Annotated in this window: 52 protein-coding genes (2 of these 52 running past the window's edge); 20 read left to right on the forward strand and 32 right to left on the reverse strand. The window is 65.6% G+C overall.

The window, feature by feature from the left end; genetic code table 11:
• Positions 1–2,178 carry the 5' portion of an ATP-binding protein gene (locus tag ABR323_RS09390; RefSeq protein ID WP_439449088.1) on the reverse strand. Its footprint begins 231 nt before the window's first position, so only the first 2,178 of its 2,409 coding nucleotides appear in the window; it begins with the start codon at positions 2,176–2,178; the stop codon falls past the left edge of the window.
• A gap of 167 nt (positions 2,179–2,345) precedes the next feature.
• Between ABR323_RS09390 and ABR323_RS09395 the strand changes: the two genes are divergently transcribed.
• Positions 2,346–3,212, forward strand: coding sequence for a methylglyoxal synthase (locus ABR323_RS09395; RefSeq protein WP_439449089.1), 867 nt, complete (start codon positions 2,346–2,348; stop codon positions 3,210–3,212).
• 362 nt (positions 3,213–3,574) lie between these two features.
• On the opposite strand, the gene ABR323_RS09400 is transcribed toward ABR323_RS09395, so the two are convergent.
• The 3 genes from ABR323_RS09400 to ttcA are packed head-to-tail and all read right to left on the reverse strand — an operon-like array spanning position 3,575 to position 6,252.
• Positions 3,575–4,354 carry a M48 family metallopeptidase gene (locus ABR323_RS09400; protein ID WP_439449090.1) on the reverse strand — a complete coding sequence of 260 codons (780 nt, stop codon included), beginning with the start codon at positions 4,352–4,354 and terminating at the stop codon, positions 3,575–3,577.
• A 59-nt stretch (positions 4,355–4,413) separates the two neighbouring features.
• Positions 4,414–5,319: a recombination-associated protein RdgC gene (locus ABR323_RS09405; RefSeq protein ID WP_135271834.1), complete on the reverse strand. Its 906-nt coding sequence runs from the start codon at positions 5,317–5,319 to the stop codon at positions 4,414–4,416.
• A gap of 36 nt (positions 5,320–5,355) precedes the next feature.
• Positions 5,356–6,252, reverse strand: a complete 897-nt coding sequence (gene ttcA / locus ABR323_RS09410) for a tRNA 2-thiocytidine(32) synthetase TtcA (RefSeq protein WP_439449091.1) — start codon at positions 6,250–6,252, stop codon at positions 5,356–5,358.
• Positions 6,253–6,342: 90 nt separating this feature from the next.
• On the opposite strand from ttcA, the gene ABR323_RS09415 reads away from it, so the two are divergent.
• The gene (locus ABR323_RS09415) at positions 6,343–6,546 is read left to right on the forward strand and encodes a YdcH family protein (protein ID WP_135271832.1); all 204 of its coding nucleotides are present in this window, start codon (positions 6,343–6,345) and stop codon (positions 6,544–6,546) included.
• Positions 6,547–7,018: 472 nt separating this feature from the next.
• On the opposite strand, the gene ABR323_RS09420 is transcribed toward ABR323_RS09415, so the two are convergent.
• From ABR323_RS09420 to ABR323_RS09440, 5 genes are all read right to left on the reverse strand, one after another.
• Entirely contained in the window at positions 7,019–7,375 is a 357-nt protein-coding gene (locus tag ABR323_RS09420; protein ID WP_439449092.1) for a hypothetical protein, read from the reverse strand.
• Positions 7,372–10,008: a glycerol-3-phosphate 1-O-acyltransferase PlsB gene (gene plsB, locus ABR323_RS09425; RefSeq protein ID WP_439449093.1), complete on the reverse strand. Its 2,637-nt coding sequence runs from the start codon at positions 10,006–10,008 to the stop codon at positions 7,372–7,374. The genes ABR323_RS09420 and plsB overlap by 4 nt, the downstream gene beginning before the upstream one ends.
• Complete coding sequence (locus tag ABR323_RS09430) at positions 10,008–10,961, reverse strand: hypothetical protein (protein ID WP_439449094.1); 954 nt, start codon at positions 10,959–10,961, stop codon at positions 10,008–10,010. The genes plsB and ABR323_RS09430 overlap by 1 nt, the downstream gene beginning before the upstream one ends.
• A gap of 447 nt (positions 10,962–11,408) precedes the next feature.
• The gene (pyrF, locus tag ABR323_RS09435) at positions 11,409–12,134 is read right to left on the reverse strand and encodes an orotidine-5'-phosphate decarboxylase (protein WP_439449095.1); all 726 of its coding nucleotides are present in this window, start codon (positions 12,132–12,134) and stop codon (positions 11,409–11,411) included.
• The gene (locus ABR323_RS09440) at positions 12,131–13,054 is read right to left on the reverse strand and encodes a 5'-nucleotidase, lipoprotein e(P4) family (RefSeq protein WP_439449096.1); all 924 of its coding nucleotides are present in this window, start codon (positions 13,052–13,054) and stop codon (positions 12,131–12,133) included. The genes pyrF and ABR323_RS09440 overlap by 4 nt, the downstream gene beginning before the upstream one ends.
• A 101-nt stretch (positions 13,055–13,155) precedes the next feature.
• Here ABR323_RS09440 and ABR323_RS09445 point away from each other — a divergent pair, with 101 nt between their 5' ends.
• Entirely contained in the window at positions 13,156–13,806 is a 651-nt protein-coding gene (locus ABR323_RS09445) for a YceH family protein (protein ID WP_439449097.1), read from the forward strand.
• A gap of 38 nt (positions 13,807–13,844) precedes the next feature.
• On the opposite strand, the gene ABR323_RS09450 is transcribed toward ABR323_RS09445, so the two are convergent.
• Both ABR323_RS09450 and ABR323_RS09455 read right to left on the reverse strand, forming a co-directional pair.
• On the reverse strand, positions 13,845–14,369 hold the full coding sequence (locus ABR323_RS09450) for a GNAT family N-acetyltransferase (protein WP_439449098.1): 525 nt from the start codon (positions 14,367–14,369) through the stop codon (positions 13,845–13,847).
• Positions 14,370–14,454: 85 nt separating this feature from the next.
• Positions 14,455–16,431, reverse strand: a complete 1,977-nt coding sequence (locus ABR323_RS09455) for a UvrD-helicase domain-containing protein (RefSeq protein ID WP_135271824.1) — start codon at positions 16,429–16,431, stop codon at positions 14,455–14,457.
• 99 nt (positions 16,432–16,530) lie between these two features.
• Between ABR323_RS09455 and ABR323_RS09460 the strand changes: the two genes are divergently transcribed.
• Genes ABR323_RS09460 through ABR323_RS09470 form a run of 3 tightly spaced genes read left to right on the forward strand, consistent with a single transcriptional unit; the run spans position 16,531 to position 18,560 of the window.
• On the forward strand, positions 16,531–17,202 hold the full coding sequence (locus tag ABR323_RS09460; protein ID WP_135271823.1) for an SEL1-like repeat protein: 672 nt from the start codon (positions 16,531–16,533) through the stop codon (positions 17,200–17,202).
• A complete protein-coding gene (locus ABR323_RS09465) occupies positions 17,199–17,930 on the forward strand; it encodes a sel1 repeat family protein (RefSeq protein ID WP_135271822.1) in 732 nt (243 codons plus the stop codon). The genes ABR323_RS09460 and ABR323_RS09465 overlap by 4 nt, the downstream gene beginning before the upstream one ends.
• Positions 17,931–17,939: 9 nt before the next feature.
• Positions 17,940–18,560, forward strand: coding sequence for a thymidine kinase (locus tag ABR323_RS09470; protein ID WP_024958734.1), 621 nt, complete (start codon positions 17,940–17,942; stop codon positions 18,558–18,560).
• 434 nt (positions 18,561–18,994) lie between these two features.
• Here the strand turns inward: ABR323_RS09470 and ABR323_RS09475 are convergent, their stop codons facing one another.
• The 4 genes from ABR323_RS09475 to ABR323_RS09490 all read right to left on the reverse strand — a co-directional run bounded on the left by ABR323_RS09475 (position 18,995) and on the right by ABR323_RS09490 (position 23,161).
• Entirely contained in the window at positions 18,995–20,599 is a 1,605-nt protein-coding gene (locus ABR323_RS09475) for a glucan biosynthesis protein (RefSeq protein WP_439449099.1), read from the reverse strand.
• A 105-nt stretch (positions 20,600–20,704) separates the two neighbouring features.
• Positions 20,705–21,517 carry a bifunctional DNA-formamidopyrimidine glycosylase/DNA-(apurinic or apyrimidinic site) lyase gene (mutM, locus tag ABR323_RS09480; protein ID WP_135271819.1) on the reverse strand — a complete coding sequence of 271 codons (813 nt, stop codon included), beginning with the start codon at positions 21,515–21,517 and terminating at the stop codon, positions 20,705–20,707.
• Positions 21,518–21,629: 112 nt separating this feature from the next.
• Positions 21,630–21,962, reverse strand: coding sequence for an EF-hand domain-containing protein (locus tag ABR323_RS09485; protein WP_439449100.1), 333 nt, complete (start codon positions 21,960–21,962; stop codon positions 21,630–21,632).
• Entirely contained in the window at positions 21,959–23,161 is a 1,203-nt protein-coding gene (locus tag ABR323_RS09490) for a DesA family fatty acid desaturase (protein WP_439449101.1), read from the reverse strand. Before ABR323_RS09490 ends, ABR323_RS09485 begins: the two co-directional genes overlap by 4 nt.
• Positions 23,162–23,312: 151 nt before the next feature.
• Between ABR323_RS09490 and ABR323_RS09495 the strand changes: the two genes are divergently transcribed.
• Complete coding sequence (locus tag ABR323_RS09495; protein ID WP_439449102.1) at positions 23,313–24,134, forward strand: ABC transporter ATP-binding protein; 822 nt, start codon at positions 23,313–23,315, stop codon at positions 24,132–24,134.
• 141 nt (positions 24,135–24,275) lie between these two features.
• Here the strand turns inward: ABR323_RS09495 and ABR323_RS09500 are convergent, their stop codons facing one another.
• Entirely contained in the window at positions 24,276–25,478 is a 1,203-nt protein-coding gene (locus tag ABR323_RS09500) for a DUF4785 domain-containing protein (RefSeq protein ID WP_439449103.1), read from the reverse strand.
• Between the two features lie 11 nt (positions 25,479–25,489).
• Positions 25,490–26,368, reverse strand: a complete 879-nt coding sequence (locus ABR323_RS09505) for a hypothetical protein (RefSeq protein WP_439449104.1) — start codon at positions 26,366–26,368, stop codon at positions 25,490–25,492.
• A 263-nt stretch (positions 26,369–26,631) separates the two neighbouring features.
• On the opposite strand from ABR323_RS09505, the gene ABR323_RS09510 reads away from it, so the two are divergent.
• Positions 26,632–27,471 carry an acid phosphatase gene (locus ABR323_RS09510; protein ID WP_439449105.1) on the forward strand — a complete coding sequence of 280 codons (840 nt, stop codon included), beginning with the start codon at positions 26,632–26,634 and terminating at the stop codon, positions 27,469–27,471.
• Between the two features lie 102 nt (positions 27,472–27,573).
• Here ABR323_RS09510 and ABR323_RS09515 read toward each other — a convergent pair whose 3' ends face one another.
• Positions 27,574–29,844 carry a TonB-dependent receptor gene (locus ABR323_RS09515; RefSeq protein WP_439449106.1) on the reverse strand — a complete coding sequence of 757 codons (2,271 nt, stop codon included), beginning with the start codon at positions 29,842–29,844 and terminating at the stop codon, positions 27,574–27,576.
• 159 nt (positions 29,845–30,003) lie between these two features.
• Between ABR323_RS09515 and ABR323_RS09520 the strand changes: the two genes are divergently transcribed.
• Complete coding sequence (locus ABR323_RS09520; protein ID WP_439449107.1) at positions 30,004–31,020, forward strand: TIGR00266 family protein; 1,017 nt, start codon at positions 30,004–30,006, stop codon at positions 31,018–31,020.
• Positions 31,021–31,192: 172 nt separating this feature from the next.
• Entirely contained in the window at positions 31,193–32,185 is a 993-nt protein-coding gene (locus ABR323_RS09525) for a patatin-like phospholipase family protein (protein ID WP_135271812.1), read from the forward strand.
• Positions 32,186–32,220: 35 nt separating this feature from the next.
• On the opposite strand, the gene ABR323_RS09530 is transcribed toward ABR323_RS09525, so the two are convergent.
• Complete coding sequence (locus tag ABR323_RS09530; RefSeq protein WP_439449108.1) at positions 32,221–34,227, reverse strand: hypothetical protein; 2,007 nt, start codon at positions 34,225–34,227, stop codon at positions 32,221–32,223.
• Positions 34,228–34,314: 87 nt separating this feature from the next.
• Entirely contained in the window at positions 34,315–34,797 is a 483-nt protein-coding gene (locus ABR323_RS09535; protein WP_135271807.1) for an Lrp/AsnC family transcriptional regulator, read from the reverse strand.
• Between the two features lie 125 nt (positions 34,798–34,922).
• Between ABR323_RS09535 and phhA the strand changes: the two genes are divergently transcribed.
• A complete protein-coding gene (gene phhA, locus ABR323_RS09540) occupies positions 34,923–35,816 on the forward strand; it encodes a phenylalanine 4-monooxygenase (RefSeq protein WP_439449109.1) in 894 nt (297 codons plus the stop codon).
• 115 nt (positions 35,817–35,931) lie between these two features.
• On the opposite strand, the gene ABR323_RS09545 is transcribed toward phhA, so the two are convergent.
• Positions 35,932–36,987 (reverse strand): LacI family DNA-binding transcriptional regulator, encoded by a 1,056-nt coding sequence (locus ABR323_RS09545; RefSeq protein ID WP_439449110.1) that lies wholly within the window; start codon positions 36,985–36,987, stop codon positions 35,932–35,934.
• Between the two features lie 239 nt (positions 36,988–37,226).
• On the opposite strand from ABR323_RS09545, the gene ABR323_RS09550 reads away from it, so the two are divergent.
• The 4 genes from ABR323_RS09550 (at position 37,227) to ABR323_RS09565 (ending at position 40,226) form a co-directional block, all read left to right on the forward strand.
• Positions 37,227–37,817, forward strand: a complete 591-nt coding sequence (locus tag ABR323_RS09550; protein WP_135271804.1) for a cysteine dioxygenase family protein — start codon at positions 37,227–37,229, stop codon at positions 37,815–37,817.
• A gap of 126 nt (positions 37,818–37,943) precedes the next feature.
• Complete coding sequence (gene eda / locus ABR323_RS09555; RefSeq protein ID WP_135271803.1) at positions 37,944–38,582, forward strand: bifunctional 4-hydroxy-2-oxoglutarate aldolase/2-dehydro-3-deoxy-phosphogluconate aldolase; 639 nt, start codon at positions 37,944–37,946, stop codon at positions 38,580–38,582.
• Positions 38,583–38,677: 95 nt separating this feature from the next.
• On the forward strand, positions 38,678–39,706 hold the full coding sequence (gene adhP, locus ABR323_RS09560; protein ID WP_439449111.1) for an alcohol dehydrogenase AdhP: 1,029 nt from the start codon (positions 38,678–38,680) through the stop codon (positions 39,704–39,706).
• Positions 39,707–39,833: 127 nt separating this feature from the next.
• Positions 39,834–40,226: a hypothetical protein gene (locus ABR323_RS09565; RefSeq protein ID WP_439449112.1), complete on the forward strand. Its 393-nt coding sequence runs from the start codon at positions 39,834–39,836 to the stop codon at positions 40,224–40,226.
• Positions 40,227–40,297: 71 nt separating this feature from the next.
• Here ABR323_RS09565 and ABR323_RS09570 read toward each other — a convergent pair whose 3' ends face one another.
• On the reverse strand, positions 40,298–40,696 hold the full coding sequence (locus ABR323_RS09570) for a hypothetical protein (RefSeq protein WP_439449113.1): 399 nt from the start codon (positions 40,694–40,696) through the stop codon (positions 40,298–40,300).
• Between the two features lie 147 nt (positions 40,697–40,843).
• Between ABR323_RS09570 and ABR323_RS09575 the strand changes: the two genes are divergently transcribed.
• Positions 40,844–41,188, forward strand: a complete 345-nt coding sequence (locus ABR323_RS09575) for a hypothetical protein (protein WP_439449114.1) — start codon at positions 40,844–40,846, stop codon at positions 41,186–41,188.
• Positions 41,189–41,267: 79 nt separating this feature from the next.
• Here the strand turns inward: ABR323_RS09575 and ABR323_RS09580 are convergent, their stop codons facing one another.
• The gene (locus ABR323_RS09580; RefSeq protein WP_439449115.1) at positions 41,268–43,358 is read right to left on the reverse strand and encodes a TonB-dependent receptor family protein; all 2,091 of its coding nucleotides are present in this window, start codon (positions 43,356–43,358) and stop codon (positions 41,268–41,270) included.
• Positions 43,359–43,529: 171 nt separating this feature from the next.
• On the opposite strand from ABR323_RS09580, the gene ABR323_RS09585 reads away from it, so the two are divergent.
• The 3 genes from ABR323_RS09585 to ABR323_RS09595 all read left to right on the forward strand — a co-directional run bounded on the left by ABR323_RS09585 (position 43,530) and on the right by ABR323_RS09595 (position 46,767).
• A complete protein-coding gene (locus ABR323_RS09585; protein ID WP_439449116.1) occupies positions 43,530–44,732 on the forward strand; it encodes an aromatic amino acid transaminase in 1,203 nt (400 codons plus the stop codon).
• Between the two features lie 200 nt (positions 44,733–44,932).
• Positions 44,933–45,949, forward strand: a complete 1,017-nt coding sequence (locus tag ABR323_RS09590; protein ID WP_014035428.1) for a class 1 fructose-bisphosphatase — start codon at positions 44,933–44,935, stop codon at positions 45,947–45,949.
• 107 nt (positions 45,950–46,056) lie between these two features.
• A complete protein-coding gene (locus ABR323_RS09595; RefSeq protein ID WP_032129276.1) occupies positions 46,057–46,767 on the forward strand; it encodes a 2OG-Fe(II) oxygenase in 711 nt (236 codons plus the stop codon).
• Positions 46,768–46,863: 96 nt separating this feature from the next.
• On the opposite strand, the gene ABR323_RS09600 is transcribed toward ABR323_RS09595, so the two are convergent.
• The 4 genes from ABR323_RS09600 to ABR323_RS09615 all read right to left on the reverse strand — a co-directional run bounded on the left by ABR323_RS09600 (position 46,864) and on the right by ABR323_RS09615 (position 49,279).
• Positions 46,864–47,526 carry a hypothetical protein gene (locus tag ABR323_RS09600; RefSeq protein WP_439449117.1) on the reverse strand — a complete coding sequence of 221 codons (663 nt, stop codon included), beginning with the start codon at positions 47,524–47,526 and terminating at the stop codon, positions 46,864–46,866.
• Positions 47,527–47,850: 324 nt separating this feature from the next.
• A complete protein-coding gene (locus ABR323_RS09605; RefSeq protein ID WP_439449118.1) occupies positions 47,851–48,276 on the reverse strand; it encodes a hypothetical protein in 426 nt (141 codons plus the stop codon).
• A 64-nt stretch (positions 48,277–48,340) separates the two neighbouring features.
• Positions 48,341–48,523: a hypothetical protein gene (locus ABR323_RS09610; protein ID WP_439449119.1), complete on the reverse strand. Its 183-nt coding sequence runs from the start codon at positions 48,521–48,523 to the stop codon at positions 48,341–48,343.
• A 159-nt stretch (positions 48,524–48,682) separates the two neighbouring features.
• On the reverse strand, positions 48,683–49,279 hold the full coding sequence (locus ABR323_RS09615) for a hypothetical protein (RefSeq protein WP_439449120.1): 597 nt from the start codon (positions 49,277–49,279) through the stop codon (positions 48,683–48,685).
• Positions 49,280–49,594: 315 nt separating this feature from the next.
• On the opposite strand from ABR323_RS09615, the gene ABR323_RS09620 reads away from it, so the two are divergent.
• Complete coding sequence (locus tag ABR323_RS09620; RefSeq protein WP_439449121.1) at positions 49,595–49,900, forward strand: hypothetical protein; 306 nt, start codon at positions 49,595–49,597, stop codon at positions 49,898–49,900.
• Positions 49,901–50,001: 101 nt separating this feature from the next.
• Here ABR323_RS09620 and ABR323_RS09625 read toward each other — a convergent pair whose 3' ends face one another.
• The 5 genes from ABR323_RS09625 to ABR323_RS09645 all read right to left on the reverse strand — a co-directional run.
• On the reverse strand, positions 50,002–50,202 hold the full coding sequence (locus ABR323_RS09625) for a hypothetical protein (protein WP_439449122.1): 201 nt from the start codon (positions 50,200–50,202) through the stop codon (positions 50,002–50,004).
• Positions 50,203–50,289: 87 nt separating this feature from the next.
• Positions 50,290–50,655: a lipoprotein gene (locus ABR323_RS09630; protein ID WP_439449123.1), complete on the reverse strand. Its 366-nt coding sequence runs from the start codon at positions 50,653–50,655 to the stop codon at positions 50,290–50,292.
• Positions 50,656–50,946: 291 nt separating this feature from the next.
• A complete protein-coding gene (locus ABR323_RS09635; protein WP_439449124.1) occupies positions 50,947–51,225 on the reverse strand; it encodes a hypothetical protein in 279 nt (92 codons plus the stop codon).
• 1,031 nt (positions 51,226–52,256) lie between these two features.
• Positions 52,257–54,491 (reverse strand): RHS repeat-associated core domain-containing protein, encoded by a 2,235-nt coding sequence (locus ABR323_RS09640; protein WP_439449125.1) that lies wholly within the window; start codon positions 54,489–54,491, stop codon positions 52,257–52,259.
• 15 nt (positions 54,492–54,506) lie between these two features.
• Positions 54,507–56,269 carry the 3' portion of a DUF6531 domain-containing protein gene (locus ABR323_RS09645; RefSeq protein ID WP_439449126.1) on the reverse strand. Its footprint extends 1,492 nt past the window's final position, so only the last 1,763 of its 3,255 coding nucleotides appear in the window; its start codon lies off the right edge, out of view; its stop codon occupies positions 54,507–54,509.

Below are 56,269 nucleotides of genomic sequence, written 5' to 3' on the forward strand. Positions count from 1 at the left end.
GTCGGTGATGACCAGTTCGAACGGCTGCGACTGCCAGGCCTCAAGGGCTTGAGCGCCATCGGCGCAGGCATGCACCTGCAGCCCCAGGTCGTGCAGGCGCTGCTCCAGCAGATACAGGTTGGTGGGATGGTCTTCAGCCACCAGCACCCGTGCCGGCGGCAGCGGTGGTTCCTCGTCGATTGCAGGTGATGCTGCGCCCGCAGGCAGCTCGCAGGTGCCCAGGTCCAGCTCCAACCACACCGTGGTGCCCTCGCCGGCCGTGCTGCGCAGCTGCAGCGCTCCGCCCATCGACGCTGCCAGCTCACGGCAGATCGCCAGGCCCAGTCCACTGCCACCGAAGCGGCGTGTGGTCGAGGTCTCGGCCTGGGTGTAGGCCGCGAACACCGCCTGCTGCCGTTCCTCACTGATGCCCACGCCGCTGTCGCTCACCTGCAGGCGTAGCCGCTGCCCCTGTGCGTGCTGCTGCAGCACCTGCACCTGTAGTTCCACCCCGCCATGCAGGGTGAACTTGAGCGCATTGCCGACCAGGTTGAACAGGATCTGGCGCAGGCGCAGGCCGTCGGCCAGCGATCCGGCCTGCAGTGCCGGGTCGAGATGGATCTGCAGGTACAGCCCACGGCTGGCGGCAACCGGCAGCAGCAGCTGCTGCACCGACCGCAGCAGCGCCGCCAGGTCAGTGGGCCGCAGTTGCAGTGGCACCGGCTGCAGGCGCTGGCTGTGCAGCACATCGTCGAGGATCTGCCGCAACATCCGCGCCGCATCACCAACGGTCGCCAGCACCTGCTGCTGGCGACGGTCCAGATCGCTGCCGGCCAATCGTTCGAGCATGCCCAGCAGCGTGCTCATCGGCGTGCGGATCTCGTGGCTCATGGTTGCCAGGAAGTGGGTCTTGGCCACTGCCGCCTGCTCGGCCTCACGCCGTGCGTCTGCAAGCGCCTGGGTACGTGAGTGCACTTCGGTGACATCCATCCAGTAGCCGCTCCACTCGACGTTGCTGTCGTCGCACGCCAGTGTTCGGCCTTGCGAATGCACCCAGCGCCAGCCCTGCGGCGAGCGCGTACGGAAGGTGACGTCGATCGGTGCACGGGCCAATGCGGCCGCTTCGATACAGTCCATCACCCGATTGCGGTCATCGGGATGCACCGCCGCCAGCAGCCGCGGGTGATCGACCCGCGCGGTTTCCACGCTCATCCCGAACAGCGACTGCACATCGCCGGCGATCTGCGGAAAACTGTACTGGCCGGTGGCGGTGCGACGTGCCTGGTAGACCACCGCCGGCAGGTTGGCGGTGACTTCCTGCAGGCGCTGCGCGACTACGCGACGCCTTGCACTTTCGCGGTGCACCCGCCAGTAGCCGAAGGCATAGACCAGTGTGAGCCCCATCAGGATCAGCGAAGCGGGTACCAGCCAACGCAGGGGGGATGATGACGGCGGGTTGCGTGGCTGATACGGCAACCATAACGTGCGGATGGCGCTGCGTTGCGTGTCTGTCAGCTGTGACAGGGCGCGCTCGAAGCCAGGGATGACGCCGGCACAGGCGGGTGTGGTGGCGAGCACCAGTGCATCGTCGAATCCGGCGGGCGCGGCAATCACCAGCAGATCCCCCTGGTAGCGGCGCAGCGCGGCCTCGACCTCACCGAGGTTGGCGATCACCGCATCGACCAGACCGGTGCCCAGCAGCGAAAGCGCGTCATCCAGCGATGCCGGCGGCAGCAGCTGTGCGCCCGGTGCCTGCTCGGCCAGCAACACCGTCAACGGCAACCGGTCGGGACTGGCCACCGCGCGGTCGCGCAGGCCGTCCAGCCCCAACAGCGGCGGCGCGTCAGCGCGGCGCACGATCACCTGCGGCAACTGCAGGTACGGTGCGCTGGCCACCCAGCCGGCAGGCAGCTGCGAGCGCGGCCAGCCCAGCAGCGCCTGGGTGGCGGGCGGCAACACGCCTTCGGCGACCGCCGTGGCGGGCAGCGGCTGCGCCTGCAGCGGCAGTTGTTCACCCAGCAGGTTCAGGTATGTCGCGCTGAGCCCATCCGGCTGCCCCTCGACGGCAGACGACAACGGCGCCCGATCAGCGGGCCAGGCAATGCGCAGCGGAGTCTCACAGCCACCGGCAGATGCGGCTGCGGGCAACATCAGGCAGGCCATGACAGCAACAGCTGCAGGGAGGCCAGCGGCGTTCACGATGGGCGTCCTCATCTCGCAGGCGGAAGAAACGGCCGCGCAGCGGTACCGCTGCCTGACACGCTATCGACGTGCGGACGGGCGGCAATGAAGAAAGTTGCAAAAGCCTCCAGAAAAGCAAATAGCGACATACACTGCCGCCTTCACCCGTACCTGCGGAGCTCTCGATGCGTATCGGCTTGGCTGCCAACCGTCTTCACCACCACGACGTGCGCGCCGCCCTGTTCCGTTGGCTGCGTGCCAGTGAGCCCGGTCTGCGCGAACTCGGTGTATCGCTGCACGCGGTCGGGCGCACCCATGATGCGATCGAACGGCATGGCTTCCTGGCCGGATACGACGGCCTGCACCGTTATCCCTATGGCCGCGAAGGTGGGTTGATGAAACTGGTTGCCGAGGTGGTCGGCATGGGCCCGGAGCGGACCCTGGATGGCGCGATCTATCTGATCGATCCGGTCGATCCCTCCTCGGTGTTCCCGGAAGCGACCGCGCTGAAGCGACAGTGCGTGATCCACGGCAAGCCGTTCATTTCGACCGTGGCGACGGCGCGCGACTGGGTCGAGGTCGAACGTATTCACGCCGGCCTGGCCGCCGACGGCGGCGCCGACGACCTGCATGCGTTCGAGCAGCAGACGCTGGCACTGATCGCGCACGATGCGATGAAGCCGGCGATGCTGGCCTTCGCCGATGAGCACTTCGATGTGCTGGCCCGGTTCGGTGAGCGCGTAGCGACCGGTACCACCGGCCAGCGCTTGAATGAGCTGGCCTGGAGCCGCGGTTGGCCCAGCGACACACCGTGGGTGACGCGCTACCAGAGCGGCCCGATGGGTGGCGACGCGCAGATTGCCGACCGGGTGCTGGAGGGGCGCTGCCAGCGCGCGATCTTCTTCGAGGATCCGCATGTGGCGCGCCAGCACGAGGCGGACATCCAGCTGCTGGAACGCGCGGTGACGACGGTGACCGATCAGGCGGTGTGTATTACGGCGCCACGGGTGGCGGCGCGGTGGGCGACGGCGGCGGCGTTGCGGGCGAGGTGAGGGTTTCGGCCAACGGCTGAGCCCCTCGTGGTGGGTCGTTCAAATCAGAAGCCGTGCTTGGCCGGGCGGGGTGGATTACGCAGGGGTCGCTGCAAGTACGTCCTTGTAAGCTCGGTCGCCGCATCCATGCGGCTCACGCCCCTGCGCAACCCACCCCGCCCGGCCACGGACAGTTTCCGTGCTCACCACGGAAGAGAGAAAGAAGAGCAGGAGCGGGTCGCGCGCTGCGCGCGCTCTTCTGTAGAGCCGAGCCATGCTCGGCTGCGCCGCCGCCTCTCTGGAGTGAAGCCCCTTCTGTTGAAGGGGCGCGCCGAAGGCGGGGGTAGAGGAAGAATGCGTGGGCAACTGCTGTAGCGCTGGCGCTACAGCAGTTGCCGCAGCATGGCCTTCAGTCGCCGGCCTTCCAGCTGGAAGTAATCGCGCTGTTCGCGCCATGCGGGGAAGCGTTGTTCCACTTCCTGCCAGAACGCGGGCGAGTGGTTGGCCTGGATCAGGTGGCAGAGCTCGTGCACCAGCACGTACTCGAACGCTTCCGAACGACCGAGCACCAGGGCCAGGTCCAATGCCATGCTGCCATCGGGGGCCAGTGAGCCCCATTGCGAGGACATCACCTTCAGGCGCAGGCGGCTGGGTGCGCGTGGGAGGGAAGGCAGGTACTTCGGCAGCCAGCGGCCGACATCGGCGCGGGTCTGTGCTTCGTAGAACTCGCGCAGCAGGCGCCGCAGGGTCGCATCGCCGCCACGGCTCGGCCATTGCACGCAGGCGCCGTGGTCGTCGATCTCCAGCCGTGCGTAGCGACCTTCCTGCCAACGCAGCGGCAACAGTTCGCCGCGCAGTGGCAGCACGCCGGCTTCGCCCGGCTGCAGGGGTGCCGGCAGTCCCTGGCCCTGGTACTGGCGCAGCTGCAGCGCCAGCCAGTCGCGGTGCTGTTCCAGGAAGCGCTCGCCCATCACCAGGCTTGCGCGCGGCGGCAGGGTCAACCGTGCGCCGCGCTCGTCCACGCTCAGCTTGATCCGGCGCGCACGCGGATCGCGCACGCGCAGGACCTCGATCTCGGCATCCTCCAGGCGCAGGCGAACGGTGTCGCGCTGTACGGTGGCGGGCGGGGTCGGGCTGATCAGGCGGCGCAGCAGACGGCTCATGCGACCAGCATAGCGCTGCTTCGGGCCGCCGGATGACCGGCGGCCGTCGGGCTGCCTGTTCAGTCAGCCTTGCTGAGCTTGAAGGCTTCTTCCAGCAACAGGAACAGGCGGCGGATCTCGGCGCTCTGCAGGGCGAAGCGGGCATCGAACTCGGCACGGCGACCGTCTTCGTCAGCATGCTCCAGCTGGTCCAGGGCGCCGTCGAGGAACTTCAGCTTGCGCACGATCAGGTCGTCGCCGATGACGAAGGACAGGTTGTCCTCGAAGATCAGCGCCAGCTTGGTCACCTGCTTGCCGGCGTCCAGGTGCTTGTCGATCTCGTCGCAGCGCAGTTCCTGGTGCTGGCACTTGACCACCGCGCCACCCTCGACCGGGTCCTTCATCTCGCACTCTTCGCCCAGAATCAGCCCGGTCGGCAGCGGCTCGCCAGCGATCCAGCCGGTCAGGATCGAACGCGGCGCGACTTCGGCGTTCAGCGGCATCGCCGGGAAGCTGCCGAGCAGGCCGCGGATGTCGGACATGAAGTACTCGCCCGTCTTGCGGCTGGAGGTATCGACCGCGACGTAGCCGTGCTGCATGTCGATGAAGGCGTCGTTGCGCGAGGACTTCACGAAGGCGCGCGGCAGCAGTTCATGCAGCAGGTCGTCCTTCATGCGCTTGCGCTCGCGGCCACCCGGACGGCGGCCTTCCTTCTCTTCGATCTCCTCCAGCTTGCGCTCGAGCAGGTCGTTGACCACCGCTGCCGGCAGGATCTTGTCCTCGCCGCCCACGGTCAGCCACAGGTGCTCGGCAATGCGGTGGGAGAGCAGTTCCTTCTCCTCGCGGCCGAACGGCGAAATGAAACCGCGCGAATTCATTTCCAGTGCGCCGACCGGCTTCAGCAGGGCGTGCGGCAGCAGGGTGTCGACTTCGGAAAAATCAGTGGTGGTCGGGAAACGGAAGAACGTCAGGTTGCGAAAGAACATGGAATTCCGGTGTCTGAAGTAGAAGGGCGCCCGACCTTAAACGGCAGGCGTCTCGGGGACTGCGTCGGCCAGCCAGGCATCGGCATGCGCCGCGTGCCCGCTACGGCCCAGGGCCTTGAAATCGAACAGCGTGGCATCGGCCAGTTGCACTGGCCGCACATCAGCCATGGCGCGTGCGATCTGTTCGATACGGCCCGGATGGTCCTGGTCCCACTGCTTGAGCATCAGGCCGACCTGCCGACGCTGCAGGTTCTCCTGGCTGCCACACAGGGTGCAGGGAATGATCGGAAAACGGCGGGCCTGCGCATACTCGGCGATATCGTGCTCGCGCACGTAGGCCAGCGGGCGGATCACCACGTGCTGGCCATCGTCGCTGAGCAGCTTCGGTGGCATGGCAGCCAGTTTGGCATGGTGGAACAGGTTCATGAACAACGTAGCCACCCTGTCGTCGCAATGATGGCCCAGCGCGATCCGGGTGAAGCCATGCGCCTTGGCGTGGTTGTACAGCGCGCCCCGGCGCAGGCGCGAGCACAGTGAACACATCGTGCGGCCTTCCGGGATGACCCGGCTGACCACCGAGTAGGTGTCCTGCTCGATGATCTGATACGGCACACCCAGCGCGGCCAGGTACTCCGGCAGGACATGTTCGGGGAAACCGGGCTGCTTCTGGTCCAGGTTCACCGCAACCAGTTCGAACGGCACCGGCGCCTTTTTCTGCAGCTGCAGCAGCAGGTCCAGCAGGGTGTAGCTGTCCTTGCCGCCGGACAGGCAGACCATGACCTTGTCGCCCGCTTCGATCATGCCGAAGTCGGCGATGGCCTGGCCGACCTGGCGGCGCAGGCGCTTGCCCAGCCTGTCCAGCCCCGGCCCGGCCACGCGTGGATCACGCGAAGCGCGCTGCGAAGGATCGGGCAGGGAAATCACGGCGGTCATCGGTCCATTCTAACGGCTTGCGGCAGCCCGGGCCCCGTGTCGGGATTTCCCTCTCCCGGCAGTCATCATCGCTGTGTATGCTCGGAGGCTGTGGACACCTACAGCCCCGCCGAGATCGTCGAACACCTCGCCGCCCTGCGCGCCGAGCACCGCCTGTTGGATGAACAGATCACCCGCATGGCCGCCAACGGTGAGGACGAGCTGGAGTCCAAGCGGCTGAAGCGGCGCAAGCTGCAGCTGAAGGACTGCATCACCAAGCTGGAAAGCCTGCAGATTCCAGACGAACCGGCGTAACCGGTGGCCCATCCACGCATGGCGTGGATCTACTGCCGGCGCGCCCCTTCCCGGTAGACCCACGCCACGCGTGGATGCCCCGTAAATCCACACCCCACGTGATGCCCGGTAGATCCACGCCATGCGTGGATGCCCCGTAAACCCACACCCGACGTGATGCCCGGTAGATCCACGCCATGCGTGGATGCCCCGTAAATCCACACCCCACGTGATGCCCAGTAGATCCACGCCATGCGTGGATGCCCCGTAAATCCACACCCCACGTGATGCCCGGTAGATCCACGCCACGCGTGGATGCCCCGTAAATCCACACCCGACGTGATGCCCGGTAGATCCACGCCATGCGTGGATGCCCCGTAAATCCACACCCCACGTGATGCCCAGTAGATCCACGCCATGCGTGGATGCCCCGTAAATCCACACCCACGTGATGCCCAGTAGATCCACGCCATGCGTGGATGACCGCCAAGGGTCAGCCCGGCAGCGGCAGATCCGCACGCCAGGCAGCGTCACCGTCCACGCGCAACGCGCAGCGGTGCAACGCCCCGTCACGCGTACAGCGCAGCAGCAGCGGATGGCCGTACCAGTCACCGGCAAGACCCTGGCGGGCAGCCGGTTCCTCACCGCTGACGCGCACTTCACCGGCCAGCCACAGGGTGTACTGCGCCGGCTGTCCGTCTGTCACCTCGACACAGAGGCGTACCGGCGCATCGGCCAGCCGCCCGGGCAGGTTGTCATCCACGCACGCCTCGGCGGCCTGCACCGTACCGATCGCCAGCGCCGCAATGGCGATCAGCACCCGCCAGGCAGGGGCCGTGCGCAGGATCAATCCTGCGGCGCCGGCTCGTCCGGGCGTGCCGCTTCCGGGCTGACCCGTTCGATGGTGTGGCGCAGTTCGCGGCCGAGGATGAACTTGGCATCCTTGGCCCAGGCATCCAGGCGTTCGTCGAACAGCAGCTTGCTGTTCTCGTCCGGCCAGACCAGGCGCAGCTCACGCAGCTTCTGGATGAAGCCACGGAACAGCGACTTGTCGAAGAACTCCGGCGCGGCAGGTGCGTAGAGCAGGCTGAGCCGCTGCGCGGCCTGCTGGCACAGGCTTTCCAGTTCGGCGGCGCCCAGCACGCCCGGGCCGTTCTTCACCAGCACCGAGATGGCGATGTAATAGCGCTCGAAGGCCTGCTGCAGCGAGTGGCCGATCGCACGCAGGCGGAACACCTCGTCGGTCTGCCCGGTGTTGCGGGCGAGGATGCCGCCGTCGTCTTCGTTGACGTTCTGCAGCAGCCCTTCGCGGACGAACACGTCGATGGTCTGGTCGATGCGCTGCGCGAACTCGTCCTCGGTCCAGGGCAGGAACAGTTCGGCCTGCAGGAACGGGTACACCGTGCGACCCAGCTGCACCAAGCCGGTACGGCTCATGCGGCGGTTGTTCTGGAAGCAGCAGGCCACCCACGACGATGCAGTGAACAGGTGCACCACGTTGTTGCGGAAGTAGCTGAGCAGCACCGCGGTATCGCCACTGACGCTCAGCACGTCGCCCAGCGGATGCTTGATGCGGGTGAGGACGTTGATTTCCTCGGCGTGGGCGATGATCCGCTCCGGCGAATGCGGAGTCACCGTCACCCGGCCCGAATACGGCATTTCCACCAGCAGGGTCTTGCACAGCTCGATCTGCGCGATCAGGTCGGCCTCGCCCATCGCGTGCTTGGGCGTGGACAGCAGCGCCAGCGCCAGCAGGTTGATCGGGTTGACGTCGGCGGCACCGTTGATGCGCACCTGGATGCGCTCGGCCAGGGTGTCGACGGTGGTCGACAACCACGACGGCTTCTCGTCCTCGGACACCGCTTCGCCGCCCCACTCCGGGGCCTTCTCGGCCAGCACGTCGTTCAACGCGATCGGCTCGCCGAAGTTCACCACTACCTGGCCGTAGTTCTGCTTGAGCACCTTGGGGATGCCCCACAGCAGCGACCAGATCGATTCCTTTTCCTTCGGCCGCCCGGACAGTTCATCCAGGTAGCTGCCGCCTTCCATCAGCTTCTCGTAACCGATGTAGATGGGCTGGAACAGCACCGGCTTGCGCGGCTGGCGCAGGAACGCGCGCAGCGTCATCGAGATCATGCCGCCCTTGGGCTGCAGCAGGCGCCCGGTACGCGAGCGGCCACCCTCAACGAAGTACTCCAGCGAGTAGCCTCCGGCCACCAGCTGCGCGACGTACTCACTGAGCACCGCCGAATACAGTGCGTTGCCACGGATCGAACGGCGGATGAAGAACGCGCCGCCCTTGCGCAGCAGCGTGCCGACCACCGGCAGGTTCAGGTTGATGCCGGCCACGATGTGCGGCGGCACGATGCCACGGTCGTACAGCAGGTAGGACAGCAGCAGGTAGTCCATGTGGCTGCGGTGGCTGGGCACGTAGACCACTTCGTGGCCCGGCGCAGCGGCCTTGAACTTGTCCAGGTGGTGCACCAGCACGCCAGCGTAGATGCGGTTCCACACATGGCTGAGCATGAAGCTGGCCGAGCGCACCACCGGGCTGGAATAGTCCGCGGCGATTTCCCAGGCGTAGGCGTGCGCCTTCTTCCAGGCGTCGGCCGGCTTCGAGTTGTCCCGCTTGGCCTGTGCGGCGATCGCTTCGCGCACCGGCTCGGCCGCCAGCACCTGGTCCACCAGCAGGCGCCGGGTCGACAGGTCGGGGCCGATCACCGATTCACGGATGCGGCGGAAGTGGGTACGCAGCACGCGCTGCAGCTTGCGTACCGTGCGCTCCGGCTCCAGGCCTTCGTCCACGGTGCTGCGCAGCGAGATCGGCGGGGCGAAGCGGACGATGGTGCTGCGGCCGTTCAGCAGTACCGCCAGCAGGCGGCGGAAGCGGCCGACCAGCGCCCAGTTTTCCGAGAACAGCACGGCGAACCAGCCGCTCTGCTTGTCCGGCGCGCGGCCGACGAAGATCGACACCGGCACCAGATGCACGTCCAGGTCGTCGCGTACGCGATGCGCCTGCAGGACCTTGGCCAGCGAATCGGAATGGGTCTTGGCGCCGCGCTGCTCGGGGATCAGCGAGTTGCTGGAGCTGCGCCGCGACAGCGCCAGGTAGGCACGCTTGCGGCCGGTGGGGTCACCGGCCAGCGGCACCAGCGGCGACGGCAGGCCAGCCTGGCGGCAGGCCTTGTCCAGGATCAGCGCGTTGGACAGGCCGTAGTCTTCCAGCACGTACATGACCGGGCGGCCATCGTTGTGCTGGCCCGGGTCTTCCGGCTCGATCTTGAGCGACAGCCACGGCTCGACCAGGCGGCCCAGCAACCGTGCCCACAGCGGGCGGCGGCCGGCCGGACGCGCGTGCGCGGGCGGCGGCACCGGGTTCGGGCCGGTACCGGTCGAGGGGGACGCCGGCACCGTATCGGCGGGCGTCGACTGGGATTCTTCGCCGGGGAACGGCAGCGGGTTCTGTTTCGACATCGGCGCCATTATGGCTTAGGCGGCGGCGTTGCCGCTTCCCCACCCTCGGCAGGGGCTTCAACCGGCGCCGGGGCCGCCGCTGCACGGGCCGCGTCGGCCTTGCGCAGCAGGGCATCGGTATCGGCCAGGGTGCGGGTCAGGTACCAGTGGCCTTCGCGCCGGCTCAGCGGCAACTGCAGGCTCATCTCGCGGCCGGCGAGGTCGTAACGCAGGCGCACCAGCGCATTGTCGCCCTCAACCGACAGCAGTTCGCCGCGCACGCTGCGCAGTGCGTCGTCCACGCCCAGCCCGTAGCTGCCCAGCACCGCCTTGAGGGTGTGGATGAACGGTGCCAGCTGCTGCAGGCTGCCCTCCATGCCCGCGGCCTGCAGGCCGGCCTCGTCGTCGAAGCCGACCTTGGCGGCGGCACCAACCAGCGCGGCGATGGTGCTGCGGGCGCGGGCGCGGTCGCTGATCGGTGCTCCCTGCGCCCACTCGGCGAGGGTCTGGACCAGGGAGACGTAATGGGCCTGCTGGCCCGGCGTGAAGCCCTTCTGGTGACGCAGATACTGCACACCGAAGTTGCCCATCGACTGCGCCGCCTGGCGTACGGCGCTGGCCTGCCCGGCCAGCTGGCGGTCGAAGCTGCGTTGCAGTTCGGCGCTGGCATTGGGCTTGCGCAGTGCGGCCAGCATCGGCAGCAACTGGTCACCCAGCGGCAGTTCGGTCAGCGGCCACTGGCTGTGCCCCTCGGTCCAGGCCTGCTGCAGGCGCTGGTACTGGCTCGGCGGTACCGACAGCTTTGCGTAGCCGACCAGATCGTCTTCAGCCAGGCGCAGGGCCATTGCCTGCACCGCTGCCACCGGTTCGGCGGCCGGCTTGGCCGGATCGTCGGCCGATTCGCGGCACGCCGCCACGGCCAGCAGCAGCATGGCTGCCAGCCCCCATCCCCGCGCAGACCTTCCTCGCACCGCCACGCTCATGCACTCGGACTCCCCGGACCGGTCCGCATCTTGCGGCCTGCGACGTGACAGCGGCAAGCCGTGAGGTCACGGTTCCGTCAGCAGAGGGGTCTGATCCCGCTGCCAGCGGCAGGGGGCTCTGGCTCCGCGCGAAAAAAAAAGAGCCCGGATCACGAGGATCACAGACTCTTCAAGCCGGCGCGAGGCCGGTGGACAGTTGTGGCACATGTCCGGTCCGAAGACCGGATGGCGGCGATCCTACGCTGCCGCCCAAGTTAAGGCAACACTTCACGTAATGTCATATAAATCATTGATTTTGTTTGATTACATGTCGCCGCGCAGCGGCCCCATGAAATCTACGGCAGGTTTTACGGCGATTCGGGCACAACGGCTCCACGGGCCGATGCAAAAACGCCATCCCGCGCGGGTCGGGATGGCGTTCGAAGTTGCAGCCTTCGCGGCTGAATCTCAGCGCGCAACCAGCGCCGACGCGATTTCCTGCTGGATGGCCCGCGCCGCGGCCTGCGGATCGGTGGCCAGGCGGATCGGGCGGCCGACCACGATGGCATCGGCGCCATCGGCGAAGGCCTGGGCCACGCCCACGGTACGCTTCTGGTCATCGCCGACCGGGCCACCGGGGCGGATGCCCGGGCAGACGATCGAGAAACCGGCGCCGGTAGCGGCACGGATCGGGCCGGCTTCCTGGCCCGAGGCGATCACGCCATCGATGCCGGCGGCCTTCGCGGCCAGCGCGCGCTCGACCACCACGTCCACCGGCTCGCGGTCGATGCCCATCTGCGCCAGGTCCGAACGGCCCATCGACGTCAGCACGGTCACCGCCAGCAGGCGCATGTCGCTGCTGTTGGCAGCGGCGCAGGCCTCCATCATCGCCGGGTGCCAGCCATGGATGGTGGCGTAGCTGACCGGCCACTGCGACAGCCGCTTGATCACCGCCGCAGCGGTGGCCGGGATGTCGAAGAACTTCAGGTCGACGAACACGCGCTTGTCGCGGCGGGCCAGCTCGTCCAGCACCTGGAAGTACTCGCCGGAGGCGAGCAGTTCCATGCCGATCTTGTAGAACGCCACGCCGTCGCCGAGGCGATCGACCCACTCCAGTGCCTGCACGCGGTCAGGCACGTCCAGCGCGAAGATCAGGCGCTCGTCATCGCGCAGCAGCAGCGGTGCGCGGCTCACGGTGCGTAGTCCAGGGCGGCGCGCTTGGCGTCATGGCGGGCCTGGCGCGACTGGCTGTAATCGTTGTTGAACTGCGCCGGCTCGAAGCCGCCGTAGGTCGGGTTCGGCAGCATCCACCAGCGCTCGCCGAACCAGTCGTGATACTGCTGCAGCAGCGCGTCGCGGCCGTCGTTGGTGTTGGCGGTCACTTCGACGAAATCGCCCAGCTGGTCGCCGAACTGCATCAGTACGCGGTACTTCTGCCCGGCCAGGCGGCGGCGGCAGTTCTTCTCGCTGCCGGCCTGCTCGCAGCCTTCAACCACGGTGCCCAGGCCCAGGAACACGCTGTCATCGGCCACCGGCAGGCCCTGCTCGCGCAGGTTGGCCAGGGTCGCGTCCTTCAGGTGCACGGCGCGGTTGGAGATGTACAGCAGGGTCACGCCCTTGGCGTTGGCGGCCTTGGCGAAATCAACCACGCCCGGGATCGCCTTGGCCTTCTTTTCGGCCACCCACTGGTCCCAGGTCAGTTCGTCGTATTCCTTGCCGTCGCGGACCAGGCGCGCCTGGTAGGGCGAGTTGTCCAGCACGGTCTCATCCACGTCCAGCACCACGGCCGGCTTCAGGCCCTTGGCGTCGTTGCCGCGCTCTTCCGGTACCAGCGCGTCCCAATGGGCTTCCTTCAGCGCAACGTCGAGATGATCGGCGGCGGCACGGTAGGTCTGCTCGGTGATCGCCCTGTACTCCTGCGCACGTTGCATCCACAGCACTGCGTTGAGGTTGTCGTTGGCGGTTGCATCGGGCGTGCCTTCAGCCTTGGCAGCGGCGGCCGGAGCCTCCGGCGCAGCGGCTTCGGCGGCAGGCGCATCCACGCGCTTGCAGGCGGACAGGCCCAGCACCGCGGTGGCGAGCAGGGTCAGGGACAGGGAAACGGGACGACGCATGGATTCACCGGCAATCAGATATACCGGCCCATTTTACCGGCAAAGGCGGCCCCCGGACGGCTATGCTTGGTGGTTGACCCGTTGTCCCTGCGAAGGCCGCCATGACCGATTCCGCCCAGACCCCCGACGTTCCCCTGCTCGACGCCGTGCAGGCCCGCCTGCTGGGCTGCCTGGTGGAGAAGGAAGCGACCACCCCGGACACCTACCCGCTGACGGTCAATGCCGCGCAGTCGGCGGCCAACCAGAAGACCGCCCGCGAGCCGATGATGAACGTCGATGCCGGCAGCGTGCAGCACGCGCTGCGCCAGCTGGAGACGCTGGGGCTGGCGCGCCAGCACTTCTCCTCGCGTGCCGACCGCTACGAGCACCGCCTGCAGAGCGCGCTGGACCTGACCCGGCAGCAGACCGTGCTGCTGGCCCTGCTACTGCTGCGCGGGCCGCAGACCCTGGGCGAACTGGTCACCCGTGCCGAGCGCCTGCACCGCTTCGCCGACACCGATGAAGCCCGCCACGCCATCGAACGCCTGCAGCAGCGCGCACTGCTGGTGGTATTGCCGCGCGCCAGCGGCCAGCGCGAAGACCGCTACATGCACCTGCTGTGCGGTGAAGTGGACGGTGCGGCCCTGGCGGCGAAGTTCGCCAGCAGCGGCGGTGGCAGCGATGCGGCCGACCCGGGCCTGGCCGAGCGCGTGGCCCAGCTGGAAGCGGCGGTGGCCGAACTGCAGGCACAGCTGGCCGAACTGCGCGGTTGAGGGGGTGGGTGCCGACCGTTGGTCGGCACCCACCACAATCAAACCTCGGCCGCGCCCAGCGTGGCGTACAGGCGGCTCGGCGTGTCAATGCCCGGCAACTGGATCACCCCGCGTTCCTGCATGCCCAGGCCCAGCAGGATCTTGCCGGATACCACGTTGTCCAGATCGGTGATGCCATACAGATCCTGCTGGCCCAGCACTGTGCGCGCGTGATTGAACACCGCGCGTGCCGCCTCACCGGCATAGCCCTGCCCTGCGTGTTCGGTCAGCACCGCATAGCCGATATCCGGGGCCGGCAGGCCATCGCGGCGCACCAACCCGGCGTTGCCCAGCCACGCCCCATCGGACAAGCGCTCGATGGCATACATGCCGAAACCATTCAACGCATAGCTGTGCAGCACCCGCAGCGCGATGTATTCCCGCGCCTGCTCCTCGCTGCGCACATTGCGGTCACCGATGAAACGCACGAATCCCGGATCATTCAACAGCGCCAGCATCGGCACCGCATCGCGGTTCGGTTCAATGGCCCGCAGACGCAGGCGTTCACTTTCAATCGGATGCATGGGCAGGCCTCTGGAGACAGCGTCTGATTGTAGGGCCGTGTGCTGGGGTCAGAGCCCTTCCCTTTGGGAAGGAATCCGACCCCGGTCAATCGAACAGGGCCTCGATCGCCGCCAACCCCGCGCTCGCCCGCTCTTTCTTGCGCGCTGCATCTGCCACTGGATCTGCACCATCGCGCTGGATCTCCTCGGCCGGAATCTCCTCGAAGAACCGGCTCGGCTTCAGCCGCACGTGCTCACCGAACTTGCGCGTCAGTTTGCTGTAACTCATCCACAGCTGGATCTTGGCGCGGGTGATGCCCACGTACAGCAGGCGCCGTTCTTCCTGCAGGTTGCCCTCATCCAGGCTGATCTGGTGCGGCAGCACGCCGTCCTCGCAGCCAACGATGAACACGTACGGGAACTCCAGACCCTTGCAGGCGTGCATGGTCATCATCCGCACCTGGTTGCCGCCCTCGTCCTTGTCGCTGCGCGACAGCAGCGCCAGCTGCCCGGCCAGATCGGCGGCGGTGGCACCACGCGGGCCACCTTCGAACCACTGCGCCAGTTCTTCGATGTTGTTGGCGCGTCGCTGGTAGCTGGCTTCTTCCTTGGCCTGCTGGCGCAGTTCGCTCAGCAACCCCGATTCCTTGGCCACCTTGCGGATCATGTCGCCAGAGGTGATCTGCCGCGTCTGCGCGCGCAGGTCACGCAGGATGTCAGTGAAGCGCGCCAGGCTGTTGGCCGCGCGCGGCGGCAGCTGCTGCAGCGCACCGATGGCTTCGGCCGCCTGTGCCATCGGCATGTCCTTCTCCGAAGCCAGCTCGGCCAGCTTGGCCAGCGTGCCAGCACCGACATCGCGCTTTGGCGACTGCACCGCACGCATGAACGCGGTGTCGTCGTCCGGGTTCACCAGCAACCGCAGCCAGGCCAGCGTGTCCTTCACTTCCTGGCGTTCCAGGAACATGGTGCCGCCGGTCAGGTGGTAGGGAATGCGCAGCAGCTGCATCGCCTTTTCCAGCGGTCGCGACTGGAAGTTGCCGCGGAACAGGATGCAGAAATCGCTCCACGGCACCTTGCGCGACTGCGCCACGAAGGCGATCTCGGCAGCGACTTTTTCCGCCTCGTGTTCACTGTTGCGGCATTCCCATACGCGGATGCGCTCGCCGTCGGCCTGGTCGCTCCACAGCTTCTTCAGGTGCTCATGCGGGTTGTTGGCGATCAGCGCGTTGGCTGCGCGCAGCACGCGGTTGGAGCAGCGGTAGTTCTGCTCCAGCTTGATGATTTCCAGCGCCGGGTAATCGCGACCCATCTGTTGCAGGTTTTCCGGATTGGCGCCACGCCAGGCGTAGATCGACTGGTCGTCGTCGCCCACGCAGGTGAAGTTGCCCTTGTCGCCGGCCAGCTGCTTGAGCAGGCGGTACTGCGCGTCGTTGGTGTCCTGGCATTCGTCCACCAGCAGGTAGCCGATGCGCTCGCGCCAGGCCAGCGCGATCTCCGCATTTTCTTCCAGGATCTGCACCGGCAGACGGATCAGGTCATCGAAGTCGACCGCGTTGAACGCGGTCAGGCGCAGCTGGTAGCGCTCGTAGACGCTGGCCGCTTCCTTCTCGCGGTTGCTGCGCGCAGCGGCCATCGCCTGCTCGGGCGACAGGCCGGCGTTCTTCGCGCGCGACACCAGGTTCTTCATGTCCTCGATGTCGTCGGGCTTGGCCCCGTACATCAGGTCCTTGATCTGCGCGGCAGCATCGTCGGCATCGAAGATCGAGAATCCACGCTTCAGGCCCACGGCCGCGTGCTCGATCTGCAGGAACTTCAGGCCCAGCGCATGGAAGGTGCAGATCGTCACCTCGTCGGCGTCCTGCTCGCGCAGGCGCTTGGCCACACGCTCGCGCATTTCCTTGGCCGACTTGTTGGTGAAGGTGATCGCCGCGATGCGCCGGGCCGGATAGCGGCCGCAGCTGATCAGGTGGGCGATTTTTTCCACGATCACGCGCGTCTTGCCACTGCCAGCGCCGGCGAGCACCAGCAACGGGCCTTCGATGTGCAGGACGGCGGCGGCTTGGGGGGGATTGAGACCGTGCATTGGATGGGGATTGTAGCGGGGCGACGACGGGCGGACCTGACTTGCGCCGCAGCGCGCCGTAAGGTATTGAATCAGCTTCGGAACACAGGAGCGTGGTCCATGTCATCGAGTCTCATCGTCCGGCCGTTCATGGCCGCCCTGCTGGGCGTGCTGGCGGTGCCTTCCATCGGTTCGGCGCAGGCCCCGCGCACCGACGCCTATGAAGCGATCGTGTTGCAGTCGCACGAATTCCTGACCTACCACCCGGACCTGCGCTTCCGTGGGCTCGGCATGGACGCCCGTGAACGCGGCCGCGACGAAGAAGCCCGTACCCAGTTCCGCAATGCCGCGCGCTATGGCGACAAGCTCTCGCAGGCCGCGCTGGCTGACATGTTCTGGAATGGGCAGGGCGGTCCGGCCGACCGCGCCCTGGGCTATGCCTGGATGGACCTGGCGGCCGAGCGTGGCACCGAATGGCTGGTGGTACAGCGCGAGCGCTTCTGGGAGGCATTGTCACCCGAGGAGCGCGAACGGGCCGTGCGCGAGGGCCGCACGCTGTACACCGAGTTCGGCGACCCGGCAGCCAGCCCGCGGCTGGAGCGCGAACTGCGGGCCGGCAGCATGCAGCAGACCGGCAGCCGCGCTGGCTGGAGTGGTGCCATGCGCAGCCAGGGCCGCGGCGATGCCGGGGCGCGTGTGCTGCAGCCGGAGAAGCATCAACTGGCGCGCTATTGGGATCCCGTAGCCTACCGGCAGTGGCAGGACGAGGAGCTGGCCCGGTCCGGACGATGACCCGCATCCCACGTGCGGTCGGCGCCGTCGTGCTGCTGCTGGCGCCCTTCTGCGCCACGGCCAGCCCCTGCGCTCCCAACCCCACAGCATCGATCCCGTCGGCCCTGCTGACCGAAGGGTTCCTGCAGGCCCACCCGGACCTGTACTGGCGCGACCTGGGCCAACTGTCGTGGCGGCGCGGCAAGCCGGCGCAGGCCTTGGTGCGCTTCCAGCGCGCGAGCCTGTACGCCGACAAGTTCTCGCAATCGATGGTCGCGCGCATGTACCAGGAGGGTGTCGGCACCGGGACCGACCCGGTACTGGCCTACATCTGGATGGACCTGGCCTCCGAACGCGGCTACCGCGACCTGCTGGTGGAGCGCGAGCGGTACTGGCAGCGGTTGGATTCTGCGCAGCGCCAGCGGGTGCTGGCCGAAGGCCCGGCGTTGTACGCACAGTATGGCGACAGCGTGGCCAAGCCCCGCATGGAGACCGTTCTGCGGGTCGCCCGCAACAGCATGACCGGCAGCCGTACTGGTTTCGTCAATCCGGGTCTGCGCATGGAGCTGGGCGAGGGCCCGGAGGCCAACCGGTTGATCACCGGTGATGACTACTACCGTGATGCCTTCTGGGAACCGGCCGCCTACTGGTGCCTGCAGGACCAGATCTGGCAGAACGCCCCACCGACACCCAGCGTCGAGATCGGCACCCTGCGACAGATCCGCGACGACGCGCCGGGTGGCGACTAGAATTGGCCGATGGCCAAGCTCTATTTCTACTATTCGGCGATGAACGCCGGCAAGACCACTACCCTGCTGCAGAGCGCGCACAACTACCGCGAGCGCGGCATGCGGGTGGCGATCCTGACCCCGCGCCTGGATGATCGTGCCGGTGCCGGCGTGGTTGCCTCGCGCATCGGCCTGCGTGCGGACGGCATGGCCTTCGACCGCGATACCGACCTGCAGCGCTGGGTGGAGCAGGACCTGGCGACGAACGGTCCGATGGGTTGCGTGCTGGTGGACGAGGCGCAGTTCCTCACCCGCGCCCAGGTCTGGCAGCTCAGCGAAGTCGTGGATCAGCTGCGCATTCCGGTGCTCTGCTACGGCCTGCGTACCGACTTCCGCGGCGAGCTGTTCGAAGGCAGCCAGTACCTGCTGGCCTGGGCCGACGAGATGCAGGAGATCAAGACCATCTGCCACAGCGGCAAGAAGGCGACGATGACCGTGCGCGTGGACGAGCACGGGCATGCCGTACAGGACGGCCCGCAGGTGGAGATCGGTGGCAACGACCGCTACGTGTCGGTCAGCCGTGCCGAGTTCAAGAAGATCACCCGCGGTGAAGGGCGGATCGATCCGGCGCAGGCGCCCCTGCCGCTGTAAGGGGTGTTCGGCAGGGCTTGCAGCCCTGCACCTGCCGAAGCTTCAAGCCAAAGCAACAGCAACAACGTGCATTCCGTAAATTGGCGGGGCGGTGTCGGACTGCAGGGACGCTGCAAGTACGTCCCTGTAAGCTTGGCAGCCGCATCCATGCGGCTGACACCCCGCACTCCGACACCGCCCCACCTTCGACAGATCCCCGGCAGCCAGTAGATCCACGCCATGCGTGGATGAAATCTGTCAGATATCGAATGAAATTCCGGCGTGAGCGCCATGGATGGCGCGACCGAGGCTACATGGACGTATTTACGCCGTCCCCCGCAACCGGATCCACCCCGCCGTCCCACAGGAAACCAGCATCTGCTGTTGAGTTTGCCGGCCAGCGGCCGGCACTACCGCAGGTGCAGGGCTGCAAGCCCTGCAAACCCGCACCCCTCTTAGTACAGCGTGCGCTCCGGCGCGCCGGCCGGTGGCGGGGTGTACTGGTACAGCCAGGTCTCGGTGAGGGTCTTGCCACCACTGCGCAGGAACAGGCGGATGTCGATCTGCTCGGTGCTGCCTTCCGGCGGCACCAGGTCGAACATCGCGCGGTAACCGTTGATCTCGCGCAGCGGGCGCGCCGACACGATCTCGACCCGGCCACGGCTGGCTTCCACCACCGCCTCGACCTCGCCCTTGTCGATCAGCCTGGCCAGTTCGCCGCCTTCGAAGTCCACCGCAAAGCGCCAGCTGAAGTACTCACGCTTCTTGCCCACCACGCCACCCAGGCCGGTGCGGCTGGCAACGCAGTGCGCCAGCGGCGGGCGGGCCGGCGGCTCGGCACCCCAGTACAAGCGATAGCCGACCAGCAGTTCCTGACCCGGCTGCGGCTTTTCCTTCGGGTTCCAGAACGCCACGATGTTGTCGAAGGTCTCGTCCACGGTGGGAATCTCCACCAGCTGCACCGAACCTTCGCCCCATTCGCCCTTCGGCTCCACCCACAGACAGGGGCGCTTCTCGTAGAACACGCCGTCATCCTGGTAATGGTCGAAGTTGCGGTCGCGCTGCAGCAGGCCGAAGCCGCGCGGGTTGCGGTCCACGAACATGTTGAAGCGCAGGTTGCGCGGGTTCAGCAGCGGTCGCCAGATCCACTCGCCGGCACCGGTCCACAGCGACAGGCCATCGGTATCGTGGATCTCCGGGCGCCAGTCCCATGCCATGCGGCGGTCGTTCTCGCCCACCTGGTACATGCTGGTGCACGGTGCGATGCCCAGCCGCTCGATCGCCTTGCGCGGGTACAGCGCACTGTCGATATCCATCAGCAGCACGTCGCCATTGGTGATCGCGAAGCGGTAGGCGCCGGCCACGCTGGGCGAATCCAGCAGGCCGTAGACCACGATCGTTTCCGAATCGGCCGACGGCTGTTCCAGGTAATAGGCGATGAAGTCCGGGAATTCCTCCGGCTTGCCCATGCCGGTGTCGATCGCCAGGCCACGCGCGGACTGGCCGTACTGGCCTTCCTTGCCCACCGCGCGGAAATAGCTGGCGCCGAGGAAGGCGGCGAAGTCGCGGTCGGTGTCCTTGCGGGTGTTCAGGCGGAAACCGGCGAAGCCGAGGTCGGCCGGCAGCTCGCCGTCCTTGATGCCGCTCTTGCCGTAGTTGAACGCCGCGCCGTCATAGGCCAGTTCCTGCGCCTTGCCGTCAACCACGTCGAACATGCGTACCGGCGAGTGGAAATACAGGCCCAGATGGAAGAACTTGGCCTGGAACCTGCCCGGCTGGTCAGCCCACAGCGCGTGGTCCTGGCGGTAGCCGATCGACTGGTACTGGTCCCAGTCCAGGCCTTCCAGGCGGCCCGGCAGCACCCGCTTGTGGCTCTTGTAGGGCGCCTGTGCCAGCGCGCGCGCCTGGCCCTTCAGGGTGGCGAAGTCGAACGGCTGCGGCTGGCCGAGGCGGCGCAGGCCCATCTGGCCGCTCTTGCTGGCCGCGCACGCGGGCAGGGACGGCAGGCCGAATGCAGCCAGGGCGAGGGAGGCATTGCGGATGAAGTCGCGTCGTTGCATGCAGGCGCGTCAGGCACAGAGGGAAGGTCGGCCATCATAGGCAGACAAACGTTAACGGGCAGCGGAGACGCGCCCTGCCCGTTCAGCTGCCGCTGGCTGCCTGCCTCAGCGCTGGCAGTGGCTGCACCAGACGCTGGCACGCTGGCCGATGGTGGCGTGCTTCAGCGCACGGCCACAGTTCGGGCAGGGCAGCCCGTCACGGCCATAGACCAGCAGTTCCTGCTCGAAGTAGCCGGGGGCGCCGTCGGGGCTGATGAAATCGCGCAGGGTGGTGCCGCCGCGGGTGATGGCGTAGCCGAGGATCTCCTTCACCGCGTCGGCCAACCGCTGGTAGCGCCCGCGCGAGATCTTGCCCGCCTCCCGCAAGGGGCTGATGCCGGCCTTGAACAGGCTCTCGGCGGCGTAGATGTTGCCCACCCCCACCACCACTGCCTGGTCCATCAGGAAGGTCTTCACCGGCGCGCTGCGGCCACGGCTGCGGGCGAACAGGTAATCACCGTCAAAGGCATCGTCCAGCGGCTCCGGGCCCAACCCCTGCAGCAGCGGGTGGATCTCGCCGGCCGGCTGCCAGAGCAGGCTGCCGAAACGGCGCGGGTCGTTGAAGCGCAGCAGGCGGCCGTTGTCCAGGCTGATGTCGACGTGGTCGTGGGCACGCACGGGGGTATCACCGGGCAGCACGCGCAGGCTGCCGGACATGCCCAGGTGCAGCACCGCGCTGCCGATGGCGGTATCCAGCAGCAGGTACTTGGCGCGGCGGCGGATGTCCTCGATGCGCTGCCCCGGCAGCAGCTCGGCCACTTCCGGTGGAATCGGCCAGCGCAGGTCGGCGCGGCGCAGGATCACGCCATGCACGCGGCGGCCCTGCAGATGCGGCGCCAGGCCACGGCGGGTGGTTTCGACTTCGGGCAGTTCAGGCATGGGCCGATTCTACGCCCGCGCCACATGTGAGCCGTCACCGGCCGGTCTCCCGTCCGCGCCCTGCGCTCGCCGGGCATGGCCCGGCGCTACCGGTGATCGCGAACCGGCCGATTCAACGCGGTGGCGCCGCCAGTTCGCGGGCATCCAGGACCCCATCACCGTTGGCATCCTGCTTGTGGAAGCGCTGCACGATCACCTGCCGCTGCTGCTCGCGGCTGATCGCCCTGCCCTTGCCGCCGGGCAGCTCGTCGGCGCTCAGCACACCATCGCCATTGCGGTCCATGCGGTCGAAGGCATACAGCATCCACTGCACGTACTCGGATTCACTGACCCGGCCGTCGCCATCGCTGTCCATGCGCTGCAGGTAGCTGGCCGTGTCGGTGACCTGGGCCAATGCAGCAGCGGGCAGAAGCAGCGCCAGCAGGACGCAACGCCCTGCCCTCACGCGCCCACCAGGCTGTAGCCCTTCAGGCGCGCGGCATACGCCTGCAGCGCGGCGATACCGCTTTCCTCGGCTTCGCGGCACCAGGCCTGCAGCTGGTGCAGGCGTTCGGCGGCATCGTGGCCGCGGGCCTCGAGCAGCGCCGCCAGCCGCGCGCGGTACTCGACCAGGGTGCGGATGCGCGGCCGTTGTTCCACCCATGCGCTCAGCTGGGCGCGGCTATCGGGCTTCAACCAGCGACCGTCGTTGACCAGGCCACGGCGCAGCCGACGCGGCAGCAGGCGGCGCAGCTTGGCCCCGGCGTGCGCGGCTTCCTCGCGCAGGGCCGGCATGAATACGTTGCGCTGGTAGTCGGTCATGGCCTGGAAGCGGTGCGAGAGCAACGCCCTCAGGGTTTCGGCATCGGGCACGACGATGTTCGGCCGCACGTCCATGGCCGGCGCCACCCGCAGCACCTTGGCCAGGCGCAGCGCCTGCAGCAGGCGGATCGCGCTCCAGCCGACGTCAAACTCCCAGCGCCGCATCGCAAAGCGCGCCGAGCTGGGGAAGGCATGGTGGTTGTTGTGCAGCTCTTCGCCACCGATCCAGAACGCCCATGGGGTGAGGTTGGTGGAGGTATCGGCCGACTCGTAGTTGCGGTAGCCCCACCAGTGGCCCAGGCCGTTGACCACGCCAGCCGCCCAGAAGGGAATCCAGGCCATCTGGATCGCCCACAGGGCCACGCCGGGCAGGCCAAACAACACGGTATTGATCGCGAACAGCAGCACCGGGCCGAACGTGGCATGCGGGGTATACAGGCGGCGCTCGATCGCATCATCGGGCGTACCACGCCCGTACTGCTCGATGTCCGCGCGCATGCCACGCGCTTCGCGGTACAGCTCCACGCCATGCCAGAACACCTTGCCGATGCCGCGGGTGACCGGGCTGTGCGGGTCGTCCTCGGTCTCCACCTTGGCGTGATGCTTGCGGTGGATCGCCACCCATTCGCGGGTGATCATCGAGGTGGTCAGCCACAGCCAGAAGCGGAACACGTGGGCCAGCGCCGGGTGGAAATCGACCCCGCGATGGGCCTGGCTGCGGTGCAGGTACAGGGTCACCGAGAAGATGGTGATCTGGGTGAAGACCAGCAGTACGACCAGCATGGCCCACCAGCCCAGGCCGAGCACACCACCGGTCAACAGGGACATCAGGGTATCTGGCATGACGGCTCTCCGGATCGACGCGGGGATGGCAGACATCATGGGCGCTTGCGTTGCAAACTGCATCCCTGCGGCGGTGCCTCGCATCGCCATCCGTGGCACCGTTCACAGTTGGGGACCTGAGTTGTCGAGCCTTGATCCACGTGCCAGCGCCATGACCACCGCCCCGCCCGTCGCGGAGCTGCCCCCCTTGATCGAACTGGACCGCGCCACCGTGGTGCGCGGCCAGGTAAAGGTGCTGCACGGGCTCAGCCTGCGCATCGCGCAGGGCCAGCACACCGCCGTGCTCGGCCCCAACGGCTGCGGCAAATCGACCTTCATCAAGCTGATCACCCGCGAGCTGTATCCGCTGGCGCAGGGCGACGGCTCGGTGGCGGTAAGGGTGCTGGGCCAGAACCGCTGGCAGGTGGATCGGCTGCGCTCGCAGCTGGGCATCGTCACCGGCGACCTCAGCAGCAACCTGGCCGACATGCCGGGGCTGACCGTGGAGCAGGCGGTGCTGTCCGGCTTCTTTGCCAGCTACGTGGTGCCGGCCTTCCGCGAAGTGACCACCGACATGCGCGCGCGCGTCGGCGAGACGCTGGCGATGACCGGCGCCCTGTCACTGCGCGAACGCGCCTATGCCGAGCTGTCGGCCGGCGAGACCCGCCGCGTGCTGATCGCGCGCGCGCTGGTCAATCGGCCACAGGCACTGCTGCTGGACGAGCCCTCCACCGGCCTTGACCTGGTCGCCCGCGAGCAGCTGGTGGCGACCATGCGAGTACTGGCCCAGCAGGGCATCACCCTGGTGCTGGTGACCCACCACATCGAAGAGATCATTCCCGAGATCGAGCGCGTGGTGCTGCTGCGCGACGGCCGCGTACTGGCCGATGGCACCCGCGCCGAGCTGCTGCGCAACGAACCGCTGTCGGCCGTGTTCGGCGGCGCGATCACGGTGGTGGAGCAGGAAGGCCGGCTGACCGCATACGCGGGATAGACAGACGCATCGCTTTCCGTAGCCGTCTGTGGAGTCGAGCCATGCTCGACTGCCGTTCGCCGCGAGCAGAAGCAGCCGAGCATGGCTCGGCTCTACAAGGAGCATTGCAGCGGGCCGGAACCCGGCCCGCTGCACGCAACCTCAGAACCGCAACGCCAGCGCGCGTGATTCGATCGGTGCCATCCGGCTCTGGTCCTGCAGCTGCAGGTCACGCAGCTCGTACGGTGCGCCGAAGCCCGCCGGCAATGCAGCCTGGTCGAACGGCAGCACCAGCTGGCCTGCGCCGGGACCATCGAACCACGCCGCCGCATGCGCCTGTGCGACCGGCTTCAGCTGGCCGTCGCGACCGGTGGCGTACAGCGTGCCACGCGCCTCGTAGCGGCCCACCGCTGCTACCTGCAGCGGCAGCGCCACTTGGCGGCTGGCCGGGTCCGGTGCCGCCTGGCCACTGAAACGGGCGGTCGGCCGTGCCACCGCGAAGGCGACCTTGCCATCGCGCAGCACATCATCGGCCTGTGCGAACACCTGCAGTTCCCATAGGCCCTGCACAGTGCCGACATCGGCCGGGATCCGTACCTGCGCGCGCAGGCTGCCATCGGTGGTGCGCAGCAGGCGCTGCGGCCAGCTGCGGCCATCCGGTGCGACCAGCAGGGCTTCGCCGCCCAGGCCACCACGACGCGATGCCAGCTGCGCGGTGGTGGCGCCGTCTTCCAGCAGGCGCGCCTGCAGCTGCACGTTGCCGCCGGCCAGCACCTGCGCCTGGTTGGCCTGCACCTCCAGCCGCAACGGGCTGTTGGGCTCCAGTACCTGCACCACATAGCGGCCCTGTGCCTGCGCGCTCTGCAGCGTGTATGCACCAACTGCACTGGTAGCGCCGGTACGCAGCATGCTGCTGCCATCACTCACCGGCATGCCGGCGTCCTGCAGCGCGCGGGCATCGACACTGCGCGCGACGCTGCTGCGACCGGCCGGGTCGCGCACCTGCAGGGCCCTGGCCGGCAGTGCACGCGCGCCCTCGGCCGGGCTCAGCTGGATCACCGCATCAGGTGCCGTCAGTGGCAGGTCCAGGCCGCGTTGCAGCTGCGTGCCTTCGACCTGCTGCCAGTAGCTGCGGCTGACTGCGGCATACGGCGTGGCCGCCTGCAGCGGTTGTGCCGGGTCCAGCGCCCAGGCAAAGGCCAGCGGCGCGTGTTCGCTTTCATCGGATGGCAGCGGCGCGGCAACGAGCGCGGTGGGCACCTGATCCCCCGCGCGGGCAGCCTGCAACGGCTGCGCGGCCTGCGCAGTGGACAGGGACAGCACCGCCAGCACGGCGCTGGCCAGCAGGGTGGAATGGATCGTCATGGTCATCTCCCTCACTGGGTCAGGTCGTTGCGCAGGATCGTGCCGAGGCCGAAGCACTCACGGCGGCTCTGGTTGTGGCTGAGCGGTTCTGCGCCCTGGGTACGCGCCTTGTCGGTGAACCAGGTGGTGCCGGCCGCCTTCTGGCTGCTGCACTCCAGGAAGCCGTCGGAGCAGGACGACAGCCAGTTCTGGGTGAACTCCAGGCCCACGTTGGCGGCATAGCCACCGCAGTAGCTGTTGCTGTCCCACACCGCCGATTCCACGTCACTGCCGACCACCGCGCGGAACGGTTTGGGCAAGGCCGGGCGACCGGCGGTGCCGTACAGGTTCTGCGCGTTGTAGGTGGCCATGCTCGCCACCTGCTGCTGGCGCACCGCGTCGTTCTTGTAGCCCAGCAGCCAGCCCAGCGAGGTTTCGAAGGTGTTGCCGTTGAGCACCGCGTCGGCCAACGGTGTACCGGCCGAGGACGGTGCCAGCGCGTTGACCTTGCGCACCGTGCGGATGATCTTCGGGTAGCGGCTGTCGTAGGTCGGGTTGGACAGGATCCAGCGCACCACGTTGCCGCCGTTGGAGTGGGTGATCACCACCAGCTGGGTGATGCCACGGCTGTCGATGAAGCCGGTGAGCTGGTTGGCCAGGCAGCCGGCGGCTTCCGGCTTCCACATGTACTGGGTGAAATCGCAGTTGATGACGACGTAGTTGCTGCTGTTCGGCAACCCTTGGCGCACGGTGTCGATGATCGCCGGCTGCCAATAGTCCTGGGTGGCGTTGGTCTGCGCGCCGGTGCCATGCACGAAGGCCACGCCAACCACGTCGGCGGCCTGTGTCGGCGCGGTTGCCAGCCCGAGGAGCAGGGCCAGGACGGTACTTCCTGTTGCGGTGCTGCGCATCGCTTCTCTCCCTCTGTCAGCGGATCCCCCCGACCCGGCTGGAACTGGACGGCGCCTCGCACTTGCCGTTGTGCCGATGCTCGCGGGGCAGTGGCGTGAAAGTCCGTGCGCTGCGCCCATATTCAGGAGACTGACGTCAAACGATGACGCTTTTCATATCGCGACAATGACCATGCCGGGTCTGGCCGTATGACCGATGGCCACTGCGGTGTCGTATTCGGGCTGCGATCATGGCGCGTTGTTTTCTCTTCCGGAGCCTGTCCATGTCGCTGATTTCCCACCCTGCCCGCCCGCTGCTCGGCCTTGCCGTCGTCGCGGCCCTGGCCGGTTGTGCCGCCATCGCCGCCAAGCCGACCGCCGTCGAAGCCAACATCACCACCAAGGCGGTGGGCTATCTGGACAAGAGCGCGGTACCGGCCAGCCTCGACCTGGTGCCGGCACCTCCGGTGGCCGGTTCGGCCGCCCTCGCGCTGGACGAACAGGTCAGCCGTGAAGCCCGCGCGCTGCGTGGCAGCCCGCGCTTCGCCCAGGCCGGCGTCGATGCGGAACTCGGCTTCCCCGAAGGCGCCAACCACTTTTCCTGTGCAGCCGACATCGACGTCGATGCGGTGAAGACCCCGGCGCTGTACCGACTGCTGGAGCGCAGCCGGATCGACGCCAGTGCCGCCACCAAGGCCGCCAAGAACAACTACCAGCGCCCGCGCCCGTTCATGGTCAACGGTGAACCGACCTGCTCGCCGAAGGACGAAGACGGCCTGCGCAAGAACGGCTCCTACCCGTCCGGCCACACTTCGATCGGCTGGGCCTGGGCCCTGATCCTGTCGGAGATCGCACCGGATCGCGCCGATGCCATCCAGGCCCGCGGCCGCAACTACGGCGAGAGCCGCCTGGTGTGCAACGTGCACTGGCAGAGCGACATCCTCGAAGGCCGCTTCATGGGTGCCGCCGCCGTGGCCCGCCTGCACGACAACGCTGCATTCAACAAGGACCTGCTGGCCGCTCGCAAGGAGATCGCTGCCGCGCGCAAGACCGGCCTGCACTCCAGCCGCGATTGCACCACCGAGAACGCGGTGCTGAAGGTGCGCCCGCAGAGCGCCCTGTAAGCCATCGCCGCTGCGCTCGCCGGGCATGGCCCGGCGGGCACGGAACGCAGAAGGGCCGGCATTGCGCCGGCCCTTCTTCTTTGCATTACCGCAGCAACCGCATCAGAACTTCGCGGTGAACTCCACGCCCCAGGTGCGCGGCTCGTTGAGGAAGCCGGTCAGGTTGTTGAAGTCGATCGCGCCGACCACGCGGGTCTGGTTGGTCAGGTTGCGGCCGAACACCGCCACGTCGTACTGGCCGTAATCCCAGTTGTAGCCCAGGCGCAGGCCACCTTCCAGCGAACTACGGCCGCGGAACTCCGGCGACTCGTAGATGAAGAAGTTCACCGCACTGCGATAGGCCCAGTCGGTGTACGCATACAGCTCGCTGCCATCGCTGAGCGGGAAGCCGACGCGCAGGGTCGCGTTGTGGATCCACTTCGGCGCCTGCGGCAGCGGGTTGCCGTTCACCAGCGCATAGGTGCCGCCGTTGATGACAGTGGTCGGGTCGTTGATGGTGCAGCCACCGCCGCAGATCGCCACCGCCAGATCCTTGTCCTTGATCTCGGTGTCGTTGTAGCTGCTGCCGAAGGTCAGCAGGACGTTGTCGGCCAGGTAGGCTTCCAGGTCCAGCTCCACGCCCTGGCCGATGGTCTTGTCGGCATTGAGCAGGGTGGCAGTGTTGTTGGTGCCGCCCACGGCGATCAGCTGCTGGCCGTCAACGTTGTAGCGGAACACGCTCAGGCCCAGGCGCGCGCGGCGCTCGAACAGGTCGGCCTTGATGCCGGCTTCGTACGAGATCACCTTCTCCGAATCCGCCTGCGACAGGCCCGGCGCGAAGGCCAGGCGGCCCTGGATCGACGGCGCACGGAAGCCCTTGGCCACGCGGGCGTAGGCATTCACGTTGTCGGTCAGCTTGTAGACGCCACTGACGTCCCAGCTGACGTCATTGACGTCGGTGTTGGCCAGGTACGGGCCACTGACCGGGGTACCGAACCGCACGGCCTGCAGCACGCTGGCGCTGAAGTCCTTCTTGTCCTGTGTATAGCGCACGCCGGCACGCAGCTTGAAGCGGTCGGTGACATCGAAGTCACCCGAGGCGAATACCGCCCACGCCTTGTTGCGCTGGTTCTGCACCACGTGGCCGGTCTGCGGGTTGCCCGGCTTCAACGAGTCGTAGTTGAAGTTGTTGATGGTCACGTCTTCGTCGAAATAGAAGACGCCGGCCTGCCAGTCGAAGCGGCCCCATTCGTTGGATTCGACGCGGAACTCCTGCGTCCACTGGCGATGGTGCGGCAGGCCGTCGGCCGACTCCGACGAGAACGGGATGAAGCCCGGACCATAGTTGCCAGCGCCCAGCGATGCCTCGCCGTAGCCACCGTCGATGTCGCCGCGGTTGAGCGATTCAGCGGTTTCATAACCGGTGATCGAGTGCAGGGTCACCGAGCCGAGGTTCCACTGCAGGCGCGCGCTGCCGCCCCAGGTCTTCAGGTCGGAGAAGTTGACGCCGTCGTTGGCCACCTTGTCGCGGTCGAAGTTTTCGACCAGGCCATTGCCGCCCTTCTGGATGATGTTGGCGCGGAACAGGCGCGCGGTGCCGTTGAGCTTGCGCTTGTGCAGGTTGAACAGCGCTTCGAAGTCGTCGCCTTCGTACAGGAACTGCACGCGGCCAGCGGCTTCGTCATAGCCTTCGAAACCGCTGTTGGGTGCACCGGCGCGGGTGTTGTCGACCCAGTCGTCGCGGCGCTGGTAGATGGCCGAGACACGTGCCGACCAACGATCGGTCAGCGGGCCGCCGTAAGCGCCCTGCACGTTCCAGCTGTTGTAGCTGCCATAGCCCACACGTACGTAGCCGTCGGCATCCTGCGACGGGCGCGCCGAGTCGAACTTGACCACGCCGGCCGGGGTATTGCGGCCGAACAGCGTGCCCTGCGGACCGCGCAGCACTTCCACGTTGGCCAGGTCGAAGAGTGGGAAGCCCTTCAGCAGCGGGCTTTCCTGCACCACGTCGTCGTACACCAGCGACACCGGCTGCGATGCATTGAGGTCGAAGTCGGTGTTGCCCAGACCGCGGATGTAGAAGCGCGGGAAGGCACGGCCGTAGGACGACTCGATGTTGAGGCTGGGCACGCGCGCGGCCAGGAAGCGGATGTCATCGCCCGCCGAACCCAGCACGTCGAGCTTTTCGCCCTGGATCGCGCTGATCGCGACCGGCACGTCCTTGGCGTTCTCGACGCGGCGCTGCGCAGTCACCTGCAGGGCGTCGAGGGCGACCGGGTCCTTGGCAGCGGGGGTTTCCTGGGCGGCTGCTACCAGCGGCAGCAGGGCGGAAAGAGCGACAACGAGGGGGCGCGCGACCGGAAGGCGGCCACGGGAAGTGCGGGTCGGGGACATGGCGGTAGGCTGTGTTTGGAGGGGTGGTAAAACGGCGCTACCAGATAATTGTTGCAATACAGCACCTGCCCCGCAAATGCCGATCGTTCATGGCCGCCTCGCCCCGGCCCCTGCGCGCTCGCTAGACTCGGTGTTTTCCAGCCTCGCCGAGCCGCCGCAATGACCCAGTGGTACTTCCATGCCTCCGCCCAGGCCGAGCGTATCGGCCCGCTTGATGGCGAGGCCGCGCGCCGTTATGCGCAGGCCAACCCGCGCGCCCTGGCCTGGTGCCAGGGCATGAGCGGGTGGACTTCGATTGCCGATGTGCCCGAACTGCAGTCCGCGGCCCCGGGCATGCCCAACACCCCGCCGCCGGTCCCTGCCGCCGCCAGCGGCCGCGCCGACGACATCGAATTCCGCATCGTCGGCCATGAAATGCAGTTCGTGGAAATCGAGCTCGACCCCGGTGAGAGCGCCATTGCCGAGGCCGGCGCGCTGATGTTCAAGGACGCCACCGTGCAGATGGATACGGTGTTCGGCGCCGCCACCGGCGACCAGGGCGGCGGCCTGATGGGCAAGGTAATGGCCGCCGGCAAGCGCGTGCTGACCGGCGAGAGCCTGTTCGCCACCGTCTACACCCAGAGCGGCCATGGCAAGGGCAAGGTCGCCTTTGCCGCGCCCTACCCCGGTACCGTGCTGGCGATGAAGCTGGACCAGCATGGCGGCCGCCTGATCTGCCAGAAGGACAGCTTCCTGGCCGGTGCGCGCGGCGTGCAGATCGGCGTGCAGTTCCAGCGCAAGATCATGACCGGCCTGTTCGGCGGCGAGGGCTTCATCATGCAGAAGCTGGAGGGCGACGGCTGGGTGTTCATCCACGCCGGTGGCTGCGTGGTGGAACGCGAGCTGGCCGCGGGTGAGCGCCTGGACGTGGATACCGGCTGCGTGGTGGCCTACCACCCCACCGTGGACATGGACGTGCGCCGGGTGGCTGGCATCAAGAGCATGCTGTTCGGTGGCGAGGGCGTGTTCCTGGCCACGTTGACCGGCCCCGGCAAGGTCTGGCTGCAGTCGCTGCCGTTCTCGCGCCTGGCCGGCCGCATGTGGATGGCCGCGCCGCAGGGCGGTGGCCAGAGCCGCGGCGAAGGCTCGGTACTGGGCGGCCTGGGCCGGATGCTGGACGGCGACAACCGGTTCTGACCGGCTCCGGTAGTGCCGGCCGCTGGCCGGCTGTTTCACGATGTTGCCGGCCAGCGGCCGGCACTACCCGAAGCATTCGATGAATGGGCGGGCCGACCTACCCTGCCCGCCCTGCGGCACCTTCGGTATGCTGGCGCCCTTTCCTGAATCCGGCGCCGTGAGCGCACTGCCGATGAGCCTGTTCCGCCCCCGCATGCTGCTGTCCGTCGCCTTGATCGGCCTGCTCGCCGGCTGCGGTGGCGACCCGGTCCGTCCTACGCCGCCGCCGGCGCCGACCGTGGTGCCGCAGGCCAAGCCGGTGAAGATCGGTATCGCCCTGGGCGGTGGCGCAGCCAAGGGCTTCGCCCACATCGGCGTGATCAAGATGCTGGAGGCCAATGGCTTCGAGCCAGCCGTGGTGTCCGGCACCAGCGCCGGCAGCGTGGTCGGTGCGCTGTATGCCAGCGGCATGGACGCCTTCCAGATGCAGAGCAAGGCGGTGGCGCTGGACGAAGCCAGCATCCGCGACGTGCGCCTGTTCTCCGGTGGCCTGGTGCAGGGCCAGAAGCTGCAGGACTACGTCAACGAGCAGGTCGCCAACCGTCCTGCCGAGCGCCTGAAAAAGCCGTTCGCCGCCGTGGCCACCCAGCTCGAAACCGGCGAGCGCTCGATCTTCGTGCGCGGCAACGTCGGCCAGGCCGTGCGCGCGTCGAGCAGCATCCCCGGCGTGTTCGAGCCGGTGAAGATCGGTGGCCGCAACTACATCGACGGCGGCGTGGTCAGCCCGGTGCCGGTGGATGCCGCGCGCCAGCTCGGCGCCGACTTCGTGATCGCCGTGGACATCTCCAGCAAGGCCAGCGGCAAGGCGCCGACCGACATGCTGGGCATCGTCAACCAGTCCATCTCGATCATGGGCCAGCGCCTGGGCGAACAGGAACTGGCACGCGCCGACATCGTCATCCGCCCGAAGGTGCTGGACATCGGCGCCGCCGATTTCAGCCAGCGCGGCACGGCGATCCTGGAAGGCGAAAAGGCGGCGATGGCGGCGATGCCGCAGATCCGCGCGAAGATCCAGCAGCTGCAGCGTGCACGCGCTGCGGCCGCCGCACCGGCTCCGGTGGTTGCGCCGAAGTGCGAGGAAGCCTCGCGCCTTGGCAAGCTGATGGGCCGCAAGGACAAGTGCTGAACGTCCCGCCGCGCCGCTGCTGAGCGGCGCGGCACCTAGTGCTTGCGCGCGGGTCGGTAACCGCTGGCCTGCTGCCGCTCGCGCCTGCGTGTCTGCCGCGCCTGTTCCTGCAGCGCCGCCGTATGCTGCAGCTGTTCCATGCCATCGGCCGGCACATGCAGCTGGCGTCGCGCACGGGTCAGCGCCAGATAGACCGCGCGCACCGGGTTGTGCCAGATGCGCCCGCCCTGCCCCGCACTGAAGCAACCGGGTGACAGCGAGACCACGTCGAACTGCAGGTTCTTCGCATGTTCGGCCAGGCACAGCGCCAACCGCCCTTCAGCGGGCGTGTCCTGGTCATCAAGCGCCTGCAGCAGTGACTGCACCCGATCGGCAGATGCAAACAGTTCGACCAGCGCGCCCTGCCCTTCGTCGGCCTGCGTGGCCAGCAAGCGCTCCCACGCCTGGCCCGATGCGCTGTCGCGGTGCCGGCGCCACGCATCCAGCGGCCGCTGCAGCACGCTGCGCAGCGCGCGCAGCGATGCCGGGTGCAGGTAGGGTCGCAGCCCGCGCATCTGCAACTGTGCGGCATCCAGGGCCAGATCGGCGACGTTGCCGTGGATGCGCAGGCCATCGCTCGGCACCTGCGCCCAATCGCGGTAATGCAGCACACCGGTGGCGCGGTCGGCGGCACCAACGAATGGCCCGCTGTCCTGGCCCAGTCCATCCAGCGCCAGGGTCTGGTTGACCAGGCCGTCGACCTGGTTGCCCTGGCGCACCGACTGGTGCATTTCCAGCACCTTCGACGCGGCCCAGCGCGGCACCGTACCGGACAGGCACTGGTGCGGATCGCCCAGGCTGACCACGCCAGGCGCATGACCGGCCAGCAACTGCTTCCACGACGGGCTCAGGTCATGCGCCTCGTCCACCAGCAGCATGCCCATGTCCTGCGGCGGGGTGACGCCGCGCAGCGCCAACCACTTGCCGATGTGCGTCGGGTTGAGGCTCAGCAGCGTGCCGCGCTGCAGTTCGGCGTCGAACATGCAGCGCCAGACGTGCTCGGCAGCCGCCATGTACGGCGATACGTCGAGCATCGCGGCGGGCACCGAACGGTCGAAATGCTGGAACGCCATGCCCGGTGCCGACGACGCACACCAGCGGTTGATGGCCTCGAAGGCGGTCAGCAGCACCTGCTCCGGGCTGCGCCCACCGATGCCCTGCAGGCCGATGCGACCGGCGATCTCGCGCGGAGTACGGGTGCTGCGCCGATAGCTGGCTACGAAGCCACCGGTCTGACCGCTGCGCGCGGCGTGCTGCGCCACGCGGTTGGCGAACTCGATCTGGGTCAGCAGGCGCACCGCCGTGCTGGCCGGCACGCGGGCGCGGAACGCTTCCACCTGGCCGCGCGAAGGTGCGATGTAGGTGTAGCGGCCCGGACGCGCGTCCATCAGCGCCAGCACCAGATGGCTCTTACCGGTACCGGCGTAGCCATCGAGGTCGATCAGCTCATCGGGGTTGGCCGCGATGGCGCGCAGCACACGGGCCTGCTCGGAGGTGTACAGGCCATGGCGTTCGACCGCCCGCGCATCCTCGGCGGGCGCGTCATCCTGCACGGCTTCGTCGTCGTCGCTGGCGAAGGTGGCGGGAAAGCGGATCTCATGTTCGGCCAGGGTTTCCTGGCAGGCCTGCTGCAGGGCCAGGCCCGGGTACTCCCGTGGCGACTGTGCGATGAAGTCCTGAAGGATCTCCGCAGGTGCCAGCAGCACGCCGTGGGCGGCCAATGCGGTCAGCCAGGCATCCAGCTCCGGCTGGCTGCCGCCAGCGGGGCCGGTCAGCTGCGCCTGCGCGTCGTCATTGCTGGCAAACAGCGCGCAGGCGTCGTGCAGCAGGCGCTCGATCTCGGCCGGGGCATGCAGGCGCGCTCGGCACAGCTGCGCGGCCATCAGCCCGGCCTGTTCCAACGCGCTCTGCGGCGGCGTGCCGCGGGCGATGAAGCGTGCGAGCGACTTGCGCTGCAACGGCAGGAAGGTGGTGCTGAGCACCGGGTGCTGGAGTTCGGACATGCCTGGAATCGTAGAGAAGCGCTGCGGCGCGCGCAGGGCGGTGATGCTCGGCTACCCGCCCGGCGCCGTCAAATCGCGGCAGCGCGTTTATTCCAGCTGCGACAACGGCAACGCCTGGAATCCCTTTACCGTGCGCAGCACGAAGCTGGAGTTGGCATCGGCCACGCCACCGGCGTTGAGCAGCCGGTCCAGCAGGAAACGCGAAAAATGTTCCAGATCGCGCACGTAGACGTGCAGCAGGTAGTCCATGTCGCCGGTCAGCGCATGGCAGGCCACCACTTCATCCCACGCTTGTACGCTGTCCACGAAGTGGCCGATGGCGGCCTGGTCATGCTTCTCCAGCTGCACGCGTACGAAGGCCTGCAGGCCCAGCCGCAGCTGCCGTGGTTCCAGCCGCGCGCCATAGCCGACGATCACGCCCTCGCTTTCCAGCCGTTGCAGGCGGCGCAGGCAGGCCGAGGGTGACAGATTCACCCGTGTTGCCAGCTCGGCGTTGGTGGCGCGCCCATCCCGCTGGATTTCAGCCAGCAGGCGTATATCCGTGCGATCGAACTGGACTTCTCCGGCCATTGTTGCCCCGCAACATGGTGAGTACGCAAGGATATTGCGCCAACAGGGCCAATCGACGCAACTTTTGCAACCCTGTTGCGCGCGCCCTGCCCTAGCATCGTGGGTATCCCGTCAAGGAGTGCCCCATGGACCTCGCCCAGCCCCGCCGCGTCGAACACCAGCAGACCGACAAGGGCTACGTGCCGGTGTATACCACCGCGCTCGTCGAGCAGCCGTGGGACACCTACAGCGCCGACGACCACGCCACCTGGAGCACGCTGTACCAGCGCCAGCGCGAACTGCTGGTCGGCCGCGCCTGTCAGGAATTCCTGGATGCACAGGACGAGATGGGCATGAACGCGCACATGATTCCGCGCTTCGACCAGCTCAACGAAGTACTGGGCGCGGCCACCGGCTGGACCCTGGTCGGCGTCGAAGGCCTGCTGCCGGAACTGGATTTCTTTGACCACCTGGCCAACCGCCGTTTCCCGGTGACCTGGTGGATCCGTCGTCCGGACCAGATTGATTACATCGCCGAACCGGACCTGTTCCACGATCTGTTCGGCCACGTGCCGCTACTGATGAACCCGGTGTTCGCCGACTACATGGAGGCGTACGGCCGTGGCGGCGTCAAAGCCCACGCGATCGGTCCGGATGCACTGCAGAACCTGACCCGCCTGTACTGGTACACGGTGGAGTTCGGCCTGATCGATACGCGCGACGGCCTGCGCATCTACGGCGCCGGCATCGTGTCGTCGAAGGGCGAGTCGCTGTACTCGCTGGAATCGGCTGCGCCCAACCGCATCGGCTTCGACCTGCAGCGGATCATGCGCACGAAGTACCGCATCGACACCTTCCAGAAGACCTACTTCGTCATCGACAGCTTCGACCAGCTGATGCAGGCAACGTCGCCGGACTTCACGCCGATCTACGCGGCACTGGCCGACCAGGCGCATCTGCCGGCCGGCGACGTGCAGGGCAGTGACCGCGTGTTCCAGGCCGGCACCGGCGAAGGCTGGGCTGACGGCGGCGACGTGTAAACGCGTCACGCTCACTGCTTCGCACTGAAAACGGCGCACCTGGGTGCGCCGTTCTCGTTGATGCCTGCTGCCTGCTGCCTGCGCCGTTGCAGCCGCGCAGGACAGGGCAGGGCAGTCAGCCGTCCACGGCCCGGCAGGAACCGCGCACCATCAACTGCGGATGCACGCTGGCCGCGGTCGGCGCATCCGGCATATCGGTCTGCACCAGCATCGCTGCGGCCATGCGGCCGATGTCGGATACATGGCGGCGCACCGAGGTCAGCGGCGGCCACAGCCGCGACGCCAGCGGGCTGTCGTCGTAGCTGACGATCGACAACTGCTGCGGCACCGCGATGCCCGCACGCAATGCCACCTGGTACACGCCAGCGGCCATTTCGTCGTTGCCGGCGAAGATCGCACTGGGCCGTCCTTCGGCCATCAGCAGGCGTTCGGCGGCATGCACGCCTGACTCGAACGTATCGCCCGCTTCGAGCACGCGCTCACCCGGCAGGGTCAGGCCCACCTGGGCCAGCCGGTCGAGGAAGCCGTGAGTACGCTCGCGTGCGGTACGACGGTGCCCCGGGCCGGCAATCACCGCGATGTCGCGGTGGCCGAGCGAGAGCAGGTAGCCCGCGGCTGCGGCTGCACCGTCGCGGTCGTGGGTGACCACTGCCTGTACTTCGTCGTCCGACACATATGCGTTGATGCGGATGTAGCGGCATTCGATGCCGTCGAGCATTCCGGTCAGCGCAACCGACTCGGAGGCACGCGGACCGAGGATCACGCCATGCAGTTTCTGCTGCTGCACGAAGCGCCGCACGCCGTCCGCACAGTCCGGATCCTGGCTGTCGCAGGGATGCACCACCAGTTCATAGCCGGTGCCGCGCAGCGCTTCCAGTGCGCCCTGCTGCAGGTCGACGATGCATTGGGCGCCCGGGTCGTCATACACCAGGCCGATCAGGAAGGAGCGGCGGAACGCGAGCCCGCGCGCCAGGGGGTCGGGCACGTAACCGACCTCGCGCATCAACGCCTCGACCTTGTCGCGGGTGTCTTTGTGCACCAGCGGCGAGTTGTTGATGATTCTTGAAACCGTTTTCTTGGAAACTCCCGACAGTCGTGCGATGTCGTTGATCGTGGCAGCCTTGCCCTTCGACGCCGGCAACGCGGCATCGCTAATAATTCGCACTGACATGTATAGAACCAGGTAAGTCGGAGAATTCTAGCCTTGCGCCCGAAGGGCGCGAAGTTGCGGAATGTCGCAGCGGATGTGAATCGCGTCGTGTTCGACCCGTTCTGTTGCGCGAGGTTCCATTGTGATCGCTCTACTTCGTTCGCATCTGAACCGTTCTTCCGCGCGTGTTCACCTTGAATGCGGGCGCGACGCGCGCGAACGCCAACATTCCCTTAACCATGCTCCGCTACAGTCGAGGCATGGACCTGCAGACTTCTCCGTTTCCGGCGTTCCGTGGCCGCGATCGGTTGATCGCCGCCGTCGACGCGGCGATGACCTCCGGCAACGCCGGGCGCATCACCGCCGACCTGCAGTTGGCACTGCAGGACGCCATCGCAGACAGCCGCATCGAACTTCCCGAGTGCGTGCACCGTCCGGTCGGTGATCATTACGCGCGACGCCCGCTCTACCACAGCCGCGAACACGGCTACAGCGTAATTGCCATGAGCTGGGGCCCAGGGCAGGGCACGCCGCTGCACGACCACGATGCCATGTGGTGTGTGGAGGGAGTGTGGTTGGGTGAACTGGAGATCACCCGCTATGAACTGCTGGAGCGCAACGGCGAGCGCTGCCGCTTCCGGCGCCACGCCGCGCTGCGCGGGGGCTGCGGCAGTGCCGGCAGCCTGATTCCACCGCACGAGTACCACACCCTGCGCAATGCCAGCGACGAGGCCCTGGCGATCTCGGTGCATGTGTATGAGGCGCCGATGGAGCGCGCGGCGGTGTTCGACCCACTCGGCGGCGACTGGTACCAGCGCCGCATCCAGGCACTGCAGGCCGACCCGGCCTGAGCCGGTGCAGGGCAGGGAGGCGGGGCGCTTCCGGTAACGCCTTCCCCATTCACATGGCATCATGCGCCGCTGCGCTGCCGGGCCCGGCAGCAATCCGCGATGCCCTGTCGGGCAAGGAGCAAGACCATGTCCAGCGCTGATCCGCGCCTGCGCGCGCTGCTGAAGCTGGCACCGGTGATCCCGGTGTACACCCCCGAAGATGTGAATGAAGCGGTCGAAGTGGCCCAGGCTCTGTTCCGCGGCGGCCTGCCCGTGATCGAGGTGACGCTGCGCACGCCGCAGGCACTGGATGCAATCAAGGCCATGGTCGAGGCCGTGCCGGATGCGGTGATCGGCGCCGGCACCGTGCTCGATGCCGGGCAGATGCAGGCGGCGAAACAGGCCGGTGCACGTTTCGCGGTGTCCCCCGGTGCCACGCCGGCGCTGTATGCCGCCGCACGCGATGCCGACCTGCCGTACCTGCCCGGTGCCGCCACCGCCTCGGACCTGATCCTGGGCCTGGAGCACGGCATGGACACCTTCAAGTTCTTCCCGGCGGTGCAGGCCGGTGGCGCCGCACTGCTGGCAGCCTGGCACGGCCCGTTCGCGGATGTGCGCTTCTGCCCGACCGGCGGCATCAGCGCACAGACCGCGCCGCAGTTCCTGCACCTGCCCAACGTGCTGTGCGTGGGCGGTTCGTGGCTGACCACGCCGGCGCTGCTGCAGACCCGCGACTGGGACGCCATCGAACGCCTCGCCCGCGAGGCCTCGGTGCTGGCCGGCTGACCCCTTGCGGGAATCTTCAACGGTTTGATCGTGATCAAAGCGCCGGCCTCGAGCCGGCGTCATTCTGTGGGCAAGCGCACTACGGAGATCCGAACATGAATTCGACCATGAAGGCCGCCGTCGTGCGTGAGTTCGGCAAGCCACTGGTGATCGAGGAAGTCCAGGTACCGCGCCCGGGGGCGGGCGAAGTACTGGTCAAGATCGAGGCCTGTGGCGTCTGCCACACCGACCTGCACGCCGCCGAGGGCGACTGGCCGGTGAAACCGAACCCGCCGTTCATCCCCGGTCACGAGGGCGTGGGGCACATCGTGGCCGTGGGAGGCGGGGTAGGGCACGTCAAGGAAGGCGACAGGGTCGGCATCCCCTGGTTGTACTCGGCGTGTGGCCATTGCGAACACTGCCTGGGTGGCTGGGAAACGCTGTGCGAGACACAGCGCAACACCGGCTACTCGGTCAACGGCGGCTTCGCCGAGTACGCACTGGCCGATGCCAACTATGTCGGCCTGCTTCCGAAGGAAGTGGGCTTCGTCGAGATCGCGCCGGTGCTGTGCGCCGGCGTGACCGTCTACAAGGGCCTGAAAGTTACCGATACCAAGCCCGGGGACTGGGTGGTGATTTCCGGCATCGGCGGCCTGGGCCACATGGCGGTGCAGTACGCCCGCGCGATGGGCCTGAACGTGGCCGCGGTGGATGTGGACGACAACAAGCTGGCGCTGGCCCGGCAACTGGGTGCACAGATCACCGTCAACGCACGTACTACCGACCCGGCCACCTATCTGAGGAAGGAGATCGGCGGCGCGCACGGTGCCCTGGTCACCGCCGTTTCGCCGAAAGCATTCGAACAGGCACTGGGCATGGTCCGCCGTGGCGGTACGGTTTCGCTCAACGGCCTGCCGCCCGGCAACTTCCCGCTGGATATCTTCGGCATGGTGCTCAACGGCATCACCGTGCGCGGCTCGATCGTCGGCACCCGGCTGGACCTGCAGGAATCGCTGCAGTTCGCTGCCGAAGGCAAGGTCGCCGCCACCGTCAGCACCGACCGTCTGGAAAACATCAACGAGGTGTTCGCACGCATGCACGCGGGCACCATCGAAGGCCGCGTGGTGCTCGACTTCGCTGCCTGACCACCTGTGCATGGTCGTCGTCGCTCCGTCACCCTCTCCCACGGACGCGGCGGCCATGCCGATCCATCGGTAGTGCCGGCCGCTGGCCGGCAACCCCAGGCACTTCGCACAGCCGTACAATGCGCGCATGCCCGGCCTGCTCAAGACCCTGTTCCTGTCCCTCGTCGCCTTGATCGGCGGCGTGCTGTCGCTTGCGTTGGTCAGCAGCGTCGCCAGCTGGCTGCCCCCGCTGCTGGGCATGTCGCCGGACAACAACAGCGTACAGCTGGGCTGGGACCTGGCCTTCAGCGTGCTCGGTGGCATTGCCGGCATCACCTTCGCCACCTACTACGCGCCCTGCTGGCCGCGTTCGCATGGTTTTTCGATCTGGTCGTTGATCGCGCTGGGCTGCGCCTACGCGGTGTGGACTACGGGCGCGGATTTTCCGTTGTGGTTCGTCATTTCGCTGCTGGCATCGTTGCCGGTGCAGCTGCTGGTGGGCTGGTGGTTCGGGCGCCGCCCGTCGCGCAATCCGCGCTGAGCGCATACAGGTAGTGCCGGCCGCTGGCCGGCAACCACAGCACGCCTGAGCGTGTACGCAGAACCCCAGGGTTACTGCAGCAACGGCCTCACCGCCGCCGCCGGGATATGGTCCAGCGCGCGCCAGGCGTCCTCCACTACCGGCCGTGCCTGCGACCAGCCCAACCGCGACTGCCCGCGCATCTGTTCCCAGTGCTCGGCCAGTTCCTCGCAGGTATCGGCGGCATCACCGCGCGGCCAGTCCGCGGCATGCGTGGTCAGTGCGAAGGCATACACCGGGCACAGATCGCGCCAGCTGCGGTGGCTCTGGCCACGACGGGCTTCGTAATCACTCAGCATGTACTGCAGATAGTCCTGCGCCACCGCCTGCGGGTCCTCATGGCGACGCGTCCGGCGCTGCGCCGTGCGCTGGCCGAGCGGATCAAGCAGGGCGTTGAACACGGATGGGGCGGGTCGTTCAAGACGGGGCATGGCCGGCTCCTGCAGCGGGGGCGGGTGGGCAGGAATACGCGCGGTGCCGTTACCAAGGGGTGAGCGAGATGTTCATGACGCCAGGTTCGCGGCGGCTTTACCTTGCAGGCGGTGTAGTGGGAGCCCCCGAGCGCAGGTAGCCAGATCATGAGCCGAGAGACCTCCCGAGACCCGTTGCGCGAGAATCACCCGCCCATTCCCGGCGAGCAGCGCGGCAAGCGCGATGCCGACAATGCCGACTACCGCGGTACCGGCGCGCCGTTCTTCGACGCCGAGCACGCTGGCGAGCACCTGCCAGTGAAACACGAGGCTGAACAGGCCGCCCAGGACCGCAAGGATGGTGGCGACCGCCATCGTGGCGGCCAGGAAAGCCCGCTCAAGCGCCGCGAGCGCAAGCAGCGCGCCAGCGACAACCAGGACGAGGCGCTGGAGGAGACCTTCCCGGCCAGCGACCCGACCTCGCCGTTCGTACCGTCCAAGGCCCCCGACTGACCGGTAGTGCCGGCCGCTGGCCGGCAACCTCCTGACGTCCTGCACGGCGCGATGCCGGCCAGCGGCCGGCACTACCACTTCAACGCCACGACCACTGCAGGCCGACGTTGGCTCGCCGTCCCGGTCCGGGCTCGTAGAAGCGCCCGTTGCCGTCATTGACGATCACCGAGCCGATGTAGGCCTGGTCCAGCACGTTCTCCACCCGGGCGAAGGCGCGCAGCTCGCCACCCGGCAAGGTCCAGCGGCGCCCGCCTTCCAGGTGCAGCAGGGCGAACCCGGGCGCGCGCGCCGTAGCCACGTCATTGACCACGGTATCGGTGCTGGCCGAGGCCTCCAGCGCCCACTGCCAGTCAGTGGGGCTCCACTGCAGACGGGCGAAGGCCTGCTGGCGTGGCACACCGGGCAGGCGGCTGCCTGCAGCGACCAGGGTGTTCGCGGTCAGGTACGGCGAGCGCACCTGCGCCTGCAGCCAGGTCCACGCCAACTGCAGTTCCAGTTGTTCGGCCAGCGGCTGGCGGTACTGCAGTTCCACGCCCTGGCGGCGGGTGCGGCCGATGTTGCGATAGGTGCTGCGTCCGCCGGTGTTGCTGGCAACTGCCAGTTCGTCGTCGGTATCTGCACGGAACAGGCTGATATCAAGCTGGGTTCCGTCCTGCGCGTGCCACTTGCTGCCAATCTCCAGATTGCGGCTGCGTGCGGCCGCTAGATCCAGTGCCAATCCCGCCTGGCCATCGGCGCGATAGCCCAGTTCGTTGAAGGTGGGGGTCTCGAAACCGCGCCCCACGGCCGCGTGCAGCCGCCACTGCGGGCTGGCCTCGAAGCTGACGCCTGCTACCGGCGTGGTCGCCTGGTAGCGCCGGTGGCCACTGTCATCCGGGTTGCGGTCGGTGACGAAGCGGTCATCGGACTCGAAACGCACCGTGCTGTGGCGCAGCCCGGCCAGCAGCGACCAGCGCGGGCTCCATTGCCACCAGGCCTGGGCGAACTGGTCCACGTTCTGCACGACGTCGATCTGGTCACGACGCAGGCGCCCACGCACGCCCAAGGCGCTGCCGATGAAGTTCTCGTAGCCGGTGCGATGCTGGCGCTGGCGGTCGGCGCTGATCCCGGCTACCAGATCCAGCGGTCGGCCGGCGAAGTCGCCGTGCCAGCCCCAGCGCGCGTCCAGCCCGCCGTAACCGCCCTCCAGATCGATCACCCCGCCGGCATGCAGCGGGTTTGCCTGGGCAGCCGGTGGAATCGGCAGGTACTGGGTCACCGCGCGCTGGCCGGCATAGCCCATCAGCTGCCAGCGCTGCGCCCCGGTTTCACGGGTCCAACGCAGACCGGCCTGCTGCTGGCGCACCGATTTGCGGGTGTTGTACTGGTGCGCCACCGCCGTGGCCTCGCGTGGATCAGCCGCTACCTGGGCACGGGTCAGGCCCAGCGGGTCCTGCGCATCGGGGGCTTCCAGTGCGTTGAGCAGCAGCTCCAGCCGCCCACCACCCAGGTCACCACCGATGCGCGCAGTGAGCGATTCACGGCGCGCACGACTGTGGTCGCGCCAGCCATCGGTACGGAAATGATTGGCGGCGATGTTGTAGTCCAGCCCGTGGCCTGCACCCTTCAGCTGCGCACCGACACTGAGCGTGTTGTCAGCCCCGGCGTTGAGGCGCAGCCGCCACGGGTCGCCGGTTTGGCCCTGCGCACTCCAGACCTGCAGCACGCCGCCGGAGGAATTGCCGTACAGCGCCGAGAACGGCCCGCGCAGCACTTCAATGCGTTCGGCACCCAGCAGGCTGGCGTGCGACAGCTGACCCTGGCCATCGGGCATGGTCGCGGGCACCCCGTCGATCAGTACCCGCACCCCGCGCACGCCGAAGGTCGAACGCGCCCCGAAACCACGGATCGACAGCTGCGTGTCCTGGGCGAAGTTCTGCCGGTCGCGTGCCAACAGACCCGGTACCCCGGCCAACGCCTCGGACAGCTGCGCCCCGGTTCCGGCGCGGCTGGCATCGATCCAGACCGTGTCCTGGCTGGCCGGCAGCGCGAAAGGCTCGATGCCAGGCACCCGTGCGGCCTGTACCTGCACGGCGGGCAGGGCAGTGGGTGCAGGTTCTGCCATGACCGCCAGTGGCGACAGCAGCAGGGCGGACAGCGGCAGGCAATGGCGTCGTGCGGCAGGATTCATGATTCAGGTTGATGGATCGGGCGGCAACGCACGCCATGGTACGGGGCCGCGGATGACGATGGCGGCGGCCAGCCCCGGCAGGCTTTGTTACGATGGGCTGTTTCCGGCTGAAAAGCCGCAAGCCGCGTGGCGCAATTCCTCCCCCTTTCCGTCTACCGAACGAGTACCGCCGTGTCCTTCTTTGCAAACGTGGAACTGGTCCCAGGCGACCCGATCCTGGGCCTGACCGAGGCGTACAACGCCGACAGCCGCCCGACCAAGGTCAACCTGGGTGTGGGCATCTACTACGACGAGAGCGGCCGCATTCCGCTGCTGCGCGCCGTCAAGCAGATCGAACAGCAGCTCGCCGCTGAAGCCAAACCGCGCGGCTACCTGCCGATCGATGGCCTGCCGGCGTATACGCAGGCCACGCGCGAGCTGGTGTTCGGCAAGGACTCGCCGCTGCTGGCCGCCGGCCGCGTGACCACCGCACAGACCGTCGGTGGCAGCGGTGCACTGCGCGTCGGCGCCGACGTGCTGAAGAAGCTGCTGCCGCACGCCACCGTTGCGCTGAGCAACCCGAGCTGGGAGAACCACCGCGCCGTGTTCAGCGCGGCCGGCTTCGAGGTGGTGGATTACACCTACTTCGACCCGACCACCCACGGCGTCAACTTCGACGGCCTGCTGGCCGACCTGGGCAAGCTGAAAGCCGGCACCGTGGTGCTGCTGCACGCCTGCTGCCACAACCCCACCGGTGCCGACCTCACGGTCACCCAGTGGAAGCAGGTTGCACAGCTGCTGAAGGACCGCCAGCTGTTCCCCTTCATCGACATGGCCTACCAGGGCTTCGACAAGGGCATCGAGCAGGACGGCGCCGCGGTGCGCATCATCGCCGAAGCCGGCATCGACAGCTTCATCGTCGCCAACTCGTACTCCAAATCGTTCTCGCTGTATGGCGAACGCGTGGGTGCGCTGTCGATGGTGGCGCCGACCGCCGCTGACGCCAAGGCCGTGCAGTCGCAGGTCAAGCGTGTGATCCGCACGATCTACTCCAGCCCGTCCACCCACGGTGCTGCGCTGGTGGCCGGAGTGCTGACCAACCCGGAACTGCGCGCGATGTGGGAGCAGGAACTGACCGAGATGCGCGAGCGCATCCACGCACTGCGCCACGGCCTGGTCGAGAAGCTGGCCGCTGCAGGTGCACCGCAGTTCGGTTTCATCAACGAGCAGGCAGGCATGTTCTCCTACTCCGGCCTGAGCCGTGAGCAGGTCGAGCGCCTGCGCGACGAGTTCGGCATCTACGCCGTCGGCACCGGCCGCATCTGCGTGGCCGCGCTGAACCAGAACAACCTGGAATACGTCGCCAAGGCCGTGGCCACCGTCGCCAAGAGCTGAAGCAACGCTCCAGTGATTTGAAGACAAAGGCGCCGAAAGGCGCCTTTGTTTTTTGCTCTTGCTCTTGCCATCCCACCGCGCTCGCGACGAACCCTGAAGCGCAAACGCATCTGGAAACGATTACGCCTTCCCGCGCTCACGCACGGCCACGCCATACGGGCGACAATAGGCGTTTTCCCGCTGCCGAGACCTGCCCGCTCATGTCCCGTACTTCGTTGACCCGCTTCCTGATCCAGGAACAGCACGCCGGCCGCATCAATGCCGACCTGCGCCAGCTGATCGCCGTGGTCGCCCGCGCCTGCACCAGCATCTCCATCGCCGTCAGCAAGGGCGCCCTCGGTGGCGTGCTCGGCGACGCCGGAACCGGCAACGTGCAGGGCGAAGCGCAGAAGAAGCTGGATGTGATCAGCAACGAGATCCTGCTCGAAGCCAACGCCTGGGGTGGTCACCTCGCCGCCTGCGCCTCCGAAGAAATGGACCACAGCCAGCCGGTGCCGGACATCTACCCGCGCGGTGATTTCCTGCTGCTGTTCGATCCCCTCGACGGCAGCTCCAACATCGACGTCAACGTCTCCGTCGGCACCATCTTCTCGGTGCTGCGCTGCCCGACCAATGTCGAACTGCCGGGCGATGACGCGTTCCTGCAGCCGGGCAGCAAGCAGATTGCCGCCGGCTACTGCATCTACGGGCCCAGCACCCAGCTGGTGCTGACCGTCGGCCACGGTACGCACGCCTTCACCCTGGACCGCGAGAAGGGCGAGTTCGTGCTGACCACCGAGAACATGCAGATTCCGGCGGCCACCCAGGAATTCGCCATCAACATGTCCAACCAGCGCCACTGGGAAGCGCCGATGCAGGCCTACGTGGGCGATCTGCTGGCGGGCAAGGAAGGCGCGCGCGGCAAGAACTTCAACATGCGCTGGATCGCCAGCATGGTGGCCGACGTGCATCGCATCCTGACCCGCGGCGGCATCTTCATCTACCCGTGGGACAAGAAGGACCCGTCCAAGGCCGGCAAGCTGCGTCTGATGTACGAAGCCAACCCGATGGGCCTGCTGGTGGAACAGGCCGGCGGCGCTGCCTGGACCGGCCGAGAGCGCATCCTCGACATCCAGCCCGACCAGCTGCACCAGCGCGTGCCGGTGTTCCTGGGCTCGCGCGAGGAAGTGGCCGAAGCCGTGCGCTACCACCACGCGCACGACGACGCACAGGGCTGAGGCCGGTCCTCCGACAACGGTCATGGCAATTCGATGACATGACCATGGGGTGACACCGAGGGCGGCAAACGGCACCATCAAGCCGTTGCCGCCTAAGGAATGCACGCATGCACGAGCAGGGCCCGGTCGATTTCATCGAAGTCATCCACAACGCCGTCCCCAGCGAGGTCTGCGCGGCGATCGTTGAACGTCTGCGCGCTACGCGTGGCCTGCAGCCCGGTGCCGTGGGCAGTGGTGTGTTCCCGGAACTCAAGCACAGCAAGGATCTGCGCATCAGTGGCCTGGACGGCTGGCAGGATGTCGACCAGCAGCTGCAGATCGCGGTGTTCAACGGCCTGCTGACTTATCTACGCCGTTATCCACAGGCGTTGATCGCCCCGCTGATGTTGCAGATCCAGGACAGCAACGGCCAACCGCGACGCCTGTCTGCCGAGGACTTCCCCGACATGCCGCAGCAGCAGCTGGCCGATCTGGCCCGCACCTGCCTGCGCCCGGGTGCGATCAACCTGCAGTGGTACGCAGCGGGCGAGGGCGGTTATCCGTACTGGCATTGCGAGCTGTACCCGAAGGATGCCCAGGCCGAGACCCTGCACCGGCACGTGTTGTGGACGCTGTACCTCAACGACGACTTCGAGGAAGGCGAAACCGAGTTCCTGTTCCAGGGCCGCAAGATCGCGCCACGTACCGGCAGCCTGCTGATCGCCCCGACGGCGTTCACCCACACCCATCGCGGGAATCGGCCACAGGGTGGGGACAAGTTCATCGCGACGAGTTGGATCCTGTTCCAGAGTGCGCAGAAGTTGTTTGGGGGAGGGTGAAGCAAATTGGTCACTCGAAGTTCTCAGCATCTTGTCCGGATCATGAAGCAGGCCCCCGAGATCCTGTGCTGTGGTGCGAGCGGTTAGTGTTATCTCCTAAGGCAGACCGCCACCGGGGCTGCCCTCGCTGATAAGAGAATCTCCAGGGGCTGGCACGCCTTCCCATGCGCCCAGCTGACCCAGCGGCCTCTGGATGGCATTCAGTTCATAGCTGAGCTCGCGCACCTTGCAGTGGTCCTTCCAGCCCGCGGGGCTATCGAGATCAAAACGCGCGTTGATGCGTAGCTGCATCAGATCATTGGATTTCCTGAGGATCTCGACGCTACCTGAAACTGCCTTTCCGTAGCATCCAGTGCTGCCAGGTCTCAGGCTAAGGCCAGTGCTGTAGAACGCCCTGATATCACCCTCCGTCAAACTGAAGACATCTCCCTCCGCCAGATTCGGGGGAAGCATCAATGTCAGCTTCCTGTATCTTTCATTCTCAACCTTGGTGGCTGTGTACTCGCGCAATGCCACTACGACATTGTCGCCATCAACAATCCGATGGCACGCAAGTGCAACTTCCCTATAGTCAGACCTCTCGCAGCCAGCCATGTCGGAATCGGCATTCGAGACATAGAAGCTGCTTGATCTCTGGCTTCCAGAAAGCGATGCGCACGCTGTGCTGGTCAGTGCGAGGAGAAGCGCGATCAACACCTTAGTTGGCACAGCCGCACTCCCCAGGAATGCTTGCTCTTTCAGTACGAATATTTGCCTCATTAGCTAGTCTCTCATGGCCTTTTCCGAACGCTCCGCGCAGTTCACGATTCGGATGAGGAACTACATGAACGATGACGTCATACGCCGTGATCATCAGCCTTTGATCAAGTTCACCAAGGGATTTGTTGTTCAGAACGATCTGTCCGCATCGTCCGTCAGGACACTTCGCCCGTAAGCGTAGATGTGCGCCTTCCACACCACCTGCTGCACTTTATTGGTCGCATGGTCAGGCCAACCAATATAGTCGGTGTGACCGAAACTGACGTCCTCGTTCCGGTCGGTGCCGACGGCGCTCGCTCTCAAACCACGGGCTCAGAACCAGGCTCACTGCCTTCTCCATGGTCTGATCAAGGTCTTGTACATGACCCAGGCGATCCAGCCGCAGACCAATCCGATCCCAGCGACAATGATTTCCTCATCTTCGAAGGGAGTTCCATTTAGCCCTTGATAGGCGACGAACGCGACTGCTCTCAATGACAGCAAAGCAAATACAACAATAGGTACCCAAAGTAAAATCTTCATCATTCTCCAACTCTCGATCGCACGAAGCCGTGCTGGACGACTGGCAATCCAGGATCTCTTTTCCTGCCTTTTCGCGGCGCCATAAGTTCCTCGCACAGTCGCCTTACCGCAGATGATGTTCCTTGTGCCTTTGAATCCGCCGCGAGCGGTCGTCCAGTCAGAGATGATTCTGACTGCCTTAGCTCCGAGGTGCCCCAGGAGAGCTCCGCCACTCTTCAAGGTTGCCATGCCAGGACCTCCAGTCAGTGCTTTCTCAGTACTGGACCTGGAACACGGTCGAACGAACTCACCTCTACCGAGGGCGGCGGCGATAGAGAATCCCTCCCGCCATCAGACCAAGGAGGGCGACACCGAAGCCCACGAGTTCTTCATTCCCAAGCGCGTTGCCTGACATCAGCCTGGCAGCGGTCAGCAGAAGAAAATTCAATGGGAGCATCCAGAGATACGCAATACCGAACCAGTAGATGATCTTCATTTCAGCTATCGCATTGTTCTGTATACATCGATTTGAGCCCGTAGGCGGATCCGTTCCGCATCCATGAGATGAACTCTCCTTTTCCAGGCCCCCTCGCAGCTAGTGCCAGTCTATTTCATGGTGTGCAGAGGTTGTTGGGTACAGGTTGTCGTCGCTCGATTATCTAGCAGGTCCAAAGGATCCCCAAAGATTGTCGTTACCTCCTTGCCAGGCACTGAGCTTCTCGACAGGGATTTCCTGGAGTTGACAGGTGAACTGGAGATAGAAGGAACGGTCTTCTTTTCGATAGCTGTTCCACCCAACAGCCATCACTTTGACTTCGATCCGACTATCGCCCTTGTGCGGCTGATGTAGTTCGACGTCCGCTGAATCGGACAGCCAGTAGTCTCCCTCGTGCGCGAAGCCCGCGGCGCCACTGGTGAGGCGTGCATCCACTACCTCTGGCGTCCCTTCCGGCGAAGGCGTGTATCCCTTCAGGCTGCCGGTGACCTTGGTAAACTCTTGGGAATCCATCACGCCCGGTGATTCCGAGAACAGGCGAAGCAGAAGAAGGGTGTCGGTGCCCTTGCTCACCGCCTGACCTGCATTTGCTGTCCACAAACGCTGTTCGAACTCGTCCAGACCGACCGGCATGTCAGTGACGACCGTGGCCTGCGGAACGACGATGCATTCGTGCAAGGCGCGGGCCTCCACCTGCACGCTCGCAAGGTAGAGAAGGAGACCACTGGCGTGGAAGCAGTGAGTGCGTTTCATCATGTACAGCTCATTCGTGTGGATTCAGTTGTGCGAGCGTCTGGAGAGGTGTGCCTGATCGAAGGGGGATGCCTCCGGATCATGCGCTCCCGTCCATGCATCAAGCTGCTCCAGAGACAATGGCTGGGCTCTCAGATGCTCTGACACCGTGGTCGGTGCGTCACAATCTCCCGGCCATTGCAGTGGGCTTGCAGAGCGAAACGTTGCGTCGACCTGGATCTCGGCGCCGGCGTCTCCGATGGAGACCACGCTCACCCGCCCTGCGACCGCCACTCCGTAGCAGCCTGTCTTTCCGGCAAACGCGCTGGACCCACTGCTATGGAACATCCGTATTCGATCGCCTGCAGCAGCGAATCGGTCTCCGGCCTTCGCATCAGCGGGGAGCTGAATCGTGAGCTTGCTGAAGGTGGAACGGTCGGTCCTCCACGACGAGCGGAATCGTCTCAGCCCGATCACTCGGCTGTCCCCGACAACGATCTGGTGACAAGCGAAGAGCCGCTGTCGTGGCTCGACGGTAAGGCAGGCGGGGTCGCGCATGGCAGCGTCTTCAACCACAAACGCACGGGCAGCCTCTGCATCGGCACCACAGACAAACAGAAACGCACCACAGCTGAAGGTATGTAAGCGCTTCATGGACGAATCGATTCATCGCCGTGCGGACGGAATCGCACCACCGCTGATCTTGGGTGATCCATCTACACCTTCCTTGGATCCAGGCTAAGCAGCTAGGTTCGGATTGTTACCGGTGGATCGCGCCACGGTCCAGTGTTCCAGAACAGACTGCCCTGCGGCGTATCCTTCTTCGGCGGCAACGGCTTCTGGAACCGGCTGCAATCCAGCTTCGGCCAGTGGCTGTTCTGCGCGTTGAATCCGAGCCGCTTGCGCGCCAGCTTGAAGCGGCTGTTCAACAGTGCTGCTGGACGCATGTTCACTCGTCAGCACTTTGGCGCTTTCGCACCATGCAGGCCCTGCCGGTCCTTCTCATTGGGTCGATGAGAATGGCGCGGATGCGATCAAGGTGATTCTTCGGTAAGGGATCCAAGATCGAACGTCCTACTGCGCGAACGACGGCTACTGACGGCAACGTCTTCTGAACGGAACAGCCTGCCATCACGGCATTTAGCAGAGAAATAGTAGTGCTTCGGCTTTTTTCCTGAGACAACCATCATCATCGTGGAGAACTCGCTTCGAACATCTTTCGAGTTGAAGATTTCTCCGGTCTCAACAGAGATCATTTCTAGCTGACATACGGTTTCCTGCTGGGATGTGGTCGAAGATGAGGGTATCGATCCCGACACTCGGATGACCATGTCACCGCCGACAGTCGAGCAGCCCGACACCATCAACGCACTCAACGCGGCAGTAAGAGTCTTTTTCATTCGGCGCGTTTCTCAGTCTGCTTCGGCTAAGAAATCTTCTGTGGAAACAGACGATGGAATGCTGATCGGGTTGTTACGAATGATGTCAGGGCATCCGTTGTACCAGCGCCTGGTTTCCCATCGTAGCTCTGTCCTGGTAAACCAATGTTCAGCCCACCCACGTCGTCCTTCAGAACGCTGCGTCCGTGCGCGTGGTTCCAGGCTTTCCTGCTTTTTGCCACACCTTGCTGATCAACCTGCTGTTGTAAGCGGCGGGCGATGGACCGACCGTTTCTGCAGGCCTCAGAATTATCATTGGTCAGGTAGTTGCCCGGACGTTCGGTCCGGCTCTCTCGTGGTGGAGGCTCCAATACGGTGATTTATCACAAGGATCATGAAGAACGAGATCGTCATACCGAGGAGCTGGAACTGGATGGAGTCCGGATAGCCCTTGCAGTATTCAAACGCGGACGCGTCATCCACATGTTCCAGACACTCTCTGACAAGGCGATAGAGGGAGCTTGCCCTGCTGTAGAAGTAGATCACCGCCCCTACACTGATGGCTCGTCCGACTGTAAGAATCGTGCTCATGAGTTGAGCTCTATTCATACTTTTCCACCGAGTCCTCAATGACAGTTTTTCCAGATCGATCTGTCATCTTATAGTCAACCGAATAGCCACCCTTGCTTCCGTAGCTGACAGTTGTAACCTCAACGAATCCGCCATATAGGGTTGGTGTCTCAGTCAACGCACCAGTGGCGTAGCCAGCCACTAGACCGGTAGCAGTAGAGGCCACCCGACCAGCGGGACCGTAGTAGGTGTTCATCCCCCCGCCAACCCAATCGGACCGCTCTGCACATATCGCCCCGTAGTCGCGTCGTAGTCGCGTCGTAGTCGCGTCGTAGTCGCGGAAGCCGTTGTACCAGAGCCCGCTCTCGCCATCGTAGTACTGACCTGGGAAACCGATGTTCAGCCCACCGATGTCGTCCTTCAGAACGCTGCGACCATACGCGTAGTTGTAGGCCTTCCACACCACCTGCTGTGTTTTGCTGGTCGCATACTCAGGTCGGCCAAGGTGATCATTGTGCACGAAAATGACCGCGCCATTGCGGTCGATGCCGACCAGCTCGCCCCCGAACCCCAGATAGTTCGCCCAGGTTGCTCCCGTCTGCTCAGGACATCAATATCATCGTGTCCAGCTGAATCCTGCTCTGTATTTCTCAGAATTTTCTGGTGTGGGCTAAGTGTTCTCGGGCGCTAGCTATCTGGCCATCCTTTCTGCCCGTATCGCTCCGGCCGAATCATTACCGTTTGCAGCTTCGCATTCCGCGAATGAAGAACCATGGAGGGAACGAAGATCAGGACACTGCCCACGACTAGTGCCACAGCGAACAAGCCCCATTGTGCAGTCAAGATAGCTGCAACCAAGGTGACTCCTACCGGTGCCAGTGCGAGCAAAGCTATCAAATAGCAAATTCCCGATTTTATGCGACTAAGCTCAGACACAATCTTCGCATCACAATTATCGCATCTTGTGCTTACTTTCCTCTCGATCATATCGGAAAGATGAAATCTCTGTCCTTGAGCATTGCAGCTGGGACAGGAGAACCCAAAAGGTACTTTCATTCGCACACATCCTCTCCCAAGACAGCGGCAACCGCCAATGCACCGGAATTGCTGTGAGCCGCCTTGATCGCAGATCCATACATTGCGAGCGCTGCAAGTTTAATTCCCGTCTTACGACCAAATGCTGAGCCGACTGCGTACGCAACTGCAGCCCGGGAAGCCAATTGCAACGGGTATTTGCTTACTGCTGCGGCCACGATGGTTCCCGTCTGTTGCAGGTGCTCCCCAGTTTGGATCAAAGCACCTGAGAATAGGTAGTTAGCATTTGATACATCGTTCTGAGCGGGGGCTCCCATAGCGCCTCCGCTCGATACGGCTGCAGCTATTCCCCAAGCGAGCCCGTCCTTGTAACTGGTTGCACCATCAACAACTTGGCTTAATGCCCCCTTGCTTGGCAGCGAGTCTCTGATTTCCGCAAAGGACGCCGACTGACAATCACATCCCTTGAGCCCTAATGGGTCAAGCCTTGCTATTGGGTTTCCATCCCCGTATGCGTAGGTGTTTGGCCCGCCCCCCAGTCCAATCGGATCACTCTGCACATATCGCCCCGCACTCGCGTCGTAGTCGCGGAAGCCGTTGTACCAGAGGCCGCTCTCGCTGTCGTAGTACTGCCCCGGGAAACCGATGTTCAGCCCGCCGATGTCGTCCTTCACAACGCTGCGACCGTATGCGTAGTTGTACGCCTTCCACACCACCTGCTGGGCCTTGTTGGTCGCATACTCAGGTCGGCCAAGATGATCGTTGTGCACGAAGCTGACAGCCCCATTTCGGTCGATGCCGACCAGCTCCCCCCCGAACCACAGATAGTTCGTCCACGTTGTGCCTGACTGTTCTGACAACAGTTGGTTTTGACCAGCATAAAAGTAGCGGCTGGCTGAGCTGGTGCCGCTCTTACCCACGCGCTGGCCCTGCGCATTGAGCAGATAGTCCGTACGCTGCCCACCCACACTGCTCTGCACCATGCGGTTGAATGGTCCGTAGGTGAAGGTGGAGACGCGACTACCGGATGTTTCGCTGATACGGTTTCCGAGCGCGTCGTACTGATAGATACGGGTTCCATCCTGGTTGGTGAACTCCAGCATGCGGTTGCTCTTCGCATCAATGGCATAGCGCGTTGCTTCCGTCGCGGCATTGAGCGCAGTGTAGTTTCCACCCGCGTCGTGACTGAGCGTATAGGTAACACCGGAGCGCGCCAGCGTGTTCAGCCGCCCCAGGCTGTCGTATCCCAGCGTCTGGCTGAGGTTCGTGGTCACATCGTCGCTGATCCCAACGATCTCATTATCACCGTTGTAACGATACGAAGTACGGCTCAACGCGGTGGCCTGCTGATTGCGCACGGCCTTGGCTTCCAACCTGCCAGACGCGTCCAGCGCGTAGCTCTGCACCAGTCCGTTGCCATAGGGCATGCGTTGAAGCGTACCAAGTGCAGTGTACTCGCTCGCACCGATGATCTCCTGGGTCACGGCGCCCTTGGTCAGTGAAAGTGAGTGTGGGTAGCCAAGGCTGCTGTAGGTGTACTTGGCAACGGCTCCATCGGGATAGGTAATGGTGCTGTTCCTTCCGATGCCGTCGTACGTATAGCTGACCGTACCTTCGCTGACCTTGCCTGCCAGCCCGGTCTGGTCCGTTCGGCTCACCAGTTGTCCCTGCGGGGAGTAAGTGAATCGAGCACTGGTACCCGGTGCGGCATGCGAGCACAGCCGCCCCTTGCCATTGAGGCAGTTGTCATAGGCGTAGGTCTGTTGCTGACCTTCCGCATTCTGGGAAATCAAACGGCCGAGACCATCATAGCCATAGCCAATCGAACTACCATCGCTGCGCACTGTCGCGATCCGCTGACCGGTCGCGCTGTACTCATGGTCGGTTCGCCCCGTATCGGGGCTGTTCTGCGCCCATAGTTGCCCGAAGCCGTCCGTTTGATAGGTCGTTGTCAATCCACGAGGATCGGTGACGGAGGTGAGACGATCTCCCTTGTCATAGGCAAGGCGCGTCGTTCCTCCATTGGCGTCGGTCTGAACCAGAAGGCGTCCACGAGGATCATAGGAAAACTTCGTCACACGATTCTGTGAATCGGTCGTCTGGATCAGACGATCCTCCAGATCGTAGGCGTAACGGATGTTCCGCCCTTGATCGGTTCGCTCGGCTACAAGCCGTCCCAGCTCGTCATACTCGTAGTTCACTGCGGAAACAATGGTATTGAGCCCAATCAGGGCCAAAGCGATGCTCGACATGTTCCTGGGCTTTCCTTAGCGCGGTTCTTCACAGAATTTCGGGTTGCAACTGCCCTTGTCGTTCTCTGCTCTCACGGTTACCTGGCCTTGTGGGCCCCAGGCAGTAGGCCCCGAGGCCAACTGACCCAGGTACTGGAACTGAGCCACGCCGCTACCACTGTTCACCGGCGCCACATTCACGGTGAACGTGGCTACTCCACCAGGTGCTACCGGACCAGAAAGCCCGATGGCGTCGCTGGTGCGAAGTGTCTTGAGCACCATGTAGGTGTCGCCTGGAGTCCAGATGACATTGCCAGTATTCCGGAACTGGAAGGTCACACTCGATGACTGGCCATTGAAGATGTGCGTGGGCGCAGCGGAAGCAGTGACGAGGTCGGCGGTCCGCGTGATCGCCGGAATGGAGAAAGCACCTGATCGATTGATGGTCAGATTGTGGCCACCGACGGGTGAGATGCCGTGGATGTAGATGCTCTTCCCGCCATGGGAAGCGCGCATGCCTGTATCCAGCGGTATTCGGAAGTAGTAAGCACGGCCCTGCGCTTGGCATGCGTTGGCAATGTTCGCATCAGAGGCATGGTCCGCGCGTGCACTCGCCACGTAGGTACCGCCGCCCGCTGCTCCACCCGCGTATACGTGCACGTCGATCGACGCATCCACACCGATCGAACATGCCCAGCCTTCGACGGTGTAGTTCCAACCGGCATCCTGCACAACACCTCCGATATCTCCGGTGATGTTTGCGCTGGGGATTGCAAATACTCCCGAGTTGCCCAGCGAACGATTGCTGCTGCTGCCAAGCGGCGAGATGCCGTATACCACGATCTTGCGATCCCCCAGCTTCTGCCGGTTGGCCAGCGTCAGTGGAATTTCGAACCGATAGCTCGTTCCACTGGTGCCGCACTCCGCTGCGACGCCAGGCTCACTCGCCAGGTTTGCCTGCGAACCGCCAATGTACACACCACCATCTGCGTACGCGTCCACCAGAATGGAGCTCCGTGAACCCGTTGAACACGCCCAACCGCTGACGAACCAGTTCCACTGTGTATCGTGGATGACGCCATCGACGACGCCCTTGACCATGCTGTCACCGGCATAGTCGGTGAAGGCTTTCTCACTGCGGGTGCGGTTTGAAGCCGTATCGTAGCTATGTCGCGTCCATGACCAAGTGCCATTGCCAAGTGGATACACTTCGGTCAGCAGTCGACGTCCTGCGTCGTAGCCGTACTGGGTCCTGATTCCAACAGGTGTGGTCACGCTAGCGATATCGCCGGTCGCGTTGTAGGTCGTCGTCGTCGTGGCCCAACCCGAGCCCATATTGATTCGATCCGTCAGCACGCGCCCACGAGCATCGTAGGTGATTTCGCGGACATCACCATTGGCACCGGTAATGCGTCCCGGCAAGCCCAGTTCGTTGTAGGCCGAGTACGTCACCTTGTGTCCCAATGCATTGGTGACGCTGGACAGATCTCCCTTCGCATCGAATGTGGACGTGATGTCGTCCTGTGCCAGAAGACCATCCTCTTTGATGGAAGCCGTCAGCCCGTTAGCATGATAGGCGTAGGTGTAATGGGTGGTTCTTGCTTGGCCGTTTACACCGACCGCCGTCAAATTGCGTATCGTCGCTGAGCTGACGTTGCCTCTGCCATCGTAGGTGAAGGTGGTTTCGCTATCGCCAACAATCGTTTCTTTCAGCAGATGACGTCCTGCCGTGTCCCATTGATAGAGCGTGGCGCGTTCGGCCGAGCTTCCAACGGCCTCGCTTTTCTTCAGCAGGTTGC

Origin of the sequence: Stenotrophomonas sp. ATs4 (assembly GCF_051861585.1) — a bacterium.
Classification (GTDB): Bacteria; Pseudomonadota; Gammaproteobacteria; order Xanthomonadales; family Xanthomonadaceae; genus Stenotrophomonas; species Stenotrophomonas maltophilia_AS.

Bases quoted from the DNA above. Each gene is read 5' to 3' on its own strand.
- ABR323_RS09630 (WP_439449123.1), bottom strand. From the start codon at position 50,655: ATGAAAAAGACTCTTACTGCCGCGTTGAGTGCGTTGATGGTGTCGGGC.
- ABR323_RS09590 (WP_014035428.1), top strand. From the start codon at position 44,933: ATGTCCCGTACTTCGTTGACCCGCTTCCTGATCCAGGAACAGCACGCC.
- ABR323_RS09615 (WP_439449120.1), bottom strand. From the start codon at position 49,279: ATGATGAAACGCACTCACTGCTTCCACGCCAGTGGTCTCCTTCTCTAC.
- plsB (WP_439449093.1), bottom strand. From the start codon at position 10,008: ATGGCGCCGATGTCGAAACAGAACCCGCTGCCGTTCCCCGGCGAAGAA.
- ABR323_RS09640 (WP_439449125.1), bottom strand. From the start codon at position 54,491: ATGTCGAGCATCGCTTTGGCCCTGATTGGGCTCAATACCATTGTTTCC.
- ABR323_RS09450 (WP_439449098.1), bottom strand. From the start codon at position 14,369: ATGCATCCGATTGAAAGTGAACGCCTGCGTCTGCGGGCCATTGAACCG.
- ABR323_RS09580 (WP_439449115.1), bottom strand. From the start codon at position 43,358: ATGAATCCTGCCGCACGACGCCATTGCCTGCCGCTGTCCGCCCTGCTG.
- ABR323_RS09405 (WP_135271834.1), bottom strand. From the start codon at position 5,319: ATGTTCTTTCGCAACCTGACGTTCTTCCGTTTCCCGACCACCACTGAT.
- mutM (WP_135271819.1), bottom strand. From the start codon at position 21,517: ATGCCTGAACTGCCCGAAGTCGAAACCACCCGCCGTGGCCTGGCGCCG.
- ABR323_RS09445 (WP_439449097.1), top strand. From the start codon at position 13,156: ATGACCGATTCCGCCCAGACCCCCGACGTTCCCCTGCTCGACGCCGTG.
- ABR323_RS09510 (WP_439449105.1), top strand. From the start codon at position 26,632: ATGTCGCTGATTTCCCACCCTGCCCGCCCGCTGCTCGGCCTTGCCGTC.
- ABR323_RS09575 (WP_439449114.1), top strand. From the start codon at position 40,844: ATGAGCCGAGAGACCTCCCGAGACCCGTTGCGCGAGAATCACCCGCCC.
- ABR323_RS09600 (WP_439449117.1), bottom strand. From the start codon at position 47,526: ATGAGGCAAATATTCGTACTGAAAGAGCAAGCATTCCTGGGGAGTGCG.
- ABR323_RS09530 (WP_439449108.1), bottom strand. From the start codon at position 34,227: ATGTCCGAACTCCAGCACCCGGTGCTCAGCACCACCTTCCTGCCGTTG.
- ABR323_RS09525 (WP_135271812.1), top strand. From the start codon at position 31,193: ATGAGCCTGTTCCGCCCCCGCATGCTGCTGTCCGTCGCCTTGATCGGC.
- ABR323_RS09395 (WP_439449089.1), top strand. From the start codon at position 2,346: ATGCGTATCGGCTTGGCTGCCAACCGTCTTCACCACCACGACGTGCGC.
- ABR323_RS09535 (WP_135271807.1), bottom strand. From the start codon at position 34,797: ATGGCCGGAGAAGTCCAGTTCGATCGCACGGATATACGCCTGCTGGCT.
- ABR323_RS09440 (WP_439449096.1), bottom strand. From the start codon at position 13,054: ATGCGTCGTCCCGTTTCCCTGTCCCTGACCCTGCTCGCCACCGCGGTG.
- ABR323_RS09625 (WP_439449122.1), bottom strand. From the start codon at position 50,202: ATGCGTCCAGCAGCACTGTTGAACAGCCGCTTCAAGCTGGCGCGCAAG.
- ABR323_RS09595 (WP_032129276.1), top strand. From the start codon at position 46,057: ATGCACGAGCAGGGCCCGGTCGATTTCATCGAAGTCATCCACAACGCC.
- ABR323_RS09545 (WP_439449110.1), bottom strand. From the start codon at position 36,987: ATGTCAGTGCGAATTATTAGCGATGCCGCGTTGCCGGCGTCGAAGGGC.
- eda (WP_135271803.1), top strand. From the start codon at position 37,944: ATGTCCAGCGCTGATCCGCGCCTGCGCGCGCTGCTGAAGCTGGCACCG.
- ABR323_RS09455 (WP_135271824.1), bottom strand. From the start codon at position 16,431: ATGCACGGTCTCAATCCCCCCCAAGCCGCCGCCGTCCTGCACATCGAA.
- ABR323_RS09490 (WP_439449101.1), bottom strand. From the start codon at position 23,161: ATGCCAGATACCCTGATGTCCCTGTTGACCGGTGGTGTGCTCGGCCTG.
- ABR323_RS09460 (WP_135271823.1), top strand. From the start codon at position 16,531: ATGTCATCGAGTCTCATCGTCCGGCCGTTCATGGCCGCCCTGCTGGGC.
- ABR323_RS09505 (WP_439449104.1), bottom strand. From the start codon at position 26,368: ATGCGCAGCACCGCAACAGGAAGTACCGTCCTGGCCCTGCTCCTCGGG.
- ABR323_RS09515 (WP_439449106.1), bottom strand. From the start codon at position 29,844: ATGTCCCCGACCCGCACTTCCCGTGGCCGCCTTCCGGTCGCGCGCCCC.
- ABR323_RS09605 (WP_439449118.1), bottom strand. From the start codon at position 48,276: ATGGCAACCTTGAAGAGTGGCGGAGCTCTCCTGGGGCACCTCGGAGCT.
- ABR323_RS09550 (WP_135271804.1), top strand. From the start codon at position 37,227: ATGGACCTGCAGACTTCTCCGTTTCCGGCGTTCCGTGGCCGCGATCGG.
- ABR323_RS09565 (WP_439449112.1), top strand. From the start codon at position 39,834: ATGCCCGGCCTGCTCAAGACCCTGTTCCTGTCCCTCGTCGCCTTGATC.
- ABR323_RS09635 (WP_439449124.1), bottom strand. From the start codon at position 51,225: ATGAGCACGATTCTTACAGTCGGACGAGCCATCAGTGTAGGGGCGGTG.
- ABR323_RS09610 (WP_439449119.1), bottom strand. From the start codon at position 48,523: ATGAAGATCATCTACTGGTTCGGTATTGCGTATCTCTGGATGCTCCCA.
- ABR323_RS09570 (WP_439449113.1), bottom strand. From the start codon at position 40,696: ATGCCCCGTCTTGAACGACCCGCCCCATCCGTGTTCAACGCCCTGCTT.
- ABR323_RS09520 (WP_439449107.1), top strand. From the start codon at position 30,004: ATGACCCAGTGGTACTTCCATGCCTCCGCCCAGGCCGAGCGTATCGGC.
- phhA (WP_439449109.1), top strand. From the start codon at position 34,923: ATGGACCTCGCCCAGCCCCGCCGCGTCGAACACCAGCAGACCGACAAG.
- ABR323_RS09475 (WP_439449099.1), bottom strand. From the start codon at position 20,599: ATGCAACGACGCGACTTCATCCGCAATGCCTCCCTCGCCCTGGCTGCA.
- ABR323_RS09620 (WP_439449121.1), top strand. From the start codon at position 49,595: ATGGAACATCCGTATTCGATCGCCTGCAGCAGCGAATCGGTCTCCGGC.
- ABR323_RS09470 (WP_024958734.1), top strand. From the start codon at position 17,940: ATGGCCAAGCTCTATTTCTACTATTCGGCGATGAACGCCGGCAAGACC.
- ABR323_RS09465 (WP_135271822.1), top strand. From the start codon at position 17,199: ATGACCCGCATCCCACGTGCGGTCGGCGCCGTCGTGCTGCTGCTGGCG.
- ABR323_RS09500 (WP_439449103.1), bottom strand. From the start codon at position 25,478: ATGACGATCCATTCCACCCTGCTGGCCAGCGCCGTGCTGGCGGTGCTG.
- adhP (WP_439449111.1), top strand. From the start codon at position 38,678: ATGAATTCGACCATGAAGGCCGCCGTCGTGCGTGAGTTCGGCAAGCCA.
- ABR323_RS09400 (WP_439449090.1), bottom strand. From the start codon at position 4,354: ATGAGCCGTCTGCTGCGCCGCCTGATCAGCCCGACCCCGCCCGCCACC.
- ttcA (WP_439449091.1), bottom strand. From the start codon at position 6,252: ATGACCGCCGTGATTTCCCTGCCCGATCCTTCGCAGCGCGCTTCGCGT.
- ABR323_RS09430 (WP_439449094.1), bottom strand. From the start codon at position 10,961: ATGAGCGTGGCGGTGCGAGGAAGGTCTGCGCGGGGATGGGGGCTGGCA.
- ABR323_RS09495 (WP_439449102.1), top strand. From the start codon at position 23,313: ATGACCACCGCCCCGCCCGTCGCGGAGCTGCCCCCCTTGATCGAACTG.